This window comes from Sphingobium jiangsuense (genome assembly GCF_014196495.1).
GTDB lineage: Bacteria > Pseudomonadota > Alphaproteobacteria > Sphingomonadales > Sphingomonadaceae > Sphingobium > Sphingobium jiangsuense.
The window spans coordinates 57672-113751 of record NZ_JACIDT010000003.1 but is presented as its reverse complement, the minus strand read 5'-3'; the positions used below and the strand labels follow the sequence as shown (position 1 = coordinate 113751).

At 66.6% G+C, this 56080-nt stretch carries 56 protein-coding genes and 1 tRNA gene (2 of these 57 only partly in view); 34 read left to right on the top strand and 23 right to left on the bottom strand.

Translation table 11 applies throughout. The annotated features are described in order from the left end of the window. The 3 genes from GGR43_RS05415 to GGR43_RS05405 all read right to left on the bottom strand — a co-directional run. Positions 1 to 689, bottom strand: partial view of a glycosyltransferase family 2 protein gene (locus tag GGR43_RS05415; RefSeq protein ID WP_284278342.1) — the 5' portion only. 271 nt of this gene lie to the left of the window's left edge; 689 of the gene's 960 nt are visible here — the first part of the coding sequence; its start codon is at positions 687 to 689; the stop codon falls past the left edge of the window. A gap of 362 nt (positions 690 to 1051) precedes the next feature. Then, positions 1052 to 2677: a trigger factor gene (tig, locus tag GGR43_RS05410; RefSeq protein ID WP_188070942.1), complete on the bottom strand. Its 1626-nt coding sequence runs from the start codon at positions 2675 to 2677 to the stop codon at positions 1052 to 1054. Between the two features lie 87 nt (positions 2678 to 2764). Then, positions 2765 to 2849: transfer RNA gene (locus GGR43_RS05405), tRNA-Leu, on the bottom strand. Between the two features lie 136 nt (positions 2850 to 2985). Here GGR43_RS05405 and GGR43_RS05400 point away from each other — a divergent pair. Beyond that, positions 2986 to 3381 carry a GFA family protein gene (locus tag GGR43_RS05400; protein WP_188070941.1) on the top strand — a complete coding sequence of 132 codons (396 nt, stop codon included), beginning with the start codon at positions 2986 to 2988 and terminating at the stop codon, positions 3379 to 3381. 81 nt (positions 3382 to 3462) lie between these two features. Here the strand turns inward: GGR43_RS05400 and gatB are convergent, their stop codons facing one another. From gatB to gatC, 4 genes are read right to left on the bottom strand one after another with little or no spacing between them, the layout of a single operon-like run. Beyond that, complete coding sequence (gene gatB / locus GGR43_RS05395; RefSeq protein WP_188070940.1) at positions 3463 to 4968, bottom strand: Asp-tRNA(Asn)/Glu-tRNA(Gln) amidotransferase subunit GatB; 1506 nt, start codon at positions 4966 to 4968, stop codon at positions 3463 to 3465. Then, on the bottom strand, positions 4965 to 5321 hold the full coding sequence (locus tag GGR43_RS05390) for a hypothetical protein (protein ID WP_188070939.1): 357 nt from the start codon (positions 5319 to 5321) through the stop codon (positions 4965 to 4967). The genes gatB and GGR43_RS05390 overlap by 4 nt, the downstream gene beginning before the upstream one ends. A gap of 3 nt (positions 5322 to 5324) precedes the next feature. Beyond that, complete coding sequence (gene gatA, locus GGR43_RS05385; protein ID WP_188070938.1) at positions 5325 to 6800, bottom strand: Asp-tRNA(Asn)/Glu-tRNA(Gln) amidotransferase subunit GatA; 1476 nt, start codon at positions 6798 to 6800, stop codon at positions 5325 to 5327. After that, positions 6800 to 7087 (bottom strand): Asp-tRNA(Asn)/Glu-tRNA(Gln) amidotransferase subunit GatC, encoded by a 288-nt coding sequence (gatC, locus tag GGR43_RS05380; protein WP_188070937.1) that lies wholly within the window; start codon positions 7085 to 7087, stop codon positions 6800 to 6802. Before gatC ends, gatA begins: the two co-directional genes overlap by 1 nt. Before the next feature lie 218 nt (positions 7088 to 7305). On the opposite strand from gatC, the gene GGR43_RS05375 reads away from it, so the two are divergent. The 4 genes from GGR43_RS05375 (at position 7306) to GGR43_RS05360 (ending at position 11440) form a co-directional block, all read left to right on the top strand. Beyond that, positions 7306 to 8445 (top strand): DUF3089 domain-containing protein, encoded by a 1140-nt coding sequence (locus tag GGR43_RS05375; RefSeq protein WP_188070936.1) that lies wholly within the window; start codon positions 7306 to 7308, stop codon positions 8443 to 8445. A gap of 38 nt (positions 8446 to 8483) precedes the next feature. Next, positions 8484 to 8903 (top strand): Holliday junction resolvase RuvX, encoded by a 420-nt coding sequence (ruvX, locus tag GGR43_RS05370; RefSeq protein WP_188071180.1) that lies wholly within the window; start codon positions 8484 to 8486, stop codon positions 8901 to 8903. A 76-nt stretch (positions 8904 to 8979) separates the two neighbouring features. Further along, the gene (locus tag GGR43_RS05365) at positions 8980 to 9975 is read left to right on the top strand and encodes an aspartate carbamoyltransferase catalytic subunit (protein WP_188070935.1); all 996 of its coding nucleotides are present in this window, start codon (positions 8980 to 8982) and stop codon (positions 9973 to 9975) included. 232 nt (positions 9976 to 10207) lie between these two features. After that, the gene (locus GGR43_RS05360; RefSeq protein WP_188071179.1) at positions 10208 to 11440 is read left to right on the top strand and encodes a dihydroorotase; all 1233 of its coding nucleotides are present in this window, start codon (positions 10208 to 10210) and stop codon (positions 11438 to 11440) included. A gap of 185 nt (positions 11441 to 11625) precedes the next feature. Here GGR43_RS05360 and GGR43_RS05355 read toward each other — a convergent pair whose 3' ends face one another. From GGR43_RS05355 to GGR43_RS05345, 3 genes are read right to left on the bottom strand one after another with little or no spacing between them, the layout of a single operon-like run. Continuing rightward, complete coding sequence (locus GGR43_RS05355; protein ID WP_246343356.1) at positions 11626 to 12990, bottom strand: SPOR domain-containing protein; 1365 nt, start codon at positions 12988 to 12990, stop codon at positions 11626 to 11628. A gap of 17 nt (positions 12991 to 13007) precedes the next feature. Next, positions 13008 to 13637 carry a hypothetical protein gene (locus tag GGR43_RS05350; protein ID WP_188070934.1) on the bottom strand — a complete coding sequence of 210 codons (630 nt, stop codon included), beginning with the start codon at positions 13635 to 13637 and terminating at the stop codon, positions 13008 to 13010. Positions 13638 to 13649: 12 nt separating this feature from the next. After that, positions 13650 to 14378, bottom strand: a complete 729-nt coding sequence (locus GGR43_RS05345; RefSeq protein ID WP_188070933.1) for a ParA family protein — start codon at positions 14376 to 14378, stop codon at positions 13650 to 13652. A 196-nt stretch (positions 14379 to 14574) separates the two neighbouring features. On the opposite strand from GGR43_RS05345, the gene GGR43_RS05340 reads away from it, so the two are divergent. Continuing rightward, entirely contained in the window at positions 14575 to 15723 is a 1149-nt protein-coding gene (locus GGR43_RS05340; protein WP_188070932.1) for an SPOR domain-containing protein, read from the top strand. 281 nt (positions 15724 to 16004) lie between these two features. Here GGR43_RS05340 and serB read toward each other — a convergent pair whose 3' ends face one another. Beyond that, a complete protein-coding gene (gene serB, locus GGR43_RS05335; protein ID WP_188070931.1) occupies positions 16005 to 16886 on the bottom strand; it encodes a phosphoserine phosphatase SerB in 882 nt (293 codons plus the stop codon). Between serB and miaA the strand changes: the two genes are divergently transcribed. The 9 genes from miaA to GGR43_RS05290 all read left to right on the top strand — a co-directional run bounded on the left by miaA (position 16885) and on the right by GGR43_RS05290 (position 26829). Further along, positions 16885 to 17850, top strand: coding sequence for a tRNA (adenosine(37)-N6)-dimethylallyltransferase MiaA (gene miaA, locus GGR43_RS05330; RefSeq protein WP_188070930.1), 966 nt, complete (start codon positions 16885 to 16887; stop codon positions 17848 to 17850). The two genes, serB and miaA, sit on opposite strands and share 2 nt — an antisense overlap. A 158-nt stretch (positions 17851 to 18008) precedes the next feature. Next, entirely contained in the window at positions 18009 to 19754 is a 1746-nt protein-coding gene (locus GGR43_RS05325) for an acetolactate synthase 3 large subunit (RefSeq protein WP_188070929.1), read from the top strand. A gap of 21 nt (positions 19755 to 19775) precedes the next feature. Beyond that, positions 19776 to 20114 carry a hypothetical protein gene (locus tag GGR43_RS05320; protein WP_188070928.1) on the top strand — a complete coding sequence of 113 codons (339 nt, stop codon included), beginning with the start codon at positions 19776 to 19778 and terminating at the stop codon, positions 20112 to 20114. After that, positions 20114 to 20623 carry an acetolactate synthase small subunit gene (ilvN, locus tag GGR43_RS05315; protein ID WP_188070927.1) on the top strand — a complete coding sequence of 170 codons (510 nt, stop codon included), beginning with the start codon at positions 20114 to 20116 and terminating at the stop codon, positions 20621 to 20623. Before GGR43_RS05320 ends, ilvN begins: the two co-directional genes overlap by 1 nt. 84 nt (positions 20624 to 20707) lie before the next feature. Next, the gene (gene ilvC, locus GGR43_RS05310; RefSeq protein ID WP_188070926.1) at positions 20708 to 21727 is read left to right on the top strand and encodes a ketol-acid reductoisomerase; all 1020 of its coding nucleotides are present in this window, start codon (positions 20708 to 20710) and stop codon (positions 21725 to 21727) included. A gap of 467 nt (positions 21728 to 22194) precedes the next feature. Next, on the top strand, positions 22195 to 22821 hold the full coding sequence (locus GGR43_RS05305) for a YceI family protein (protein ID WP_188070924.1): 627 nt from the start codon (positions 22195 to 22197) through the stop codon (positions 22819 to 22821). 306 nt (positions 22822 to 23127) lie between these two features. Beyond that, positions 23128 to 24807: a 2-isopropylmalate synthase gene (leuA, locus tag GGR43_RS05300; RefSeq protein ID WP_188071177.1), complete on the top strand. Its 1680-nt coding sequence runs from the start codon at positions 23128 to 23130 to the stop codon at positions 24805 to 24807. 203 nt (positions 24808 to 25010) lie between these two features. Then, the gene (locus tag GGR43_RS05295) at positions 25011 to 25973 is read left to right on the top strand and encodes an NAD(P)H-dependent flavin oxidoreductase (protein WP_188070923.1); all 963 of its coding nucleotides are present in this window, start codon (positions 25011 to 25013) and stop codon (positions 25971 to 25973) included. A 124-nt stretch (positions 25974 to 26097) separates the two neighbouring features. After that, the gene (locus GGR43_RS05290; protein ID WP_188070922.1) at positions 26098 to 26829 is read left to right on the top strand and encodes a CHAP domain-containing protein; all 732 of its coding nucleotides are present in this window, start codon (positions 26098 to 26100) and stop codon (positions 26827 to 26829) included. Positions 26830 to 26989: 160 nt separating this feature from the next. Here GGR43_RS05290 and GGR43_RS05285 read toward each other — a convergent pair whose 3' ends face one another. From GGR43_RS05285 to ccmC, 8 genes are all read right to left on the bottom strand, one after another. Continuing rightward, the gene (locus GGR43_RS05285; RefSeq protein WP_188070921.1) at positions 26990 to 28936 is read right to left on the bottom strand and encodes a potassium transporter Kup; all 1947 of its coding nucleotides are present in this window, start codon (positions 28934 to 28936) and stop codon (positions 26990 to 26992) included. Between the two features lie 84 nt (positions 28937 to 29020). Continuing rightward, positions 29021 to 29659, bottom strand: coding sequence for a tetratricopeptide repeat protein (locus GGR43_RS05280; RefSeq protein WP_188070920.1), 639 nt, complete (start codon positions 29657 to 29659; stop codon positions 29021 to 29023). Continuing rightward, positions 29656 to 30123 carry a cytochrome c-type biogenesis protein gene (locus GGR43_RS05275; RefSeq protein ID WP_188070919.1) on the bottom strand — a complete coding sequence of 156 codons (468 nt, stop codon included), beginning with the start codon at positions 30121 to 30123 and terminating at the stop codon, positions 29656 to 29658. Before GGR43_RS05275 ends, GGR43_RS05280 begins: the two co-directional genes overlap by 4 nt. Continuing rightward, positions 30120 to 30647: a DsbE family thiol:disulfide interchange protein gene (locus tag GGR43_RS05270; protein WP_188070918.1), complete on the bottom strand. Its 528-nt coding sequence runs from the start codon at positions 30645 to 30647 to the stop codon at positions 30120 to 30122. Before GGR43_RS05270 ends, GGR43_RS05275 begins: the two co-directional genes overlap by 4 nt. After that, positions 30644 to 32593 (bottom strand): heme lyase CcmF/NrfE family subunit, encoded by a 1950-nt coding sequence (locus GGR43_RS05265; protein ID WP_188070917.1) that lies wholly within the window; start codon positions 32591 to 32593, stop codon positions 30644 to 30646. Before GGR43_RS05265 ends, GGR43_RS05270 begins: the two co-directional genes overlap by 4 nt. Then, positions 32590 to 33033, bottom strand: a complete 444-nt coding sequence (gene ccmE, locus GGR43_RS05260) for a cytochrome c maturation protein CcmE (RefSeq protein WP_188071176.1) — start codon at positions 33031 to 33033, stop codon at positions 32590 to 32592. The genes GGR43_RS05265 and ccmE overlap by 4 nt, the downstream gene beginning before the upstream one ends. A 23-nt stretch (positions 33034 to 33056) precedes the next feature. Further along, the gene (locus GGR43_RS05255) at positions 33057 to 33188 is read right to left on the bottom strand and encodes a heme exporter protein CcmD (RefSeq protein WP_188070916.1); all 132 of its coding nucleotides are present in this window, start codon (positions 33186 to 33188) and stop codon (positions 33057 to 33059) included. Then, positions 33185 to 33982, bottom strand: coding sequence for a heme ABC transporter permease CcmC (ccmC, locus tag GGR43_RS05250; protein WP_188070915.1), 798 nt, complete (start codon positions 33980 to 33982; stop codon positions 33185 to 33187). The genes GGR43_RS05255 and ccmC overlap by 4 nt, the downstream gene beginning before the upstream one ends. A gap of 250 nt (positions 33983 to 34232) precedes the next feature. Between ccmC and purF the strand changes: the two genes are divergently transcribed. From purF to GGR43_RS05235, 3 genes are all read left to right on the top strand, one after another. Further along, on the top strand, positions 34233 to 35702 hold the full coding sequence (gene purF / locus GGR43_RS05245; protein ID WP_188071175.1) for an amidophosphoribosyltransferase: 1470 nt from the start codon (positions 34233 to 34235) through the stop codon (positions 35700 to 35702). Between the two features lie 5 nt (positions 35703 to 35707). Next, positions 35708 to 36433, top strand: coding sequence for an SDR family NAD(P)-dependent oxidoreductase (locus GGR43_RS05240; protein ID WP_188070914.1), 726 nt, complete (start codon positions 35708 to 35710; stop codon positions 36431 to 36433). An 82-nt stretch (positions 36434 to 36515) separates the two neighbouring features. Further along, on the top strand, positions 36516 to 37538 hold the full coding sequence (locus GGR43_RS05235) for a peptidoglycan DD-metalloendopeptidase family protein (protein WP_188070913.1): 1023 nt from the start codon (positions 36516 to 36518) through the stop codon (positions 37536 to 37538). 10 nt (positions 37539 to 37548) lie between these two features. Here the strand turns inward: GGR43_RS05235 and GGR43_RS05230 are convergent, their stop codons facing one another. Then, positions 37549 to 38817: a class I SAM-dependent methyltransferase gene (locus GGR43_RS05230; protein WP_188070912.1), complete on the bottom strand. Its 1269-nt coding sequence runs from the start codon at positions 38815 to 38817 to the stop codon at positions 37549 to 37551. An 86-nt stretch (positions 38818 to 38903) separates the two neighbouring features. Further along, positions 38904 to 39188, bottom strand: coding sequence for a BolA family protein (locus GGR43_RS05225; protein ID WP_188070911.1), 285 nt, complete (start codon positions 39186 to 39188; stop codon positions 38904 to 38906). A 43-nt stretch (positions 39189 to 39231) separates the two neighbouring features. Here GGR43_RS05225 and GGR43_RS05220 point away from each other — a divergent pair, with 43 nt between their 5' ends. The 9 genes from GGR43_RS05220 to GGR43_RS05180 all read left to right on the top strand — a co-directional run bounded on the left by GGR43_RS05220 (position 39232) and on the right by GGR43_RS05180 (position 49631). After that, positions 39232 to 39855: a J domain-containing protein gene (locus GGR43_RS05220; RefSeq protein WP_188070910.1), complete on the top strand. Its 624-nt coding sequence runs from the start codon at positions 39232 to 39234 to the stop codon at positions 39853 to 39855. 55 nt (positions 39856 to 39910) lie between these two features. Then, entirely contained in the window at positions 39911 to 40918 is a 1008-nt protein-coding gene (gene cobS / locus GGR43_RS05215) for a cobaltochelatase subunit CobS (protein WP_188070909.1), read from the top strand. A gap of 2 nt (positions 40919 to 40920) precedes the next feature. After that, positions 40921 to 41340, top strand: coding sequence for an OsmC family protein (locus GGR43_RS05210; protein WP_188070908.1), 420 nt, complete (start codon positions 40921 to 40923; stop codon positions 41338 to 41340). Continuing rightward, entirely contained in the window at positions 41341 to 43167 is a 1827-nt protein-coding gene (gene cobT / locus GGR43_RS05205; protein ID WP_188070907.1) for a cobaltochelatase subunit CobT, read from the top strand. Further along, positions 43167 to 43703 carry a hypothetical protein gene (locus GGR43_RS05200; protein WP_188070906.1) on the top strand — a complete coding sequence of 179 codons (537 nt, stop codon included), beginning with the start codon at positions 43167 to 43169 and terminating at the stop codon, positions 43701 to 43703. The genes cobT and GGR43_RS05200 overlap by 1 nt, the downstream gene beginning before the upstream one ends. Before the next feature lie 32 nt (positions 43704 to 43735). Further along, the gene (cysS, locus tag GGR43_RS05195; protein ID WP_188070905.1) at positions 43736 to 45196 is read left to right on the top strand and encodes a cysteine--tRNA ligase; all 1461 of its coding nucleotides are present in this window, start codon (positions 43736 to 43738) and stop codon (positions 45194 to 45196) included. Between the two features lie 291 nt (positions 45197 to 45487). Then, positions 45488 to 45874, top strand: a complete 387-nt coding sequence (locus GGR43_RS05190; RefSeq protein ID WP_188070904.1) for a hypothetical protein — start codon at positions 45488 to 45490, stop codon at positions 45872 to 45874. A 389-nt stretch (positions 45875 to 46263) separates the two neighbouring features. Continuing rightward, positions 46264 to 48123, top strand: coding sequence for a methyl-accepting chemotaxis protein (locus GGR43_RS05185; RefSeq protein WP_188070903.1), 1860 nt, complete (start codon positions 46264 to 46266; stop codon positions 48121 to 48123). A gap of 131 nt (positions 48124 to 48254) precedes the next feature. After that, complete coding sequence (locus GGR43_RS05180) at positions 48255 to 49631, top strand: alginate export family protein (RefSeq protein ID WP_188070902.1); 1377 nt, start codon at positions 48255 to 48257, stop codon at positions 49629 to 49631. Positions 49632 to 49653: 22 nt separating this feature from the next. Here GGR43_RS05180 and ispG read toward each other — a convergent pair whose 3' ends face one another. After that, complete coding sequence (ispG, locus tag GGR43_RS05175) at positions 49654 to 50796, bottom strand: flavodoxin-dependent (E)-4-hydroxy-3-methylbut-2-enyl-diphosphate synthase (RefSeq protein ID WP_188070901.1); 1143 nt, start codon at positions 50794 to 50796, stop codon at positions 49654 to 49656. 198 nt (positions 50797 to 50994) lie between these two features. Here ispG and GGR43_RS05170 point away from each other — a divergent pair, with 198 nt between their 5' ends. Then, positions 50995 to 51444, top strand: a complete 450-nt coding sequence (locus tag GGR43_RS05170) for an acyl-CoA thioesterase (RefSeq protein WP_188070900.1) — start codon at positions 50995 to 50997, stop codon at positions 51442 to 51444. Positions 51445 to 51570: 126 nt separating this feature from the next. Next, positions 51571 to 52203, top strand: a complete 633-nt coding sequence (locus tag GGR43_RS05165) for a response regulator transcription factor (protein WP_188070899.1) — start codon at positions 51571 to 51573, stop codon at positions 52201 to 52203. Between the two features lie 19 nt (positions 52204 to 52222). Here the strand turns inward: GGR43_RS05165 and GGR43_RS05160 are convergent, their stop codons facing one another. Then, on the bottom strand, positions 52223 to 52498 hold the full coding sequence (locus GGR43_RS05160) for a DUF2721 domain-containing protein (RefSeq protein WP_284276963.1): 276 nt from the start codon (positions 52496 to 52498) through the stop codon (positions 52223 to 52225). A gap of 155 nt (positions 52499 to 52653) precedes the next feature. Between GGR43_RS05160 and GGR43_RS05155 the strand changes: the two genes are divergently transcribed. The 5 genes from GGR43_RS05155 to GGR43_RS05135 all read left to right on the top strand — a co-directional run. Further along, the gene (locus tag GGR43_RS05155) at positions 52654 to 53949 is read left to right on the top strand and encodes a tyrosine-type recombinase/integrase (protein WP_188070898.1); all 1296 of its coding nucleotides are present in this window, start codon (positions 52654 to 52656) and stop codon (positions 53947 to 53949) included. A gap of 537 nt (positions 53950 to 54486) precedes the next feature. After that, positions 54487 to 54702, top strand: coding sequence for a hypothetical protein (locus GGR43_RS05150; protein ID WP_188070897.1), 216 nt, complete (start codon positions 54487 to 54489; stop codon positions 54700 to 54702). Then, on the top strand, positions 54699 to 54884 hold the full coding sequence (locus tag GGR43_RS05145; protein WP_188070896.1) for a hypothetical protein: 186 nt from the start codon (positions 54699 to 54701) through the stop codon (positions 54882 to 54884). The genes GGR43_RS05150 and GGR43_RS05145 overlap by 4 nt, the downstream gene beginning before the upstream one ends. Continuing rightward, positions 54881 to 55207 (top strand): hypothetical protein, encoded by a 327-nt coding sequence (locus GGR43_RS05140; RefSeq protein ID WP_188070895.1) that lies wholly within the window; start codon positions 54881 to 54883, stop codon positions 55205 to 55207. The genes GGR43_RS05145 and GGR43_RS05140 overlap by 4 nt, the downstream gene beginning before the upstream one ends. A gap of 125 nt (positions 55208 to 55332) precedes the next feature. Then, on the top strand, positions 55333 to 56080 hold the 5' portion of the coding sequence (locus tag GGR43_RS05135; protein ID WP_188070894.1) for a phospholipase D family protein. Its footprint extends 458 nt past the window's final position; the window shows 748 of its 1206 coding nt (coding positions 1–748); the start codon lies at positions 55333 to 55335; its stop codon lies off the right edge, out of view.

Here is a 56080-nt window from a genome sequence, read left to right as displayed (position 1 = left end):
AACCAGATCGGCCGTTCCATGCGATAGAGATTGAGGATCGTCCGCAGGATGCGCCAGCCGTCACGATAGGTGGAAAGCTTGCTGACCGACCCTTCGGGCCGCGCGGCATAGGCGGTTTCCTTCTCCGCCACCGGCATCGCCAGTTCGAGCGCATGGACGCTGATTTCCGTCTCGATCTCGAACCCGGCCGACAGCACCGGGAAGCTCTTCACGAAACGGCGGGAAAACAGGCGGTAGCCGGACAATATGTCGGTGAAGCTGCGGCCGAACAGGCTTTGCAGCAGGCCGGTCAGCAACCGGTTGCCGAGGCGGTGGCCGGTGCGATAGGCGGCCTGCTCCTCCGACCGGCGGCAGCCGACCACCATGTCGAAATTATGCTCCAGCATCATCGCGATCATGTCCGGCGCGGCGGCGGCCTCATAGGTCGCGTCGCCATCGGCCATGATGTAGAGGTCGGCGTCGATATCGGCGAACATGCGCCGCACCACATGCCCCTTGCCCTGCTGGCGCACCTGCCGCACCACGGCCCCTGCGGCGGCGGCAAGCTCGCGGCTGCCGTCGGTGCTGTTGTTGTCGTAGACGTAGATGACGGCCTCGGGCAGCGCCGCGCGAAACTCCTCGACGGTGCGGGCGATCGCGCCGGCCTCATTATAGCAGGGCAGCAGAACGGCTATGCGCGGTGCGGTCACGAAGGCGGGCCTTGTCAGGGATGAAGTGCGCCCCCTTTATCCCAAGTGCGGCGGGCAATGCAATTGGCGTTGGGGAGTGAGGTCGGGCGGTTGCGGCCGGGGCGCACCTCATCCTTCATCGTCACCCTGAACCTGGTTGGCTGCGCTGGCCTTCGGCTCAGGGTCCATTTCATCGGATTGAGGGGAGGAGTGTGGGGCTTGATGGATGCTGAAACAAGTTCAGCATGACGCTTAGGCTATGTCGTATAACCACCCAGACCAACTTCCCTCATGAATGCGCAAGAGGTCCTGTCGCCAAGAAAAAGGGCCGCGAACCATGATCCGCAGCCCTTTCTCATCTCTTCCGCGCCGCGAAGGAAAGATCAGTCTTCCTTTGCCGCCTTCTTGGCCGGGGCCTTCTTCGCGGCGGGCTTCTTCGCCGGAGCGGCTTCCGCCTCGGCCCCGTCATTCTCGGCAGCATCCGCCTTCTTGGCGGCGGCCTTCTTGGCCGGAGCCTTCTTCGCGGGCTTGGCTTCCTCGCACACCTCGGCGGCGGTTTCGCCTGCGTCGTCGGCCTTCTTGGCGGCGGCCTTTTTCGGCGCGGCCTTCTTGGCGGGCTTGTGATCATGGTCGTGATCATGGTTGCAGTCGGGGCCATGGACATGCGGCTTCACGTCGCCATCCTCGGCCTCGATCGCGGCTTCCAGCTCTTCCTTGCTGACGGCGCGGTCGGTGATCTCCGCCTTGCCGAACAGGAAGTCGACGACCTTGTCCTCATAGAGCGGCGCGCGCAGCTGGGCGGCGGCCATCGGCTCGTTCTGGATATACTGGACGAAGCGCTCGCGGTCCTGCGGGCGATATTGCTGCGCCGCCTGCATGACGAGGCGCTGCATTTCCTGCGCGCTCACCTCGACGCCGTTGGCCTGGCCGATTTCCGACAGCAGCAGGCCGAGGCGCACGCGGCGCACCGCGATGGCGCGATAGTCTTCCTTCTCGGCCTCCAGTTCCGCCTTGGCGGCTTCCGGATCTTCCTCATGGCTCGCTTCATGCTCGAGCTGCGCCCAGATCTGCTGGAACTCGGCCTCGACCATTGAGGGCGGCACGTCGAAATCATGCGCCTGCGCCAGCTGGTCGAGCAGCTTGCGCTTCATGTGCGTGCGGGTGAGGCCGTTATGCTCCTGCTCGATCTGGCCCTTCAGCAGCTCGCGCAGCTGCTCGATGCCTTCGAGGCCCAGCCCCTTGGCGAATTCGTCATCCGCCTTCGGCTTGGAGGAGTCGAGGATCGCGGTCACCTTGATGTCGAAGGTCGCGGCCTTGCCCTTCAGCGTGTCCACGCCATAATCCTCGGGAAAGGTCACGTTGACGACCTTTTCCTCGTCCTTCTTCACGCCGACGAGCTGGTCCTCGAAACCGGGGATCAGGTTGCCCGATCCGATCTCGACCTTCATGCCCTCGCCGGTGCCGCCGTCAAAGGCGACGCCGTCGACCTTGCCGACGAAATCGAGCACGACCACGTCGCCCTTCTTCGCCTTGTGGCTGGCGGGGAATTCCTCATAGGCGCTCTGCTGCGCGGCGATGCGGCCCGCGGCCTCGTCGATCGCGGCGTCCGTGACCTCGACGGTCAGACGCTCCAGCTTCAGCCCCTCGATCGACGGCGCGGCGATCTCCGGCAGCACCTCGAGCGCGACCTTCACCTCGGCATCCTTGCCGAATTCGAAGCCCTCGTTCAGCTCGACCGAAGGCTGCATCGCGGGGCGCAGCCTGTTGTCGGAAAGCAGCTTCTGCACGCCTTCCTGAATGCTGTTGTTGAGCGCATCGGCCTGCAGGCGCTCGCCGTGCATCTTGCGGATGAGGTTCGCCGGAACCTTGCCGGGGCGGAAGCCGGGCATGCGGATTTGCGGGGCGATGCTGGCCACTTCCTTGTCGACGCGAGCGTCGATGTCCTTGGCGGGGATCGTCAGGGTGTAGGCGCGCTTCAGGCCCTCGTTCAACGTCTCGACAGTCTGCATTTTTCTACTCAACGCTTTCTAGATCTCTGCGGAATCCGTTTGGCGCAGCGCCCGCAAGCGGGAACCTCTCCGACATTGGCGGCTCACTGGTGCGGGCGAAGGGACTCGAACCCCCACATCTTGCGATACCAGAACCTAAATCTGGCGCGTCTACCAGTTTCGCCACGCCCGCATCGGTCGCCGGTCGGCGGGGCATAGAACAAGGGGGACAAAAGGGCAAGAGGGCGGGAGATTTCCGTTGCCATGGCCCCGGCGGCGCGAATCATGGTAAAGGGAAAGCCCTGTCAGGAGCCGGAGGAGAACAGGCCATGGCCTATGAAGGAGGATGCCATTGCGGCGCGGTCCGCTATCGGCTGGAGGGCGAGCCGGCCTATGTCGCGCTGTGCCATTGCAGTGATTGCCGCAGGAGCGCGGGCGCGCCGGTGGTCGCCTGGGCGGCGTTCCGGGAAGAGGCGCTCCGCATGACGAAGGGCGAGCCGCGCACGCGCAACTCCTCCGGCACGGCGATGCGCGGCTTCTGCGCGGAGTGCGGCAGCGGCCTCTTCTATCGCAATGCGGAGATATTGCCGGGCCTTGTCGATGTGCAGTCCGCAACGCTGGACGAGCCGGACCGCCTGCCGCCCGGCATCCACGTCCAGACCGCCGAGCGCATCGCGTGGATGGAAAAGGCGCACGAATTGCCCGCGTTCGAGCGCTATCCCTAAGGCGCGTGGCTATTCAGCCCATGGCGGGCTGAATATCCACACGCCTTAACACAGCTCCACATCGGAAGCCCGTGCCGCCGATCAGTTGGCCAGCGCCTTCTTCAGCAGTTCGTTGACGATCTGCGGGTTGGCCTTGCCCTGCATCGCCTTCATCGTCTGGCCGACGAAGAAGCCGAACAGCGCTTCCTTGCCGCCCTTATACTGCTCCACCTTGTCGGCATTGTCGGCGAGGATCTTCGCCACCGCCGCCTCGATCGCGCCGGTGTCGCTTGTCTGCTTGAGGCCCTTTTCCTCGACGATCTTGCCCGCCGCGTCGCCGGTTTCGAGCATGATCTCGAACACCTGCTTGGCGATGGTGCCGGAAATCGTGCCGTCGGCGATCAGCGCGAGCAGTTCCGCGCCCTGCTCCGGGCTGACCGGCGAATCATCGAGGCCGCGGCCCAGGCGGTTGAGCGCGCCGTAAAGCTCCGACAGCAGCCAGTTGGCGGACGCCTTGGCGACGTCGGCCTCGCTCTTCTTCTGGATGCGCGCGCCCGCCGCCAGCAACTGCTCGAACCAGCGCGCCGTCTCCGCCTCGGCCGTCAGCACGGCGGCATTATAGGCGGACAGGCCCAGCTCGCTCTCATAGCGCTTCACCTTCGCGTCCGGCAGTTCGGGCAGGGAGGCGCGGCATTCCTCAAGGAACGCGTCGTCCAGTTCCAGCGGCAGCAGGTCCGGATCGGGGAAATAGCGATAGTCGTGCGCGTCCTCCTTCGACCGCATCGAGCGGGTTTCCATCTTGTCCGGGTCGAACAGGCGGGTTTCCTGCACGATGGTGCCACCCGATTCGAGCACGTCGACCTGACGGCTCGCTTCCATCTCGATCGCGGCCATCACGAAGCGGACGGAATTGACGTTCTTCGTTTCGGTGCGGGTGCCGAACGGCTCGCCCGGCTTGCGCACGGAGACGTTGACGTCCGCGCGCATCGAGCCTTCCTCCATATTGCCGTCGCACGAGCCGACATAACGCAGGATCGTCCGCAGCTTGCGCAGATAGGCGCCCGCCTCCGCCGGGGAGCGCATGTCCGGGCGGCTGACGATCTCCATCAGCGCGACGCCGGAGCGGTTGAGGTCGACATAGGAGCGGGTCGGATGCTGGTCGTGCATCAGCTTGCCCGCATCCTGCTCGACATGGATGCGTTCTATGCCGATGGTCTTGACCGGGCTGTCCGGGTCCTTCTCGTCGAGCGTGATCTCGATCTGCCCCTCGCCCACCAGCGGGTGGTAGAGCTGGCTGATCTGGTATCCCTGCGGCAGGTCGGCGTAGAAATAATTCTTGCGGTCGAAGCGCGACCATGTGTTGATCTGCGCATTGATCGCCATGCCGGTGCGCACCGCCTGACGGATGCATTCACGGTTCGGCACCGGCAGCATGCCCGGCATCGCCGCATCGACGAGGGAAACCTGGCTGTTCGGTTCCGCCCCGAAAGCGGTGGCCGCGCCGGAAAACAGCTTGGCCTGCGACACGACCTGCGCATGGACCTCAAGGCCGATCACGACCTCCCATTCCCCGGTTGCGCCCTGAATGCGATAGGTGGAGTTGCTCATCGATTAAACCTTGGTCCGCTGAAAAGGATGGACGCCATAAATATAAGAATGAAGATGCCGCCTATCACGGCCTGCCACGGAGCCTGGGCGGTCAGATCGCCGATCAGCGCTATCGCCCCGCCCCCGCTGGCCAGAACGAACAGATCGCCAAGGCTGAACCGCCGCCGGTACAATATGGGCAGGCACATCAGGCCGATATAGGTGGCGAGCCCCAGCGCCGTCGCCGTGGTCAGAAAGGCATCGTCCGCGCCCCCCGCCCTATGCGTCGGCAAGGTCATGAGCGCGACGAAGAGGCCGATCGTGAACATCAGCCAGCCGGATCTGATCTGCGCGATCTGCTGCCCCAGCCACATGGCCTACCACCATTTCTCCGGCCGCGCCGCAAAGCCCGCCCGTTCCTCCAGCGCCAGCGCGGCGTTGAGCACGCCCTGCTCGTCGAGCGGGCGGCCGATGATCTGGAGGCCGAGCGGCAGCCCTTCGGACGACAGCCCGCCCGGCACCGACATGGCCGGAAGGCCCGCGAGGCTCGCGGGCACGGTGAACACGTCGTTCAGATACATTTCCAGCGGATCGGCCTTCTTCTCGCCCAGCGCGAACGCCGCCGAGGGCGCGGTCGGCGTCAGCAGCACGTCGCACTGCTCGAACGCCTGCGCGAAATCCCGCGCGATCAGCGTCCGCACCTTGCACGCCTGCGTATAATAGGCGTCGTAGAAACCCGCCGACAGCACATAGGTGCCGATCAGGATGCGGCGCTTCACCTCGTCGCCGAAGCCGGCGGCGCGGGTGGCGGCGTACATGTCCTGCAAGCCCGCCCCATCGGGCAGGTCGCGCAGGCCGTAACGCACGCCGTCATAGCGGGCGAGGTTGGACGATGCCTCGGCCGGCGCGATGATATAATAGGTCGCCAGCGCATATCTGGTATGCGGCAGCGACACCTCGACCACATCGGCGCCCGCGTCCTTCAGCCATTCAACACCGCGATCCCACAGCGCGGCGATCTCCGCGTTGAGGCCGTCCGGGCGATATTCCTTCGGAATGCCGACCTTCTTGCCCTTGAGGCTGGACGACAGCCCCGCCTCCAACTGCGGAACGGCCAGGTCGAGGCTGGTCGCGTCCTTCGGATCGAACCCGGCCATCGCTTCGAGCAGGATCGCATTGTCCCTGACCGTGCGCGCCATCGCGCCCGGCTGGTCGAGCGAGGAGGCGAACGCCACCACGCCCCAGCGCGAGCAGCGGCCATAGGTCGGCTTGATCCCCGCTATGCCGGTGAAGGCGGCGGGCTGGCGGATCGAACCGCCGGTGTCGGTGCCGGTCGCCGCCGGGCAGAGCCGCGCCGCGATCGCCGCCGAGGACCCGCCGGAGGAGCCGCCCGGCGTCAGCTCCTTGCCGTCCTTGCCCTTCCAAGGGGAAACGACATTGCCGAAATGGCTCGTCTCGTTGGAGGAGCCCATGGCAAACTGGTCGAGGTTGAGCTTGCCCAGCATGCCCGCGCCCGCCTGCCACAATTTCGCGGAAACGGTGGATTCATAGGTCGGCGTGAAGCCTTCCAGCATGCGGCTCGCCGCGCTGGTCTGCACGCCTTCGGTGCAGAACAGGTCCTTCATGCCCAGCGGCACGCCCGACAGCGGCTTCAGATCGCCCGCCGCGCGCGCCTTGTCGGCCGCGTCGGCGGCCTCCAGCGCCTTTTCCGGCGTTTCGACGATATAGGCGTTGAGCGGGCGCCCGGCCTCCACCGCGGCGTTGAACGCCTGCGCCACCTCGCGCGCGGAAAAGCCGCCCCGCGCCACGCCGTCGCGGATCTCCGCGAGCGTCAGATCGGTAAGTTCGGTCATTATTCGATCACCTTCGGCACGGCGAAAAAGCCATGTTCGGCCTGCGGCGCATTGGCCAGCACCTTGTCGCGGATCGCGCCGTCCGTCACCACATCCTCGCGCAGGCGCAGATGATTGGGGATCACGGCGGTCATCGGCTCCACCCCGGCCACGTCGACCTCGCCCAGCTGCTCGACCCAGCCGATGATGGAGTTGAGTTCCGGCACCAGCGCATCGGCCTGCGCATCGGTAAGGGCGATGCGGGCGAGGCTGGCGACCTTTTTGACGGTGCTGCTATCTACGGACATGATATTTCGTTGCTCTACCCTGTTGCGGCCCCGCGCGCGACAGAAAGCGCCGGACCATGTGCACGCCAGCCGCGCTAGCATCCGGCCCACGATCCATCAACCCCAACCATCGCCCTCTTGCCAATGCCGCCGATGATGCACAAAACGCAGGGGCGGAAGCCGGGACCGCACTTGCCCCGGCGTGATTTTTATGTTGCGATGCACAATATGGAGCAGCGATGGCAGCGCGGAAATTCCTATACGTCGTGGCGGCGCTCATCGTGCTGACGCTGGGGTCCGCGCTCGCCTATCGCTTCTGGGGCCAGCAGATGCTGGGCGCGGTGATGGTGCCGAGCGCCCGCTTTGCCGCGCCGAAGCCGCTCACCGCCGCCGATTATGCCGACCGCGCGCTCTGGCTCGCCCGGCCGGATATCGCCGCCGGCAACGAGGCGCTGTGGCTGCCCGCGGGCGCGAAGCGCACGCCGCCCGGCCCGGCGGCGATATTCTACGTGCATCCGACCAGCTATATGGCCCCGTTCAACCGCGCCCGCTGGAACGCGCCGCTGGAGGACCAGGAAAGCCTCGACACCGCGCGCCGCTTCATGATGGTGCAGGCCAGCGCCTTCACCGAGGCGGGGCAGGTGTGGGCGCCGCGCTATCATCAGGCGCATTTCGGCGCTTTCCTCGAACCCAAGGACGCCGCACGCAAGGCGATCGAAGCTGCTTATCGCGATGTCGCCGCCGCCTTCCGCGCCTTTCTCGCCGCCAATCCGGCAGGCCCCGTGATCCTTGCCGGGCACAGCCAGGGGTCGCTGCACCTGCTCCGCCTGCTGAAGGAAGAGGTCGCGGGCAAGGAGGTCGCGGGCCGGATCGTCGCCGCCTATCTCATCGGCTGGCCGGTATCGCTGACCGCCGACATTCCCGCGCTCGGCCTTCCGGCGTGCGCGCGGCCCGATCAGGCGGGCTGCATCCTCAGCTGGCAGAGCTTCGCCGAGCCCGCCGACCCGGCCGCCGTGCAAAAGGCCTATGGCTGGTATCCGGGCATGACCGGGCGGCCGCGCGAGGGCACGCCGATGCTGTGCGTCAATCCGCTGACCGGCACGCAGGATGCCGCCGCGCCGCCGCAGGCCAATCTCGGCACGCTCGGCCCGTCGGTCCAGCTCGACGGCAAGGATGCGCGCCTCCTGCCCGGCGCGGTCGGCGCACGCTGCGGTTCCGGCAAGGAAGCCGGCTTCCTGCTGGTCGGCACGCCGCCGCAGCTCGGCCCCTATGTGCTGCCGGGCAATAATTATCATGTCTATGATTACGCGCTGTTCTGGGCCAATATCCGCGCCGACGCGACGAAGAGGCTGACGGCATTTCTGGCACGACCGCATTGATCACCACCGACCGCGCCGCCTTCCGCGAGGCATTGCCCATGGGCGGGCGCCTGATCGGCATGGACGTGGGCAGCAGGACCATCGGCCTGGCGCTGTGCGACGCGGGCTGGACCATCGCCAGCGCCGCCCACACGGTGACGCGCGGCAAGTTCACCAAGGACAAGGCGAAGCTGGCCGAGTTCATCGCGCAGCAGCAGGTGAAGGGCATCGTCATCGGCCTGCCGCTGAACCTCGACGGATCGAACAGCCCGCGCAGCCAGGCCAGCACCGCCTTTGCGAAGAACATGGCCGACCTCGGCCTGCCGATATTGCTGTGGGACGAGCGCTGGTCGACGCAGGCCGTCACCCGCATGATGATCGACGCCGACACCAGCCGAGCCCGCCGCGACGAGCTGGTCGACAAGCTGGCCGCCAGCTATATTTTGCAGGGCGCGATCGACGCGCTGACCATGGGGTGAAGAAATGGGGCCTGAAAGAAACCGCGCCGCCCGCCCCCCTCTTGCGCCGGTTCGACGGCTCGCCTAGAGCCTCCCCATGCCCAGTGGAACCGTAGAGTCACCGCCCTCGACCCTTGTCGGCCGCAACCTGTTCCCGCACAGGCATTTGCTCGGCATCGCGCCATTGAAGCCTTGGGAAATCCGCTTCCTGCTCGATCAGGCCGAACATTGGGTCGGCATCAACCGCTCCGGCACGCGCAAGCATGACGACCGGCTGAAGGGCCTGACGCAGATCAACGCCTTTTTCGAGAACAGCACGCGCACGCTGCTCTCGTTCGAGATCGCGGGGAAAAGGCTGGGCGCCGACGTCGTCAACATGCACGCCGCCCAGTCGAGCGTGAAGAAGGGCGAAACGCTGATCGACACGGCGGTGACGCTCAACGCGATGCGCGCGGACGTGATCGTCATCCGCCACGGCAGCTCCGGCGCGGTGCAGCTGATCGCGGACAAGGTGGACTGCCCGGTGCTGAATGCGGGCGACGGCTGGCACGAGCATCCGACGCAGGCGCTGCTCGACGCGCTGACGATAAGGCGGCGGCGCGGCTATATCGAGGGGCAGATCGTCACCATCTGCGGCGACGTGCTGCACAGCCGGGTCGCGCGGTCGAACATGCTCAGCCTCGCCGCGCTGGGTGCGCAGGTGCGCGTGGTCGCGCCGCCGACGCTGATGCCCGCCGAGGTCGAGTGCATGGGCGCGACGCCCTATACCAGCTTCGACGCCGCGCTCGACGGCGCGGACGTGGTGATGATGCTGCGCATCCAGAACGAGCGGATGGACGGCGGCTTCATCCCCTCGACGCGGGAATATCACCGCCTCTACGGCCTGACGCCGGAACGGCTGGCGCTGGCCAAGCCCGACGTGCTGGTGATGCACCCCGGCCCGATGAACCGGGGCGTGGAGATAGACAGCGCGGTGGCGGACCACCCGGATCATTCGGCGATCACCGAACAGGTGGAAATGGGCGTGGCGGTGCGCATGGCCTGCCTCGACGTGCTGACGCGCGGACGGCGGGGCGTGGAGGGATGGTCTTGACCATCCCGACCTGTGAAGACTCGGGGATGGTCTTGACCATCCCGACCGACGAGGACGCAGGGATGGGCTTGGCCACCCCGACCGGCCAACAACGCGGGATGGCCTTGCCCCCGATCCGTCACCCCAGCGCAGGCTGGGGTCTCATGCCTTGGCGCGCGCCGTCTCCTGCGATGCCAGCCTGCGCTGGCATGACGGAAGACAGGATGATCCGCACAGAAAAAGAAGGATGGTGATGGGCACGAACCGCAAGATCGCGATCACCGGCGGGCTGCTCGCCGATCCGGCGCGGGAAAGCGCCGCGCCCGGCACGCTGCTGATCGGGGGCGACCGCATCCTTGCCGCCGGTCAGGTGGACATACCCTCCGACGCGGAGCGGATCGATGCGGGCGGGCTGGTGATCGCGCCCGGCCTCGTCGATCTCGGCGTGTTCCGTACCGACAAGCCCGCCTTTCATTTCGGCGGCATCACCCGCGCCGCGCTGATGCCGGACCAGTCGATGCCGCTCGACGATGTCGGCCTGATCCGCGAGGCGACGCGCAAGGGAAAGCCCGATTTCTGGGTCCATCCGATCGCGGCGGCGACGCGCGGCCTCGCCGGCAAGGAAATGGCGGAAATCGGCCTGATGCAGCAGGCGGGCGCGAAGGCCGTCGCCACCGGGCGGCAGTGGATCGCCGATTCGGGCGTGATGTGGCGCATTCTCTCCTACGCCAGCGGCCTCGGGCTGACGGTGATTTCCCACGCCGAGGACGGCGGCCTTGCGGGCAAAGCGGTCGCGACCAGCGGCGAGACGGCGACGCGCCTAGGCCTCGCCTCCGCCCCCGCCTGCGCCGAGGCGATGGCGATCGCCCGCGACCTGGCGCTGCTGCGCAATACCGGCGGGGCGCTGCATTTCCGGCTGGTGACGACCGGCGCGGGCTTCGACCTCATCCGCGCCGCCAAGGCCGAGGGGCTGAAGGTGAGTTGCGGCGTGTCGCCTTCCTATTTCATGCTGTCCGACAATGCGGTGACCGATTACCGCACCTTCGCCCGCATGTCCCCGCCGCTGCGCTCGGAGGACGACCGCAAGGCAGTGATCGCGGCGGTCGCCGACGGCACCGTCGACGTCATCACGTCGAGCCACGACCCGTGCGGGCCGGAGGACAAGCGCCTGCCCTTCGCCGATGCCGAGCCGGGCGTCGCGGGGGCGGAGACGCTGCTGGCGCTGTCGCTCAACCTGGTGCGCGACGGGCATCTGGGCATCACCGCGCTGATGCGCCTGCTCGCCGCCAATCCGGCGCGGATATTGGGCGTGGACGCGGGCGATTTCACGCCGGGCAGCGCGGCCGACATCATCTTCATCGATCCCGACGCGCCGTGGATCGTCGACAGCGCCCGCATGGCGGCGGCGGCGGGCAACACGCCCTTCGACCGCATGCCGGTACAGGGCCGCGTCCGCCGCCTGATGAAGGGCGGGATTTTTTACTGAGATTTTTCCGTCACCCCGGCGCGGGCCGAGTCGGGGCCATGACGCGCGCCGCCGCCTCAGATGCCAGCCTGCGCTGGCATGCCGAGAAAAAGCGAAGTTGCGAGCGGCCCCCACCCGCTCACGACAGGTCACAAAAAAGGGGGCCATTGCAGCCCCCTTTTCTCCCCTTTTCCTTCGCGCGCCGTTCAGCGCATCGCCAGCTGCTGCGGCTTGATCTTCTGCAACGCCGCCGCCCAGCGGGCAGGGGCGGCTTCGGGGCCGCCGAGGCGGACGAAGCAGGCGCCGCCCTGCGCGCGGATGCTGGCGCACAGCCGGTCGGCTCCGGCGCGGTCGCCAAAGCCCGCCATCGCTATGCGGTAGAAGGGCCGGCCGTTGACCGACGCCGCGCTCTCGATGATCGGAAAGCCCTGAAGCGACGCATTGTTGCGGATGAAATGGGCCTGCCCCGCCTTTGCCGCCTGCGGCGAGGAGAAGGCGCCGATCTGCACGACCCAGGACGATCCCCGCTCCGGCTCGACCGGGTTCCAGCGGCTCGCGGGCCGCGCCGCCGGTATCGATGCGCGCAGCACCGGCACCGGCTTCGACCGCTGCATCGGCACCGGCACCGCCGCCGCGGACTGGCCGCCATCCAGCGTGGCGGCATTCGCCAGCTGCGGGGTTGCGAACGGCGCGGGCATCGGCGCCTGCGAGACATTATCCTCATTGGCCGCCGCGATCATCGACAGCGCGGCGGTGTCCGCGCTGGCCGCGGCGGTGGCTTGCGCCATCTGCACCGGCGCCTGCGGCTTCGCCCCCAGCGCGAGGCGGACCGGCAGCCCGGCATCGTCGCCGCGCGGCTGCACGCCGATCATCGCCACGACGCGCGCGCTTTCCGCGCCCGGCTGCGCCGTCTGCGCCCAGTTCATCACCCGCTTCGAGGCTTCCAGCGGCGGCAGGTCCAGCGTCGCCATCTGCCGCGCCTCGGTCCAGCGGCCGGACAGCGCATAGGCATAGGCCAGATTCTGCCGCTCCTTCGCGGTGGCGGCGGGATCGTGAATGGCCTGCGACAGGATGCGGATCGCCTCGTCGGGATCGCCCGCCATCGCCATCGCCAGCCCGTAATCGGCGGCGGAAAGATGCTCGATATGGCCGGACAGCAGGTCGCGGGCGCTGTCCGCCTGCCCCTGCGCTGTCCGCACCAGCGCCAGGTTTACGATGGTGCGCGGGTCCTCGCTGCCCAGCGTCAGCGCGTCCTGAAAGGCGGCCTGCGCCGAGTCATAGCGCCCGGCGAGCAGATAGGCCCGGCCCAGCAGGCTGCGCCATGCGGCATTGTCCGGCTCGGCGGCGACGGCGGCCTCGGCGATCTCGACCGCGCGGACCGCATCCTTCGCACGCAGCGCCTTTTCGGCATCCTGCGCCTGCGCGCCCGCCATGCGGGCGACCTTGTCGGCCTGATTTTCCATCCGCCCGATCAGCCCCGTGCCGCTGCACCCGGCCATCGTGCCCATGATCATCAGCGAGGAAGCGGCAAGGCGCAGAAAAGCCCTGTCTTTCAGCAGAGAATTTTCCATGAGGGAGTCCATTTCCATCATCGGGATTTACGGTTTCCGGCGCGCGCGCCGCCCTCGGCCCGAAGGGCGGGCAGCTGGTCGGCCAGCGCGTCGATCTGGGGTTGGTCGGCGAGGCAGGCGTCGAGCGCCTCGGTCACGATCTGCTGCGCGCTGCGCCCGGAAAGGATGCAGGCGAGGCGAAGGCGCAGGTGCCGCTGCGGGTCGAGCCGCAGCGTGAACGCCGCCTTCTTGCGGCGCGGCTGAAGCGCCTTGAGCGCCGCGGCCTGCGCCGGGACGGTAACGGTCCCGGCGGCGCGGCGCTTCGGCAGCGGGGCCAGGGCCGGGGCTTTTGCTTCCGCGCTTTCCTCCGGGGAAGAGGCGGAAAGCGCCACTTCCAGCCTTTCCCGCTGCTCGACCGGCGCGGGGCGCGCGGCCTGTTCGCGGGGGGCGGCCTCACGGTCGCGACCGGCGATCACCAGCGGCGGCGGAACCGGATGGCCTTGGTCGAGATCCTCGCCCATGTCGTTCCATCCCAGATCGTCCTGCACCGACAGCGGCAGGGTGGGCACCGGCATGGAGCCGGCATGGGGCCGCCGCATCGCGGGACGGGCGGCGCCCTTGCGGGCGAGAAGGCTGGCGGTCAGCGAGGCGAGAGGCCGGGTTTCCATCGCGTCCTCCTCTTACTGTCCGGCGACCCGGCGGCCGAAGCCCGCCGTCGGACGCTTGATGCCGCCCGCCGCCGCCGTCGGGGCGATGCCGCCGGGAACGGTGAAGACGGTGCGGCGGAAATTGCGTTCCAGCCGGTCGGAAATATAGGCCCAGAGCTGTTCCACCTCCTGCGAGGAGCGGCTGTCCGGGTTGATCTCCATCACCGTGCGCCCGTCGATCATGCTCGCGGCGAAATCGGTGCGCTGGTGGACGATCACCGGGGCGACCGTGCCGTGCTGGGAAAGGGCGATGGCGGCCTCGGAGGTGATCTTGGCCTTGGGCGTGCCCGCGTTGACGACGAAGATCAGCGGCTTGCCCGCGCGCTCGCACAGGTCGACGGTCGCGCCCACCGCGCGCAGGTCGTGCGGCGAGGGGCGGGTCGGCACGACGACCAGCTCGGCGACGGAAATGACGCTCTGGATCGCCATGGTGATGGCGGGCGGCGTGTCGATCACCGCCAGCTTGAACCCCTGCTGGCGCAGCAGTTCCAGATCATGGGCGAGCCGCGCGACGGTGGTTTCGGCGAAGGCGGGCGCGTCGGCCTCGCGCTCGTTCCACCAGTCGGCCAGCGACCCCTGCGGATCGATGTCGATCAGGACGACCGGCCCTGCCCCGGCCCGCTCCGCCTGAACGGCCAGATGCCCCGACAGGGTGGTCTTGCCCGACCCTCCCTTCTGCGATGCCAGTGCCAGTACGCGCACACGAATCCCCTGTTCCATACGGATATGGGGAAAAGGGTTGCCATGGCCGTCCTAACATAATGTTAATCCGACTCCGGTCCCGCAGAGGGACTGGCCTTGTATAATTAACATCATGTCCATCTTTTCCGGCCATGCTACAGAAAGAGGGTCAGCGCCCGACACGCAAGAGAGAGATATCTGGACGGATTGGAGAGCCATGACACATCATTTCCCTAAGTCCGATTTCCGCAGGCCCGCCCTGGCCTCCGCCCTTTCGCCCTTCCTCGTCCTCGCGGCCCTCGTGGCCGGGGCGTCCTGCGCGTTCGCCGATGTGAAGGCGGGCGTCGATGCCTGGGGACAGGGCGATTACGCCAAGGCGATACAGGAATGGACGCCGCTCGCGCAGGCGGGGGACGCCGACGCCCAGTTCAACCTGGGGCAGGCGTACAAGCTGGGTCGGGGCGTTCCGGCTAGCCTCGACACGGCGCTCGACTATTACCGCAAGGCCGCGCTTCAGGGACATGCGCGCGCGGAGGACAATTACGGGCTGCTGCTGTTCCAGAAGAACCGGCGGGTGGAGGCGATGCCCTATATCCAGCGCTCGGCCGAGCGCGGGGAGGCGCGCGCGCAATATATCTACGGCGTCGCGCTGTTCAACGGCGACCTGACCGCGAAGGACTGGCCGCGCGCCTATGCGATGATGACGCGGGCGGCGAAGGCCGACCTGCCGCAGGCGACCGCCAGCCTCGCGCAGATGAACCAATATATACCGGAGGAGCAGCGGCTGAAGGGCCTCGCCCTTGCCGAGGAGATGGACAAGCAGGAGCAGGCCGCGAAATTCGCCGCGCTGGGCGCGCCCCTCTCCGCCGCGCCCGCCGCCCCGCTGCGCGAGCCGCCCAGGCCGCTGAAGCAGACGGCGCTGCCCCCGGCCGAGACGGGCACGGCAGTACCGGCACCGACGCCCGCGCCGTCGCCGCCGCCGGTCAAGGCCGCCCCGGCAAAAATCGCCGAGGCCAAGCCCGCTCCCGCAAAACCCGCTTCCGCCCCCGTGGCGGCTCAGCCCAAGGCCGCCGAAGCGCCCAAGGCGCCCGCCAAGGCCACGCCCAAACCCGCCGCCCCGGTCGCCGCGCCGAAAGGCAAATGGCGCATCCAGCTCGGCGCGTTCAGCGCGAAGGCGCGCGCGGAAAGCCAGTGGAAGCTGCTGACCGGCAAGGTCGGCGGCCTGTCCGCCCATAGCCATTATGTCGAGCAGAGCGGCGCGGTCAGCCGGCTTCAGGCCGGGCCGTTCGCCACCCAGGAAGAAGCCGCCCGCCTCTGCGCCAAGGTCAAGGCCGCCGGTTCGGATTGTCTCGTCAAGACGATGTAAGGCGCGATGCGGGGGCTAAACACTTAATCCTCCTCTCCCGCACAGGGGAGGGGACCAAGGGGTGGGGTGTAGCCGCTGGGCGCAAATGCCGGATTCCAAGGAAAGCCCCCGGCCCAACCCTCCCCTGAAGGGGAGGGGTTGGAGCATGATCCACTTCAACTGAAGCAGATCATGCTCTGATTATCTTTTGTTTTCCGCATTTTCCAAACCGTCAGGTGAGTCCACCTGACTTGAAAATGCTTTACGGCGGGGGCTAGCGCTCCCGCCGGGCTTGCCTCCTCTTATTCCTCCACCCAGTCCCTGCGCGCGATGCCCTGCGCGTAGAGCAGCACCGACAGGTCGCCGTGACGGATCTCGGCGTCCGCCGCCGCGCGCGCCTTTTCCTTCGCATGATAGGCGACGCCGAGGCCCGCCGCCTCGATCATCGGAATGTCATTGGCGCCGTCGCCGATCGCCATGGTGCGCTCGACCGCGATGCCGTGCGCGGCCATCGCGCTTTCCAGCTCATGCCGCTTGCGCGCCGAATCGACGATGGGATCGCCCACTCCGCCCGTCAGACGGCCGCCCTCTATCCCCAGCACATTGGCGACGACCTTGTGGAAGCCGATTTCCGCGCCCACCGGTTCGGCGAAGCGGGTGAAGCCGCCCGACACCAGCACCGTGCGCGCGCCCCGCGCGCCCATGGTGCGCACCAGCGCCTTGGCGCCGCCCATGATCACCACCCGCTCCCGCCGGCACAGGTCGATCTTCGCCTCGTCGAGATCGGCGAGCAGCGCGACCCGCGCGCGCAGCGCCTCGGCAAAGTCCAGCTCGCCGCGCATCGCCCGCTCGGTCACCTCGGCGATCTGCGCCTTGATGCCCGCATAATCGGCCAGTTCGTCGATGCATTCGATGGTGATCATCGTCGAATCCATGTCGGCGACCAGCAGCGCCTTTTCCCGGTCCGCTTCGGGCTGCACCACCACGTCGATGGCGCCCGGCATCGCCTGAAGCGCCGCCCGCACCGCCGCCGCGTCGCCCTCGAACCGGATGTCCGCCGCCTTGCCCGGCTCCAGCTCCGCCGTGCCGAGTACGATCGCGCCGCTCGCCGCGATACGGTCGGCGGCCTCGCCAATATCCCCCTGCCCCAGCGATCCGCTTGCGACTATGGTGGCAACGAACATGAACACTCCTTACGCCAAGAAATCGGAGGCCGACTCCGGCCGCCCGCCGCTGGCGCTTATTGCCGGGCCGACGGCCAGCGGCAAGAGCGCGCTTGCCATCGCGCTCGCGCAACGCACCGGCGGCATCGTCATCAATTGCGACGCGAGCCAGGTCTATGCCGACCTGCGCATCCTCTCCGCCCGCCCCTCGGCGGAGGAGGAGGCGCGCGCGCCGCACCGGCTGTTCGGCACTCTCGACGGGGCGGAGGCATGCTCCGCCGCGTACTGGGCGCAGGATGCGGAGCGCGAGATCGCGGCGGCGCATGCGGCGGGCCGCCTGCCGATCCTCGTCGGCGGCACCGGCCTTTATATCCGCACGCTGCTCGACGGCATCGCCCCGGTGCCGGAGATCGATCCCGATATCCGGCAAGCGGTGCGCGCGCTGCCGGTGGCGCAGGCCCATGCCGCGCTCGCCCGCGAGGACCCGGCCTCGGCCCGCGCGCTCGCCCCCGCCGACACCGCCCGCATCGCCCGCGCGCTGGAGGTCGTGCGCTCGACCGGCCGGTCGATCCGCGACTGGCGCGCCCGTAAGGAAGGCGGCATCGGCGGACGGGTCGCGCTCGCCCCGTTCCTCCTGCTGCCGCCGCGCGACTGGCTCGCCACGCGCTGCGACGCCCGGTTCGAGCAGATGCTGGACGAGGGCGCGGTGGAGGAGGTGCAGGCGCTGCTCGCACGCGGCCTGCCGCCCGCGCTGCCGGTGATGCGGGCGATCGGCGTGCCGGAAATCCGCGACTGGCTTGCAGGCGACTCCACGCGAGCGGAGATGGTCCTGCGCGCCCAGACGGCCACCCGCCGCTATGCGAAACGGCAATATACCTGGTTCGCCAACCAGCCTCCGGCGGACTGGCCGCGCCACCGGGATCAGATCGATAACAAAATCATCGATGAAATAGCAATAAAATTACAAGAGTTGATGTTGACATAATATTTTATGTCTCATAGACGGCCTTCTATCCCATGGGGTTGCGATTCTCGCCGCTATCGCGCATGCGCTGGCACCGGCGTGATCGCGTTGCCCGGTGGCGCGCCCGGACGGCCTGTCGGCCCGAAGGGGTCCAGCGACTATTGCCAAGGAGATTGAGTGTGGCCGAAATGAGCGGCGCGGACATATTGGTGCAATGCCTGGTCGATCTGGGGGTCGAGGTCGTGTTCGGCTATCCCGGCGGCGCGGTGCTGCCCATTTACGACGTCCTCTACAACCACCCGAAGATCAAGCATGTGCTGGTCCGCCACGAACAGGGCGCGACCCACATGGCGGAAGGCTATGCCCGCTCCACCGGCAAGCCCGGCGTGGTGCTCGTCACCTCCGGCCCCGGCGCGACCAACGCGATCACCGGCATCACCGACGCGCTGATGGACTCGATCCCGATGGTCGTCATCACCGGTCAGGTCGCCACCCACCTCATCGGCTCCGACGCCTTTCAGGAGGCCGACACCGTCGGCCTGACGCGCCATTGCTCCAAGCACAATTATCTGGTGAAGTCGCCCGCGCGGCTCGCCCATGTCGTGCATGAGGCGTTCCACATCGCCACCACCGGCCGCCCCGGCCCGGTCGTCATCGACATTCCGAAGAACGTCCAGGTCGCCACCGCGCCGTTCGAAACGCCCGACGTGACGAACCATGCGAGCTATCGCCCGCAGGTAAAGGCCCCGGCCGCGGACATCGCCGCCGCGATCGAGATGATCGCGAAGGCGGAGCGCCCGATCTTCTACACCGGCGGCGGCGTCATCAACGCCGGCCCAGAGGCCTCGGCCTCGCTGCGCGAACTGGTCGAACTGACCGGCGCGCCCGTCACCTCGACGCTGATGGGCCTGGGCGCCTTCCCGGCCTCCTCGCTCCGGTGGCTGGGGATGCTGGGCATGCACGGCACCTATGAGGCCAATTGGGCGATGAACAAGGCGGACCTGATCGTCTGCGTCGGCGCGCGGTTCGACGACCGCGTGACCGGGCGGCTCGACGCCTTCTCGCCCGACAGCAAGAAGATCCACATCGATATCGACCGCAGCTCCGTCAACAAGACGGTGATGGTCGACCTGCCGGTCATCGCCGATGCGGGCAGCGCGCTCGCCGATCTCGTCGCCGCGTGGAAGGCGGCCGGGCACAAGGCCGCCGACCTTTCCGAATGGTGGGCGCGGATCGACGGCTGGCGCGCGGTCAACAGCCTCAAATATCCGCCCGACACGACCGAGATCATGCCGCAGCACGCGATCGCGGAGCTGTTCGCCGCGACGCGCGGCAAGGATGTGATCATCACCACCGAGGTCGGCCAGCACCAGATGTGGGCGGCGCAGCACTTCCACTTCGACGAGCCGAACAAATGGCTCACCTCCGGCGGCCTCGGCACCATGGGCTACGGCTTTCCGGCCGCCATCGGCGCGCAGATGGGCAACCCGGACAGCCTCGTCATCTGCGTGGCGGGCGACGCCTCGGTGCAGATGAACATCCAGGAACTGGGCACCGCGATCCAGTATCGCACGCCGGTGAAGCTCTTCATCCTCAACAACGAATATATGGGGATGGTGCGCCAGTGGCAGGAGCTGACCTATGAAAGCCGCTATTCCAACAGCTATTCGGACAGCCTGCCCGATTTCGTGAAGCTGGCGCAGGCCTATGGCTGGACCGGCATCCGCATCGAGGGCCCGCAGGAGCTGGAGGCGGGCATCCGCCAGATGATCGAGACGCCCGGCCCGGTGCTGGTCGATTGCCGCGTGGCGAAGCTTTCCAACTGTTTCCCGATGATACCGTCGGGCGCTGCGCACACGGAAATGCTGCTCGACCCCAGTCAGGTTTCCGGTACGATGGCCGATGAGGCAAAGGCCCTCGTATAGAGAAACGGCAGGGAGAGAGACATGACCGCGCATCTCAAGCTTCGCGTCCACATAACCGAGCCTTGGGATTTCGAGCGGCAGACCGGGATGGAGGATCTCACCGGCTGGACGGTGGATTATGTGATTGATGAGCTGGAGGAATGGGAAGTGATGCTCGACGCGAGCTACAGGCTGCATGATGTGGTGCATGGCCGCATCCTCGTCAGCCCGCGTTATGTCGGTGAACGGCTGGGCAAGATCTTCGACACCATCGTCGGCACGCCGGTGCGGATCGCGCACAGGCTTGACGGCGACTGGCATTATGCGATGGCGGGCACGCTGTCCCTCCGGCACGACGAAAAACCAAAGGAAAGCAATTGATGCACATCGACGAAGAACTGCGCGAGCGCCATGTCCTGTCGATCACCGTCACCAACGAGGCGGGCATATTGGCACGCATCGCGGGCATGTTCACCGCGCGCGGCTATAATATCGACAGCCTGACGGTGGCGGACATCACCGCCGATCACCAGATCAGCCGCATCACCATCGTCACCAGCGGCGCGCCGCGCACGATCGACCAGATCATGGCCCAGCTCGACCGGCTGGTGCCGGTGCACAAGGTGGTGGACCTCACCGAAAACGGCCCGTTCGTGGAGCGGGAGCTGGCGCTGGTCAAGGTCGCGGGCACGGGCGAGCACCGCATCGAGGCGATGCGCATCGCCGACATCTTCCGCGCCAAGGTGGTCGACACCACCACCGAAAGCTTCGTCTTCGAAATCACCGGCCCGACCGACAAGATCGACACCTTCATCAGCCTGATGCGCGAGCTGGGGCTGGTCGAGGTGGGCCGCACCGGCATCGTCGGCATGGTGCGCGGCAAGGCCTGACCGCGCGGCCATCCCTTTCCCGCGTCAACCGCTTTTCCCAAACCCTCTCCAATTTCTCATCAATCCGAAAGGAACAGGAATATCATGAAAGTCTATTACGATCATGACGCCGATATCGGCCTCATCAAGGGCAAGAAGGTCGCCATCATCGGCTATGGCAGCCAGGGCCACGCCCATGCGCAGAACCTGCGCGACAGCGGCGTCGCAGAGGTCGCCATCGCCCTGCGCGCCGGTTCGGCCAGCGCGAAGAAGGCGGAAGGCGCGGGCTTCAAGGTGATGTCGAACGCCGACGCCGCCGCCTGGGCCGACGTGCTGATGATCCTCGCCCCCGACGAATTCCAGGCGGACATCTACGCCGCCGACGTCCACGCCAATCTGCGCCCCGGCGCCGCGCTCGCCTTCGCGCACGGCCTCAACGTGCATTTCGGCCTGATCGAGCCGCGCGCCGATGTCGACGTCATCATGATCGCGCCCAAGGGCCCCGGCCACACCGTGCGCAGCGAATATCAGCGCGGCGGCGGCGTGCCCTGCCTGATCGCCGTCTATCAGGACGCGACCGGCAATGCGCACGACATCGCTCTTTCCTATGCCAGCGGCGTGGGCGGCGGCCGTTCGGGCATCATAGAGACCAATTTCAAGGAAGAGTGCGAAACCGACCTGTTCGGCGAGCAGGCGGTGCTGTGCGGCGGCCTGTCGCACCTGATCATGGCCGGGTTCGAAACGCTGGTCGAGGCGGGCTATGCGCCGGAAATGGCCTATTTCGAATGCCTGCATGAGGTGAAGCTGATCGTCGACCTGATGTATGAGGGCGGCATCGCCAACATGCGCTATTCGATCTCCAACACCGCCGAATATGGCGACTATCACACCGGCCCGCGCGTCATCACCGACGAGACGAAGGCGGAAATGAAGCGCGTCCTCAAGGACATTCAGGAAGGCAAGTTCGTCCAGCGCTTCATGACCGACATCAAGATGGGCTATCCGGAGATGAAGGCGAAGCGCAAGCTGCAGGCCGAGCATCCGATCGAAAAGACCGGCGCCCAGCTGCGCGCGATGATGCCTTGGATCGGCGCCAACAAACTGGTCGACAAGGAAAAGAACTGATCGAACGGGGGCGCGACGGGCCCGGCCCGCCGCCCCCTTTTTCCTGATCCAACTGCCCGGTACCCGGCATATAGCTGGCGAACCTGCCGGCAGAATAGCGGCTTTAGGTGGCGAGCGGACCTTCGCCTATACCGTCACCCCAGCGACCCGGAGGGCGACCGAAGGTCAACGCTGGGATCGCAGGCCATGCCGCGCGCCACCTCGTGAGATGCCAGCCTTCGCTGGCATGACGGGATAGAATGGCAAGGATTGGCCGCAACCCGTCATTCGGCGGGCAGCGGGTTCACGAGCGACATAACCGCCACCCTCCAATGGCGGCGCCCCCTTGGGCGCCGCCATTTTCCTGTCGCGGCGAAATCGGGGGGACAGGCCATGCAAAATTCTATACCTTCCACCCATATTTGGGCGCTCGACATTGCCGATGCCCCTTTTATGTTCCGGCAACCCGTACCTGATGGAGAATGACGATGCGTGCTTCCCTGCTTGCCCTTGCCGTCGCCGCCACGCTCACCACCGGCGCTGCCATCCACGCCCAGAACGCGCCCGGCCTGCCCGGCCGTCAGGACACCAGACTGGTGACGGGCGGCAGCTATGCGGTCGATCCCAACCACACGCAGGTGCTGTTCGCTTTCAATCATATGGGCTTCACCCGGAATATCGGCATCATCGCCGCGCCGTCCTCCGGCACGCTGACGCTCGACCCGAAGGCGCCGGAAAAGGCGAAGGTGGACATCACCTTCCCCGTCGCCAATATCCGCAGCGGCGTCAGCGCCTTCGATCAGCATCTGATGACGCCGGAATTCTTCGATGCGGCCAAATTCCCGACCGCCACCTTCACCTCCACCTCGGTGAAGGTCGATGCGGACGATCCCGAGGCGGAGATCACCGGCAATCTCACCATCCGGGGGGTGACGAAGGAAGTGACGCTGGACGCCGACTTCACCGGCGCGGGCGTCAACCCGATGAGCAAGAAGGAAACCGTCGGCTTCAGCGCCGAGGCGGTCATCAAGCGCAGCGATTTCGGCCTGGGCGCCTATGCGCCGACGATCGGCGACACCATCGAGTTGAAGATCGTCGCCGCCTTCGAGAAATAACCCGACCAACGCCGGGGCGCAGCCACGCGCCCCGGCCCTTTTCCTCCATGCCCGGCGCGCCCTGCCGCCCGATCTGGACCGGCGGTGCAAAAAAAGCTGGACGAAACGCCCCCTGAAACGGTAAAGGCGGCACATGGCATCCATCCTGCCCTTGCTGCTTCTACGACTTACACGCCCTTAGGCGTGTCATTTCGCGCTGCCCGCGTGCCGGGCGCGCGCATCGCCTAAGGGCCGATCCATCACCAAGTCGTCATTCGCGGGCCGCGCAAGCAGGCACCGCCAGCAGTTTCAGGACCCACCATGACCATGATCGCCGACCCGTCCGTCAAATACCGCCCCTTCCCGCAGGTCGATCTGCCCGATCGCCAGTGGCCGGGCCAGACCATCACCAGGGCGCCGCGCTGGCTCTCCACCGACATGCGCGACGGCAACCAGGCGCTGATCGACCCGATGAACGCGGAGAAGAAGCAGCGCTTCTTCGATCTGCTGGTGAAGGTCGGCCTCAAGGAAATCGAGGTCGGCTTCCCCTCGGCGGGCGCGACCGAGTTCGATTTCATCTCCGGCCTCGTCCGCAACGACAAGATCCCCGACGATGTGTTCGTGCAGGTGCTGACGCAGGCGCGGCAGGACCTGATCGAAAAGACGTTCGAGAGCCTGCGCGGCGCGAAGCAGGCGATCGTCCATGTCTATAATGCGGTATCGCCAGCCTGGCGGCGCATCGTGTTCGGCATGGACCGCCCGGAAATCAAGCAGATCGCCGTCACCGCCGCCAAGCTGCTGCGCGACGAGGCGGCCAAGCAGCCCAACACCGACTGGCATTTCGAATATTCGCCGGAAACCTTCTCCACCGCCGAGCTGGATTTCAGCCTGGAATGCTGCGAAGCGGTGATGGACATCCTCCAGCCCACGCCGGAAAAGCCGCTAATCCTGAACCTGCCCGCTACAGTCGAGGCGGCGACGCCCAATATCTATGCGGACCAGATCGAATGGATGTGCCGCAACATCTCGCGCCGCGACAGCGTCGTCATCTCGCTGCACCCGCATAACGACCGGGGCACCGGCGTCGCGGCGGCAGAGCTGGGCGTGATGGCGGGCGCGGACCGGGTCGAGGGCTGCCTGTTCGGCAATGGCGAGCGCACCGGCAATTGCGATCTGGTGACGGTGGCGCTGAACCTCTATACCCAGGGCGTCCATCCGGGGCTGGATTTCTCGGATATCGACGAGGTCGTGCAGACAGTCGAATATTGCAACCAGCTGCCCGTCCACCCGCGCCATCCCTATGCGGGCGAGCTGGTGTTCACGGCTTTCTCCGGCAGCCATCAGGACGCGATCAAGAAGGGCTTCGCCGCGCAGGAAGCGCGCAACGATCAGATCTGGGACGTGCCCTATCTGCCGATCGATCCCAAGGATCTGGGCCGCGATTATGAGGCGGTGATCCGCGTCAACTCGCAGTCCGGCAAGGGCGGCGTCGCCTGGGTGCTGCAACAGGACAAGGGGCTGAAGCTGCCCAAGCGCATGCAGGCCGATTTCAGCCGCGTCGTGCAGGAGGTCGCCGACAGCACCAGCCGCGAGCTCAACGCCGCCGACATATGGGACGCGTTCGAGGAGCATTATCGCCTGAAGCCGGGCCAGCCGATCCGCCTCATCACCTATGAGCGCAGCGGCTCCATCGGCGGCGCGGATCGCAGCTTCATCGGGCGGCTGGAGATCGAAGGCGAGGAACATGCAGTGTCCGGCCGCGGCAAGGGGCTGATTTCCGGCATCCTCTCCGCGCTGCGCGAGGAAAGCGGGATCGAGCTGGAAGTGGTCGATTATAACGAGCATGCGATCGGCTCCGGCACCGATGTGCAGGCGGCCGCCTATGTCGAGTGCAAGACGCCCGACGGCCGCATCTTCTTCGGCGTCGGCGTGGACGAGGATGTGGCGACCGCATCGGTGCAGGCGGTGATCTCCGCCGCCAACGGGCTGAAGGCGCGCGCGGCCTGATCGGGCGGGATCGACCGAAACGGCAGGGGCCGGAGCTGACCGGAAGAGGTTGGCTCCGGCCTTCGCGATTCCGGACATGGCATGCACCATATATATGATGCCCACCGCGCGCTGACGTGGCGATGGCCCATTCGGAGCTTGAACCGTCGCACCGGACATGCTTTCCCTATAGGTAAGCCCTCTACCTATAAGGAAAGAACCCCATGGCCGATCCGCTGACCCGCCTGAAACAGCTGCGCCTGCCCGCGATCGGCTCGCCGATGTTCCTCGTGTCCGGGCCGGAGCTGGTGATCGCCCAGTGCAAGGCGGGGATCGTCGGCAGCTTTCCCGCGCTCAACGCCCGCCCGCAGAGCCAGCTCGACGAATGGCTGCACCAGATCGACGAGGAACTGGCCGCGTGGGATCGCGCCAACCCGGACAGCCCGGCCGCGCCCTTCGCCGTCAACCAGATCGTCCACCGGTCCAACGCCCGGCTGGAAGAGGACATGGCGACCTGCGCCAAATGGAAGGTGCCGATCGTCATCACCTCGCTGGGCGCGCGGGAGGATGTGAACGCCGCCGTCGCCGGCTGGGGCGGCATCACGCTGCATGACGTGATCCACGACCGCTTCGCGCGCAAGGCGGTGGAGAAAGGCGCGACCGGCCTCATCGCCGTGGCGGCGGGCGCGGGCGGTCATGCGGGCACGCTCTCCCCCTTCGCGCTGGTGCAGGAAATCCGCCGCTGGTTCGACGGGCCGCTGGCGCTGTCGGGCGCCATCGCCCATGGCCGCTCGATCCTCGCGGCGCGGGCGATGGGCGCCGACTTCGCCTATATCGGCAGCGCCTTCATCGCGACCGCGGAAAGCCGCGCCGCGCCCGCCTACAAGCAGGGCATAGCCGAGGGACGGGCGGACGATATCGTCTACACCAATTTGTTCACCGGCGTGCACGGCAATTATCTGCGCGCCTCGATCGCGGCGGCGGGCCTCGACCCCGACAATTTGCCCGAGAGCGACCCGTCGAAGATGAATTTCCAGTCCGGCGGCAATCAGGCGGCCAAGGCGTGGCGGGATATCTGGGGATCGGGCCAGGGCATCGGCGCGATCGACGCGGTGTTGCCCGCCGCCGATCTGATCGCGCGCCTCATGCGGGAATATGGGGAGGCGAAGGCGGCGATCTGCGGTTGACGGTGGATCATATGCTCCGACTGTCTCCATAAGGGACAGGTGCGCGCCGCGCGCTTAACCGCTTTCTAAAGGTCCGGCCCTAGGGTCGTCGGCGGGGGGCGATTCTTGTTTGCGGGATCGCACGATGTTCCGAATGACCCGCTGGGCGGCGGCAGCGCTGCTCGGCCTACTCTCCGCGCCCGGCTGGAGCGCGACGACTTTGCAGTGCGTGCCCTATGCCCGCATCGTTTCCGGCGTGGAAATCTATGGCGACGCCTGGACCTGGTGGGATCAGGCGGAAAACCGCTATCGCCGGGGCCATGCGCCGAAAAAGGGCGCGGTGCTGGCCTTCCGCCCCAACGGTCCGATGCAGTTGGGCCATGTCGCCGTGGTGAGCCGGGTGCTGGACAAGCGCCGCATCCTGATCCGCCATGCCAACTGGTCGACGCCCGGCGCGATCGAGGAGGATGTGCTGGCCATCGACCTGTCCGACGCGGGCGACTGGAGCGAGGTGCGCGTCTGGCACAGCCTGTCGGATCGCATGGGCGCGCGGGGCAACCCGACCTTCGGCTTCATCTATCCCGACAAGCCGAAGCTGCATCCCTTCACGCCGTCGCCGGAACTGGGCAGCAGCACGCTGCTCGCCCGCGTGGACCCCGCTCGCTGGGATGCGGTGAAGGTTCCCGCGCCGGTGGAAAAGGCGACGCCGCCCGCCGCCGCATCGCCGCGGCTGGTGCTGGCTCTGGCGGACATCGACAGCCCGCCGCCGGTGAAGAAGAAGGCGCGGCTGACCCTCGATCTGGCAAATGCCGCCGGGTCGGAACGCTCGCTGGCGGATATCATCGCCGACGTGAAGCGATCGGCGCGGCTGCGCTAGCCACCATTCGCAATGCCTGGGATCGGTCGATATTCAGTTCAGGTGGAGTCGAAAATCGTGATTTTCGAGCATCGGAGCGCAGCGGACTTGAAGGTCCGTGAGCACCGAAGCACAGAAAAGCGCGATTTGTAGGCCCGCATGGGCTGAATATCGACCGATCCTATATCTCGACCTGACTGCCCAACTCCACCACGCGGTTCGTCGGCAGGCGGAAGAATTCCATCGCGCTTTCCGCGTTGCGCAGCATCCACGCGAATATCTTCTCGCGCCACACCGCCATGCCGGGGTGGGACGAGGGCAGCAACGTCTGGCGCGCGAGGAAGAAGCTGGTGTCCATCATCTTGAAGCTCTGCCCGCAATCGTGGACACGCTTGAGCGCGGCGGGCACGTCCGGCTCCTGCATGAAGCCATAGTCAAGCCGCAGGCGGAAGAAGCCGCGCCCCAGATCCTCCAGCTTGTAGCGCTCCTCGTCGGGCACCACCGGCACGTCGGAAATCTTCACGGTCAGCAGCACCACCCGCTCATGCAGCACCTTGTTGTGCTTCAAATTGTGGAGCAGCGCATGCGGCACGCCGTCGGCGGTGGAGGTCATGAACACCGCCGTCCCCGGCACGCGCACCGCGCTGTTGGCGGCGCTGGCGACGAAGATCGGGATCGGCATCGCCGATTCGCGCAGTCGCTCGACCATCAGCTTGCGCCCGCGCGACCAGGTGGTCAGCAGCGTGAAGATGACGAAGCCGATGAACAGCGGCACCCAGCCGCCATCGGGCACCTTGGTCAGGTTGGCCGCGAAATAGGCGCCGTCGATGATGTAGAAGACGCTGAGGAACGCCACCGCGCCCGCCCAATGCCATTTCCACAGGCGCAGCAGCACGACCGTCAACAGCACATTGTCGATGAACATCGCGCCGGTCACCGCGATGCCGTAGGCCGCCGTCAGGTTGGACGAGGTGCGGAAGCTCAGCACCAGCAGGATCACCGCGACCAGCAGGCCCCAGTTGACCAGCGGGATATAGATCTGCCCAACCGTCGACGCGCTGGTGTGCGCGATCCGCAGGCGCGGCATGAAGCCGAGCTGGATCGCCTGCTGCGTCACCGAGAAGGCGCCGGTGATCACCGCCTGGCTGGCGATGACCGCCGCCGCCGTCGCAAGGCCGATCAGCGGCAGCTGGAACCAGTTGGGCGCGAGGTTGTAGAACGGGCTTTCCAGCGCCGCATAGCCTTCCCGCTCCAGCAGCGCGCCCTGCCCCATATAGTTGAGCATCAGCGCGGGCAGCACGAAGCACAGCCACGACACGCGGATCGGGTTGCGGCCGAAATGCCCCATATCGGCATAGAGCGCCTCCGCCCCCGTCACCGCCAGCACGACGGAGCCCAGCGCCAGAAAGGCCGCCAGCGGCGTGTCGATGAAGAAGCGCACCGCCCAATAGGGATTGAGCGCGAACAATATGTCGGGCGTCTTGACGATGCTGAGCAGGCCCAGCGTCGCGATGGTGAAGAAATAGGTCAGCATGATCGGCCCGAACAGCGCGCCGACCTTGCTGGTGCCGCCGCGCTGGATGCTGAACAGCCCGACGAGCAGCGCCACCGCCGCGGGCAGGATGATCGGCTGGAACCCCGGATTGTAGACGGCGAGGCCCTCCACCGCCGACAGCACCGACACCGCCGGGGTGATCATCGAATCGCCGTAGAAGAGCGAGGTCGCGAACACGCCGAGCAGGACGATGCCGGAGGTCCATTTCTTGCCGTCGCTCTGGCTGTTGATCAGCGCGAGCAGCGCGAGGCTGCCGCCCTCTCCCTTGTTGTCGGCCCGCATGATGATGGCGACATATTTCAGCGTCACCACCAGCATCATCGACCAGAACATCAGGCTGATGACGCCCAATATGTGCAGCCGGTCCAGCGTCAGCGGATGATGGCCGGCGAAGGTTTCGCGAAAGGCGTAGAGCGGGCTGGTGCCGATATCGCCGAACACGATGCCGATGGCGCCCGCCACCAGCTTGAGAAGCTTGTCCTTCTGCCCGTGATGCGCGTGGCCGGCCGGGGCCTGCGCGGCCGAGGATGCGGATAAGTCGCCGTCCCCCGTTCTGCTTGTGTCATCAGCCATGGGCAAATGTCTTCGCTTCCTAACGGGCGACCAATCGACGCCGGTTAGCACAGCCCCTGATGCGGCGCAACACGGCCCAGGTCGTCATTGACCGAGCGTCGCCTGCCGTTCGATCAGCTGGTCGAGCCGGGCAATGTCCTGCCGCAGCTGGGCGTGGAGCGGCGCCTTTTCCGGCATGCGGGCGAGCAGGTCCGCCCAGACCTTGCGCGCCGCCGTGAACTGGCCGGAGGACGCCAGCGCCAGCCCGTAGAAGAACGGCCCGGTCGATGCCTGGGGCGCGACCCGCATCGCCTGCCTGTAGCTATAGTCGGCGGCGGGCGAGAGCAGGCCGTCGCCATGGGTCAGCAGCGCATTGCCCATGCCGACCCACAAGGTCGCGTCGTCCGGCGTGGATTTGAGGGCCGCGCCCAGCACATTGGCGGCTTCCTTCGTCTTGCCCTGCCGCGCAAGGCCGTCGGAAAGGGTCAGCCACTGGCCGGTCGGTCCATAGGCGCCGCCGAAGCTGTTGCGCAGCTTCGCCAGATCCTCGTCGAAGCGCGGGGCGGTGGAGGCGGCGTTGCGCGGCTCGCCCCTGAGGCCGGGGCGGCCCTGCCACGCATAGCCCGCCAGACCGAAGAGCAGCGCGGCGCCGACCAGCCCCCACAGGCCGCGCGGCAGGCGGGCCAGCAGCACCAGTCCGGCCACTACGAGGATCAGCAGCAGCGCGATGAACGCCCAGCTCATTGCCCGGCCCCCTCTTTTCCGTTCCGGCCCCTGCGCCCGTTCCGCCGCCCGCGCCGCCTTATGCGCGTCGCGGCCAGCGCCGCGCCGCCGATCAGCATCAGCAGCGGCACGCCCCAGAGCGGCCAGAGGATCGGGTCGGAGGTCGGCTCATAGCTGATCCAGTCGCCATAGCGCTCGATCAGCCAGCGGCGGATATGTTCCGGCTTTTCCCCGCGCGCGATGCGCTCGCGGATTTCGGAGCGCAGGTCGCCCGCCATGCTGGCGTCGCTGTCGGCGATCGACTGGCTCTGGCAGGTGAGGCAGCGGATCGTGACCATCAGGTCGTGCGCCTGCTTCTCCTGCGCCGGGTCGTCGAGCTGGCGATAGGCATAGGGCGCGGGCGGCAGCGCGCTCTGGGCCAACGCGCTCTGGGCCAGCGCGGGCTGGGCGAGCAAGGCGGCGAGCAGGAGCAGTAGCGCCCTCATTGCGCGGCCTTCCATTTCGCGATCAGGCCCGGCACGTCGTCGGCGCGGATATCGCCGATATGCTGGTGGAGGATGCGCCCCTGCCCGTCGATCAGGAAGGTTTCCGGCACGCCCGAAGAGCCGAGCGCGATCTGCACCTGCGACCGCGCGTCGAGGCCGATATGGCGATAGGGATTGCCCCAGCGCTTGAGGAACGCGTCGACATCCTCGCGCGCGTCGCGGATCGCGATACCGTCGATCGGCACACCCGCCGCGGCAAGCGCCTCCAGCTGCGGCGCCTCGGCGGCGCAGGGCACGCACCAGCTGGCGAAGATGTTGAGCAGGCGCGGCCTGCCCCTGGCGAATTCGCTGCTGGCGAGCGGCGGGCGGTCGCTCGCGGCCTGCGGCAGCGTGAATTCGGGCAGCGGCTTGCCGACCATCTTCGAGACGATCAAGCCGTCATCGGGCTGGCGCAGGCGGCCGATGAACATCAGCGCCAGCGCCGCGAACAGCACGAGAGGCAACCAGAGCAGCCAGCGTTTCATGCCCATTCCTCCCCGGTCCCCCGCGCGGCAGAGCCCTTGCGCAGCCGCAGCATCCAGCCGCGCCGTTCCCGCCCGATCAGCGTCAGCACGCCGCCCAGCGCGATCATCAGCCCGCCCAGCCAGATCAGTGTGACGAACGGCTTCCACCAGATGCGCATCTGCCAGCGGCCGTCCTCCAGCTGCTCACCCAGCACGACGTAAAGCTGCCCGTTCCAGCGCGTCAGGATCGCCGATTCGGTGGTCGTGGTCGGCGGGCTGGTGAAGAAGCGGCTTTGCGGATGCAGCACCGCCTTCGCCCCGCCCCGGCTGACGGAGACATCCGCCTGCATCGCGATCCAGTTATCCCCAGCGAGCGGCGCGACGCGGTCGAAATGCAGCGTCCATCCGGCGCTTTCCACCCGGTCGCCCGGCGCCATCGCGATCAGCTTCTCGGTGGTGAAGGCGCTGTCCGACGCCATGCCCGCGATCGAAACGGCGCAGCCCAGATGCGCGATCACCATGCCGTAGACGAACAGCGGCGTGCGGCGCAGGTTGCGCTTGAACAGGGGAATGACGCTGCCCAGTGCCACGCCGACGGCGATGACGAGGCCGAAGAAGGAGAGCAGGCTCAGCCGCCCGTGCGCCAGCACGCCCAGCACCGCGCCCGCGCCCAGCATCGCGAGCAGCGGCCAGATCAGCCGCCCGCCGACCACGCCGGCCCTGTCGCGCCGCCAGCGGGTGAGCGGCCCGGCCACCATCGCCAGCATCAGCGCCAGCGCCAGCGGCCCGGCGATGCGGTCGAAATAGGGCGGGCCGACCGACACCTTGTGCCCGAACGCCTCGGTCATCAGCGGATAGAGCGTGCCGATCAGCACCACGCCGAGGATGACGGTCAGCAGCAGGTTGTTGACGACGAGCAGCGCCTCGCGGCTCACCAGTTCGAACTGCGCGCCCTCGCGCACCGTGCCGACGCGCAGCGCGAACAGCGCCAGCGCGCCGCCGATATAGATCGCCAGCAGCGCGAGGATGAAGCTGCCCCGCTCCGGGTCGACGGCGAACGCATGGACGCTGGTGAGGATGCCGGAGCGCACGAGGAAGGTGCCGACCATCGACATGGAGAAGGCGACCACCGCCAGCATCACCGTCCATGCCCGCAGCGCGTCGCGCGTCGCCAGCACGGTGACGCTGTGCAGCAGCGCGGTGGCGGCGAGCCACGGCATCAGCGAGGCGTTCTCGACCGGATCCCAGAACCACCAGCCGCCCCAGCCCAGCTCATAATAAGCCCAATAGCTGCCCGCCGTGATGCCGATGGTCAGCAGCACCCATGCCGCCAGCACCCAGGGCCGCATCGCGCGGGCGAACAGCGCGTCGACCCGGCGCGTCACCAGCGCGCCGACCGCGAAGGAGAAGGCGACCGACAGGCCGACATAGCCGAAATAGAGCGTCGGCGGATGGAAGGCGAGGCCGGGATCCTGCAACAGCGGATTGAGGCCCTGCCCGTCGCGCGGCGCGGGGTCGAGCCGCGCGAACGGGTTGGAGGAGAAGAGCAGGAACGCATAGAAGCCGAGGCTGATCGCCGCCTGCGCGCCCAGCGTCGCCATATGGGTATCGCGCCGCAGCGCCCGCTCGAACAGCGCCACCGCCGCGCCCGCCGCGCCCATCACCGTCACCCAGAGCAGCATCGAGCCTTCATGATTGCCCCAGGCGCCCGCGAACTTGTAGAGCCACGGCTTGGCGCTGTGGCTGTTGAGCGCCACCAGCGCGACCGACATGTCGGAGCGCCAGAACAGCGCGACGAGGCAGAGGAAGGCGAGCAGCACCAGCACACCCTGCGCGATCGCGACCGGGCGCACGCCGGACAGCAGCTCCGCCTTGCCCTGCGCCAGACCCAGTACGGAGAACAGCAGTTGCAGCGCCGCAAGCGCCGCCGCCATCCACAGCGCGGCCAGACCCAGCTCCGCGATCATTGCGCCTTCATCTCGTGGCTGGTCGCGTTGTAGGTCATGCCCTCCAGCTCGCGCGGCATATAGCGTTCGTCATGCTTGGCGAGCAGGTTGGTGGCGATGAAGGTGCCGTTGCGGTCGAACGACCCTTCGGCGACCACGCCCGATCCTTCGCGGAACAGGTCCGGCGCGATGCCGGTGAAGCGGGCGGGGACGACCGCCTTGCCGTCGGTCACGTCGAAGGCGATGGTGACGCCATCGGCCTGCTTCTTCAGGCTGCCGCCGACGACCATGCCGCCCAGCCGGATCGCCTTGCCCGGCTCCACGCCCTTCACCTTCGCGTCTTCGGGCGTATAGAAATAGGCCGCCTCGTCCTTCAGCGCCGAGGCGGCGAGCAGCCCCGCACCGATCACCGCGACCAGCGCGATGAGGGCGAGGACCAGCCGCTGATGCTTCTTTTTCATGGCCATGGGGTGTCTCGCCTGCCTTACCGCTCGCGCCGCAGCGCGTCGGCGAGGGCTTCCGCCTTGCGCATCGCGCGCCAGCTCGCCACGCTCAGCCCAAGCGTGCCGAGCGCCGTCAGCCCATAGGCGGCGATGATATATGGCCAGTGATTCACGCAACCCGTCCTTCGCGCGCGCCTTCGCCCCCGCTTTCACCCATGCCTTCGCTCAGCCCTTCACGGGCCATGCGGGCAAGGCGCGCCTCTATCTTGTTCTCCGCCAGTATGGCACGCATCCGCATAAGTACAATAGCGCCGAACCACAGCGAGAAGCCCAGCACCGTCAGCCCCAGCGGCCAGAGGATCGCCATGTCGATGGTCGATCCGCGCACGGTGATGCTCGGCCCCTGATGCAGGCTGTTCCACCACACGACCGAGCGGTTGATGATCGGCAGGTTGATCGCGCCGACCAGCGCGAAGATGGCGGTGACGCGGCTCACCCCGCCATTGTCGCCGATGCCGCGCCCGTCGGCGGCGCTGGCGCGGGCGAGCGCGATATAGCCGAAATAAAGGAACAGCAGCACCAGCATCGACGTCATCCGCCCGTCCCATTCCCACCAGGTGCCCCATGTCGGGCGGCCCCAGATGGAGCCGGTGACGAGGCAGATCGCGGTGAAGAGCGCGCCCGGCACCGCGATCGCGCGGCCCGCGACACCGGCGAGCGGATGGCGCCACACCATCTGCACCAGCGCGGCGACCGCGATGCCCGTCCACCCGCCCATGCCCAGCCAGGCGGCGGGCACATGGATATAGAGGATGCGCACCGATTCGCCCTGGAGATAGTCGGCGGGGGTCAGCAGCAACCCGCACAGCGCGCCCGCCACCAGCAGCGCCAGGCCGCCCCAGAACAGCCAGGGCGTCAGCGGGCGCGCAATGCGCAGGAAACGGGCCGGATTGGCGAAAGCGTGCATGGGCGCCCTCATAGCCGGGTTGCGGAACGCTGACTAGCTTCCCCGTGCGGGACTTATTGTCCGAACCGTGATATAATTGCACCAGCGCGATCGCCGGCTTTTTCCGGTTTTTCCGCCTTATTCCGGAGCGGCGGGCCTATCTGCCTGACTTAAAACGCTCTGGGGGGCGACAAACGGGAACAATGCCCCTATATGCGCTCCATCAAGCCGCCTCGAACGGCATTACAGAGTCGCAGTGGACCGACAGGACATGCTCACCACCCATCCTTTTGATGACGACAAGCTGCGCGAGGAGTGCGGCATTTTCGGCGTTTCCGGCGCCTCCACCGCCTCGGCGATGGCAGCGCTCGGCCTGCACGCCCTCCAGCATCGCGGGCAGGAGGCCGCCGGCATCACCAGCTGGGACGGCCGCGCCTTCCACACCCATCGCGCGATGGGCCATGTCGCGGGCAATTTCGACAATGACGAGGTGATCCGCGCGCTGCCCGGCGAAGTCGCCTGCGGCCATGTCCGCTATTCGACCACCGGCGAAACCTCGCTGCGCAACGTCCAGCCGCTCTACGCCGATCTGGCGTCGGGCGGCTTTGCCGTCGCGCACAACGGCAACATCTCCAACGCGATGAAGCTGCGCCGCGAACTGGTGCGCCGCGGGTCGATCTTCCAGTCGACCAGCGACACCGAGGTCATCATCCATCTGGTCGCGACCTCCAACTACCGCACGCTGCTCGACCGCTTCATCGACGCGCTGAAGCAGGTGGAGGGCGCCTATTCCCTCATCTGCATGACGCCCGAAGGCATGATCGCCTGCCGCGATCCGCTCGGCATCCGACCGCTGGTGATGGGGCGGCTGGGCGACGCGGTGCTGTTCGCCTCCGAAACCGTCGCGTTCGACGTGGTCGGCGCGGAGTTCGTCCGTTCGGTCGATCCGGGCGAACTGATCGTCGTGCCCCATGGCGCGGGCGCCGACGAGATCCGCACCCATCGCCCGTTCGGCGAGGTGTCGGCCCGCCCCTGCATCTTCGAGCATGTCTATTTCTCCCGCCCCGATTCGATCGTCGACGGCAGCAGCGTCTATTCGGTGCGCAAGGAAATCGGCGCGCAGCTGGCGCTCGAAAACCCGGTCGACGCCGATTATGTGATCCCGGTGCCGGATTCGGGCGTGCCCGCCGCGATCGGCTATGCGCAACAATCGGGCATCCCGTTCGAGCTGGGCATCATCCGCTCCCACTATATCGGCCGCACCTTCATCCAGCCGGGCGACAAGGTCCGCCATCTCGGCGTCAAGCTGAAGCACAACGCCAACCGCGCGCTGATAGACGGCAAGCGCATCGTCCTGATCGACGATTCCATTGTGCGCGGCACCACCAGCCTCAAGATCGTGCAGATGATGCGCGAGGCGGGCGCGAAGGAAGTGCATATGCGCATCGCCAGCCCGCCGACCCGGCACAGCTGCTTCTACGGCGTCGACACGCCCGAACGCGCCAAGCTGCTCGCGCACAAGCTCAACATTCCCGGCATGCGCGACTTCATCCAGGCCGACAGCCTCGCCTTCCTCTCGATCGACGGCCTGTACAAGGCGCTGGGCGAGGCGAAGCGCGCCGACATCCGCCCGCAATATTGCGATGCCTGCTTCACCGGCGACTATCCCACCTCGCTCACCGATCAGGATGAGGCCGAGGTGCGCGATCAGCTCGAACTGCTGTCCGAACGGGTCGTCTGAAGCAGATGGCGGGGGCAGACAGGGAAAAGCCGCTTGCGGGCAAGCTGGCGCTCGTCACCGGCGCGAGCCGGGGCATCGGCGCGGAAACCGCGGTCGCGCTGGGCGCGGCTGGCGCGCATGTGCTGGTGGTCGCGCGCACGGCGGGCGGGCTGGAGGCGGTCGAGGAACGCATCCATGAGGCAGGCGGCTCCGCCACCATCGCACCGCTCGACCTGATCGACGGGGAGAGCATCGGCCGGCTGGCGACGGCGGTGGCCGAACGCTGGGGCCGGCTCGACCTGCTCGTGCTGAACGCGGCGTCGCTGGGCAGCCTTGCCTCCGTTCCCGCGATCGACACCAAGGAATTCGCCCGCACGCTGACCCTCAACGTCAGCGCGCAACAGGCGCTGATCGCCGCCTTCGACCCGCTGTTGCGGGCGAGCGAGCGGGCCCGCGTCATCGCGCTGACCAGCAGCGTCGCCCGCCATCCGCGCCCCTATTGGGGCGGCTATGCGGCGACCAAGGCGGCGCTGGAGGCGCTGGTGCTGGCCTATGGCGAGGAGGTGAGGAACATCTCCGCGATCCGCACCCATATCGTCGACCCCGGCGCGACCCGCACCGCGATGCGCGCCAAGGCCTTCCCCGGCGAGGATCCGGCGAGCCTCAAGGGGCCGGAAGCGGTGGCGCAGGCGATCCTCAATCTGGTGCGGGGCGACGCGCCGGACGGCCATTTCCTGCGGGTCGAGGGGTAAGGGCGCAAGCCTGCCGCCGCATCGGACATAAAAGCGCGCGCCTGCCTTGAGGGCAGGCATCCGGCGGGATAAGGATGGCATCATGATCGTCCGTCGCACCGCCGCGCTGCTGCTCGCCTTCTGCCTCGCCCTGCCCGGCTCCATCCTGCCCGCCCATGCGCGGGCGGAGGGGGAGCTTGCCGCCGGCCGCGAGCTGACGGCCGATTTCCGGCAGGGCCGCTACGAACGGATCTGGGACCGGATGACCGAAGAGATGCACGCCGCGCTGGGCTCCGCCGCGATGCTCGGCGAGGTCGCCAAATATGTCGAAGCCCGGTTCGGCACGGAAAAGACGGTCGTCTCCGAAGAGGTGCGGGACTATCTCGGCTATCATTATTATTCGCGCGTGTCGGACTATGACAAGGCCCCGCGCCCGATCGTCACCCAATGGACGATCGACCGCGCCGGGAAGATAGCGGGCTTCTTCATCCGCCCGCGCCAGGAGGCCGCCGCGTCCGCCTTCCTCGATTATGAGAACAAGGCCGAACTGCGCCTGCCCTTCGACGGCGAATGGTACGTCACCTGGGGCGGCCGCACGCCGGAGGACAATTATCACGCCGTCGATAAGGGCCAGCGCTTCGCCTATGATTTCCTGATCGCCCACGACGATAGCAGTCATGGGGCCAGCCAGGGCGGCAAGGGCGCCGCGCCGGAGGATTATTATTGCTGGGACCGGCCGATCCTCGCCGCCGCGCCGGGCACCGTGGTCCGCGTGGTGGACGGCCTGCCGGACAATCCGATCGGCACGATGGATGCGAAAAACCCCGGCGGCAATCATGTGGTGGTCGACCTCGGCCATTCCGAATATGCGTTCTTCGCGCATCTCCGGCAGGGCAGCGTCGCGGTGCGGGAGGGCGAGAGCGTCGCCGCCGGGCAGGAGCTCGGCCGCTGCGGCAACAGCGGCAACAGCTCGGAGCCGCATCTGCACTTCCACCTGCAAACCACGCCGGACCTCGGCACCGGCGAGGGGCTGCCCGCCGCCTTCCGCCATTACACCGCCGACGGCAAGCCGGTGGCGAAGGGCGAGCCGCTGCGCGGGCAGATTGTCGCGCCGCAACGCGATTGAGCGCGCGGCGCTATCGCTCCTTCACCAGCGTCACCTGCGCGACATCGATGCCGCCCCCGGCAAAGCCGCCCTCGCAATACATCAGATAATAGCGCCACAGCCGCACGAAATGCGCGTCGAAGGCGGCGGGCAGGCGACCTTCCTCCACCGCCGCGTCGAAGCGCTCGCGCCACAGCCGCAGCGTCGTCGCATAATGCAGGCCGAAGCCGCGCCGGTCGCGCCAGCCGAGGCCCGCCTGCTCCGCCAGCGCGCGGAAGCGGCTTTCCGACAGCAGCATGCCGCCGGGGAAGATATAGGTCTGGATGAAATCGGCGTTCGCCGCATAGCTTTCGAACAGCGCGTCGTCGATACTGATATATTGCACCACCGCCCGGCCGCCGGGTTTCAGCAGCCGGTGGATCGCGGCGAGATAGGCGGGCCAATAGCCCTGCCCGACCGCCTCGACCATCTCTATGCTGGCGATCGCGTCATAGGCCCCCTGCGCATCGCGATAATCGGTGAGGTGGATCGCCGCGCGGTCGGCGGGCAGGCGGGCGCGCGCCCACTCCGCCTGCTCGCGCGAGAGGGTGAGGCCGTCATAGCGGATCGCCGCCCGCTCCAGCGCGCGCGCCGCGAGGCTGCCCCAGCCGCAGCCTATCTCCAGCAGCCGGTCGCCGTCCTTCAGGTCCAGCCGGTCGAGCGCGGCGTCGATCTTCGCGGTCTGGGCGGCGGCAAGGCCCTCGCGCGGGTTCGCCGGGTCGGCGAACAGCGCGCTCGAATAGGTCATCCCCTCGTCCAGCCAGAGCGCGTAGAAATCGTTGCCGAGGTCATAATGGAAGGCGATGTTGTCGCGCGCGCGATGGCGGCTGTTGGCGCGCAGCGCGTGCAGCACGCGGGCCAGCCAGCGCGCCGGGCCCCGCGCCCGCCCGACCGAGCCGAGCGCCCGCCCGTTGTGCATGAACAGCGCGAAGAGCGGCACCGGATCGGGGCTGTCCCACTCCCCGGCCTCCCACGCGCGATACCAGCCGACCGATCCGGCCGACGCCAGCCGCGCCAGCGCGTTCCAGCTCCGCAGCCGCACCTCGCAGGCCGGGCCGTCGGCGCGACCGCCCAATATGCGGAAGCTGCCGTCGGGCAGCCATGCCTCCAGCCGCCCCTCGTCCAGCCCCCGGTCGATGCGGTCGAGCAGCCGATGCCCCAGCGGCGCGAAGGCGCGCGTCCAGAGCGGCGACCCGCCGTCCGGCAGCATCCGGGCCGCCTTCACCATATGCCGGCCGCGCGGGGAATCGGAAACGTTCATGATCGCCGAGACTGCCCCAGCCGCCCTGCCCCGATCAAGCCTCGATCGATGCGGACACAGGGCCGGGGTGAATCAAAACCGGACTGTCACTCGCCCGGCGCGAGTGCGCGGATGCGCAGCGCATGGACGCGCTCGGCCAGCAATTCCTTCAGCGCCTCGTTGACCATGCGCTGCCGCTCGACGCGGCTGCGGTCGACGAAGGCGGTCGAAACCAGCTCCACCGTGAAATGGCTTTCGCCCGATCCGTCATGCCCGGCGTGGCCCGCATGCTGATCGCTGTCGTTGATGACGAGCAGATGCGACGGGTTGAGGGCCAGACGCAGCCGACTTTCGATTTCCGTTGCCACGGGGCCTTTTGCTTGCGTGTCCATAGCCCCTATATAAGCCTTTTCACGTCAAGAGGACATCCAATAATTGGCTTCCGGCCCGAACGACCAGCGCACACGCCAGACCCGTTTCCATGGACGGGTCGCCGGGGACGCGCGCGCCTGCGCCGCCCCCGGCTGCGACCAGCCGGGCGAGTTCCGCGCGCCGCCGCTCGACGGGTCCGCGCCTGCCGACCGGCCGCCGCAGTGGCGCTGGCTCTGCCTCGACCATGTGCGGGAATTCAACGCGGGCTATAATTTCTTCTCCGGCATGAGCGAGGAAGAGATTTTCGAGGCGCAGCGCCCCCATGCCGGGTGGGAGCGGGAAACCCGCGCCTTTTCCTCCAACGCCGCCGCGCCGGGGCCGCGCTGGGCCGATTTCGCCGACCCGCTCGACGCGATCGGCGCGGGCTTCCGCCAGAAGATGCGCGAGGCGCGCGAGGCGCGGGCGATGCGGCAGGATGGACGCCCGCTGTCCGACATGGACCGCAAGGCGCTGCGCACGCTCGACCTGCCCGTCGATGCCGACCGCAGGGCGCTGCGCAACGCCTATAGCGCGCTGGTCCGGCGCTATCATCCGGACCATAATGGCGGCGATCGCGCCCATGAAAAGGCGTTGCAGGAAGTGATCGCGGCCTATACGCACTTGCGAAAGGCTCCGGCATTTGCCTGAGTCCCTTTGGACAAGCCCCTTTTTCCACGCCCATAGTTTCAAGGCCAGAAAGATCATGACCGACATTCCGAACGCCAACCCCGACATGCGCAGCGAAACGCTGATGGACACGCCGGACCGGGAGGTGAGCGTGCGCGATGTGTTCGGCATCGATATCGATATGACCGTGCCCGGCTTTTCCGAAGCGGACGAGCGCGTGCCGGATCTCGATCCCGCCTATGTGTTCGACCCGGACACCACGCTCGCCATCCTCGCGGGCTTCGCCTTCAACCGCCGGGTGATGGTGCAGGGCTATCACGGCACCGGCAAGTCCAGCCATATCGAGCAGGTCGCCGCGCGGCTGAACTGGCCCTGCGTGCGCATCAACCTCGACGCGCATATCAGCCGCATCGATCTGGTCGGCCGCGACGCCATCGTGCTGAAGGACGGCGTGCAGGTGACGGAATTCCGCGAGGGTCTGCTGCCGTGGGCGATGCAGCATCCCGTCGCGCTGGTGTTCGACGAATATGACGCGGGCCGCCCGGACGTGATGTTCGTGATCCAGCGCGTGCTGGAATCGGACGGCAAGATGACCCTGCTCGACCAGAACCGGGTGATCCGCCCCAATCCGTGGTTCCGCCTGTTCGCCACCTCCAACACCGTGGGCCTGGGCGACACCACCGGGCTGTATCACGGCACGCAGCAGATCAACCAGGGCCAGATGGACCGCTGGAACCTCGTCGTCACCCTCAACTATCTGCCCGCCGAGACGGAGGCGCAGATCGTGCTCGCCAAGTCGGGCGAATACGACCATGAGGGCGGCCGCAAGGAAGTGCAGAACATGATCAAGGTCGCCGAACTGACCCGTCAGGGCTTCATCAACGGCGATATCTCCACCGTCATGTCGCCGCGCACCGTGATCAGCTGGGCGCAGAACGCGCTGATCTTCAAGGATGTCGGCTTCGCCTTCCGCCTCTCCTTCCTCAACAAGTGCGACGAGGCGGAGCGGCCGCTGGTCGCCGAATATTATCAGCGCGTGTTCGGCAAGGACCTGCCCGAAAGCGTCGTCGGCCGGGCCAACTGAGCATGATCGTCGTCGAACGCATCGCGCCCGATGGCACCACCCATCGCATCACCATCGGCCATCATGAACTGATCTCCGACATGGCCGCGCCCGACGGCGCGGATGAAGGGCCGGACCCGCACGACCTCTACGACGCGGCGCTCGGCGCGTGCAAGGCGATGACGATGCTGTGGTACGCGAAACGCAACGGCATCCCGCTCGAAGGCATCCGCGTCGGCGTCAGCCGCGACGCCAGCGGGGAGCGGCAGGGCGTCTATCGCCTGACCACCCGCGTCGCCATCGACGGCCCGCTGAGCGAGGAGCAGCGCGGGAAGCTGGAAACCGTCGCGGGCAAATGCCCGATCCACCGGCTGATGGCCGATGCCCGCACCGAAATCGAAACCATCCTCGTTCCCGAGGGGCGGTCCTGCGATCTGGCGTAGATGAGCGAACGGTCTCCCCTCGACAGCTTCAAGTCCGTCCTGTCCGGCGCCGCCCGCGCGATCTCGCGCGACATGGAGGTGGATGTCGCCTTCACGGCCGACACGCCGCACATGCTGGGCAAGACGATCAAGGTGCCGACGCCCGGCCGCGCGCTGCCCGCCGATCAGGTCGCGCTGGCGCGGGGCTTTGCCGACGCCAATGCGCTGAAGATGCGCCATCACAACGCCGCGCTGCACGGCCGCGCCGCACCCGCCGAGGCGATGGCGCGCTCCGTCTATGATGCGGTCGAGCAGGCCCGCGTCGAGGCGATCGGCGCCCGCGCGATGGAGGGCGTGCGCGCCAATCTCGGCGCGGCGCTCGACCTGCGGCTGAAATCCGACGCCATCACCCGCGCGCGCTCGATGGAGGAAGTGCCGATGGCCACCGCCGTCGCGCTGATGGTGCGCGAGCGGCTGACCGGGCAGACCCCGCCGGCCGTGGCGGAAAAGGGCATGGCGATGATCCGCGACTGGATCGAGGACAAGGCGGGCGGCGATCTCGACGCGCTCGCGCTCGCCATCGACGACCAGCGCGCCTATCAGCAGCTGACCACCAGCCTGCTGGAGCATTTGGCGCTGGTCGATGCGGACGAGCCTGCCGAACCGACCGACGAAAGCGGCGAGGACGAGGAGGATTCGGCCGAATCGCAGCAGGACGAAGGCGACAGCGGCGAGGAGCAGTCCGGCGACAGCGACGCCGAGGTCGAGACGCGCGGTCAGGAGATGGAAGGCCAGACCGACGAGAGCGAGGGCGAATATCGCGACGACACCGACTCGATGAGCGACGAGGGCGACGCGGACATGGGCGACGAGGGCATGATGCCCGTCCGCCCCAACCGCCCGATGGGCGACCTGCCGCCCGGCTTCGACTACAAGGCCTATACCACCGCCCATGACGAGATCATCGAGGCGACCGAGCTGTGCGACACCGACGAGTTGATCCGGCTGCGCGGCTTCCTCGACCAGCAGATGGCCAGCCTTCAGGGCGCGGTGACGAAGCTCGCCAACCGGCTGCAACGCCGGCTGATGGCGCAGCAGTCGCGCAGCTGGGATTTCGACCAGGAGGAAGGGCTGCTCGACGCCGCCCGCCTCGCCCGCATCGTCATCGACCCGACCCGCTCACTGTCCTACAAGATCGAGCGCGACACCGAATTCCGCGACACGGTGGTGACGCTGCTGATCGACAATTCGGGCTCGATGCGCGGGCGGCCGATCAGCATCGCGGCGATCAGCGCCGACATCATGGCGCGCACGCTGGAGCGCTGCGGCGTCAAGACGGAGATCCTCGGTTTCACCACCCGCGCGTGGAAGGGCGGGCAGAGCCGCGAGGACTGGCTCGCCGCCGGGCGTCCGCCGATGCCGGGGCGTTTGAACGACCTGCGCCACATCATCTACAAGAAGGCCGACGAGCCATGGCGCCGCGCGCGCAACTCGCTCGGCCTGATGATGCGCGAGGGGCTGCTCAAGGAGAATATCGACGGCGAGGCGCTGCTCTGGGCGCATAACCGCCTGATCGGGCGGGCCGAGGAACGGCGCATCCTGATGGTCATCTCCGACGGCGCGCCGGTCGACGATTCCACCCTGTCGGTGAACAGCGGCGTCTATCTGGAGCGGCATCTGCGGCAGGTGATCGAGTGGATCGAGACGCGCTCGCCGGTGCAACTGGTCGCGATCGGCATCGGCCATGACGTGACCCGCTATTATCGCCGCGCCGTCACCATCATGGACGCCGAGCAGCTGGGCGGCACGATGGTCGAGCAACTCGCCGGGCTGTTCGACGAGGATTGATGCCGGGGACGCCGATCCCCCTGTGGGCGGCGCTCGCCGCGGGGGCGATCCTCCTGCTGCTCGGCTGGCGCTGGGTGCGCAAACCGCGTGAGCGCGAGATTCGCCACCAGCGCCTGTGGATCATGCCGACGCTGCTGACCGCGATCATCCTGCCGCTGCTCTACCTGCAACCGCATCCGCCGTTCCGCCTGCGCGATTATGCGATCTTCGCGATCGCGCTGGCGCTGGGCGGCGCGACCGGCGCCATTCGCGCGCGGGCGACGACGCTGCGCTACGACCATGACACGCAGCGGCTGATGGGCGGCTTTTCCCTGTCCGCGCTGCTGCTGCTCCTGCCGGTGGGCATCGCCCGCTATGTCAGTCGCACCTGGCTCGGCATCGGGCCGGAGGCGGTGCATCATGGCGATGCGAAGGCGATCATCGGATCGCTGCTGTTCGTGGCCACCATGCTGATCGCGCATCGCGGGCTGCTCTATATCCGCGCCGTCCGGGCGCTCGACGCGGCGACAGGGGACGGCGCGCCACAGAAGGATTGACGCGCGCGCGCGCGCGACGCATGGGTCTGGCCATGAGTGATGCAACGCCCCTTCGCCTGTTCAACAGCCTGACCCGCGCCGTGGAGGAATTCCGCCCCGTCCATCCCGGCGAAGCGCGCGTCTATACCTGCGGGCCGACCGTCTACAACTATCCCCATATCGGCAATATGCGCGCCTATGTATTCGCCGACACGCTGGGCCGCGTGCTGTCGTTCAAGGGCTATGCGCTGCGCCATGTCATCAACATCACCGATGTCGGCCACCTGACCGACGACGCCGATGCGGGCGAGGACAAGATGGAGAAGATGGCGCGGCAGCAGGCCCAGTCGATCTGGGATGTCGCCCGCCATTATACGCAGGCCTATTGGGAGGATGTGAAGGCGCTCAACATCCGCCAGCCCTATCAATGGTCGATCGCCACCGATTATGTGCCGCAGATGATCGAATTCGCGAAAGGCATCGCGGACCGGCATTGCTATGAGCTGCCCTCCGGCCTCTATTTCGATACCTCGACCGTCGCCGATTATGGCCGCCTCGCCCGCGCCGCCACGGAGGAAGGCGAAGGCCGGATCGAGGCGGTCGAAGGCAAGCGGCATCAGGCCGATTTCGCGATCTGGCGCAAGACGCCGCCGGGCGAGACGCGGCAGATGGAATGGGACAGCCCCTGGGGCCGGGGCGCGCCGGGCTGGCATCTGGAATGCAGCGTGATGAGCCGCGAGCTGCTCGGCCTGCCCTTCGACATCCACACCGGCGGCATCGACCATCGCGAGATCCACCATCCCAATGAGATCGCGCAGAATCAGGCGATTACCGGCTGCGGCTCGCTCGACTGCGCGGAGCATTCGGGCGCGCGGCTGTGGATGCACAATAATTTTCTGATCGACCGGTCGGGCAAGATGTCGAAATCATCGGGCGAGTTCCTGCGCCTGCAACTGCTGATCGACAAGGGCTTCGCGCCGCTGTCCTACCGGCTGCTGTGCCTTCAGGCGCACTATCGCAGCGAACTGGAATTTTCGTGGGACAATCTCGCCGCCGCGCTGACGCGCCTCAAGCGCATGGTGATGGCGGTCGCGCCGCTTCGGGACGTGGCGTCGGCGGAGGAAGTGTCGCATCCCAAGCTGCTGCCGCTGCTGGAGAAATTCGACGCGGCGCTGAGCGACGATCTCAACACGCCTGTGGCGCTCACCCTGCTCGACGAGGCGATCGCGGCGAAGAAGGTTCCCGCCGAGCAGAAGCGCGCGCTGATCGAGCGGATGGACGCGGTGATCGGCCTCGGCCTGCTGGTGCTGACGCGCGAGGAACTGCGCATCCGCCCGAAGCGCGCCCTTGTCAGCGAGGAGGAAATCGACGCTGCCCTCGTCCGCCGTCAGGACGCCCGCGCCGCGAAGGACTTCGCCACATCGGACGCGATCCGCGACGAACTGGCGGGTAAGGGCGTGGAGGTGATGGACGGCGACCCGCTGCGCTGGGAATGGAAGCTGGATCTCGGTTGAGCGCTGTTGCTGCGGAATAACTGCTATGGGGTGGAGCGGCCATAGCTCCATAGTCATGCTGAACTTGTTTCAGCATCCATCAAGCCCCACACTCCTCCGCCCAATCCGGTGAAATGGACTCTGAAACGAGTTCAGGGTGACGATAAAGGCGAAGGTCAGCTTCGACCGCAACCGCCGTCGTTGCGCTTGGCCGATGGCCCCTTCCCCATGCCGGGGAAGAAACCACGCTGGACACCTCAAGGGGGCAATGACAGAATAAGACCGCCCGTTCCGCTCCCAGGGGAGTCCATCATGGTGCCGAAGCTTCTTCTTCTGTCCGTCGCCAGCCTCCCCGCCTTCGCCGCGACGGCGGCGGCCGCGCCCGATCTCATACCGATCCGGCAGGGCATCTATGTTCCGGCGGCTGCCGCCTGCAAGGGCGCTTCCCGCGCGACGATGGTCAATTATTGGGGCGGCGACAGCTCGATCGGCAACGGCATGGCGACCTGCACGATCAGGAAGATGATCGCGCGCAAGGGCAACAGCTACACCTTCACCGATATCTGCACCGACATCATCAGCGGCGACAAAATCGAAGGCGGGCCGATCACGCTGACGGTGCTGGGCCCGGCCGCGTTCCGGATGGAAACGGGCGGCGAGGCGACCGCCTATAAATATTGCGGGCCGACGCCCCAATAATCGATCCGCGCGAGTCGGCGCGGCCGCCGCCGCGTCGCCGCGCCACGGATTTTCCCCATCGTTACCGAATGATGCCGTTTTTTCCGCCCCACCCCAAACTCCTCCGGCTGCGGCAGGCGGGAGCCGGCAAGGCGGCGGCATCCCTCAAACCGCGCAAATCCGCCATTTCCGGGCATAGCCGCCAAAGGCCGCCATGCCCTCCCTCATGGCTCCACGGGCAGCCTCCTTCCGCGCCTTCTCGCCGGAACATATTCAATTCATTGCCGGATCTGGAAACCCCTTCTTAATCCGCGCAGGGCTAAGGCGGTTGCCGGGCAGTTAACCCTGAAGGGTCGAACGAGAACGCCGACAAGCGACAAGATCATGCAGAAGTCGAGGCAGATAATATCATGAGCAACCGTCAACGGGCCGGCCTTGCGGGCTGGCTCGAAAGCAAGTCCATCAACCAGCGGCTGACCATACAGGTCGTGGCCGCCATCGTGGCGAGCCTGTGCCTCGTGACCACCATCACGATCGGCTCCTTCGTCAGCCTTCAATACAGCAAGCGCAACGCCGCCCTTTCCGAACGGGCGTTGCAGGCGGCGCTGCTGGAAAAGGATTTCACCTCGCTCCAGCGCGACGTCTTCCGCCACGGGCTGCTGCGCACCGACGAAACGCGGCAGGGCTATGAAGGCAATATCGGCGACCTGAAGGAGTCGATCTCGCAAACCCGGAAGCTGCTCGATGCCGGCCATGCGGACCAGTTGGGACAGGTGGTGAACGGGTCGGACGCCTATATCGGCGTCGTCAACGGCGTGCTCGCCGGCGATGCGATGGACGCGGCGGGCGAGGCGAGGATCTCCGCCGCCGGGGATGAGGTCGACTCGGCGATCGAAAATCTGCGCAAGCCCGCGGTCGCGGAAGCCGCCGCAATGACCGAGCTGCAACAGCGCACGGTCCTCATCATCATGGCGCTGACCATCGCGATCGCGGCGGTCACCGGCATCGGCTCGCTGCTGCTCGCCAGCCGGGTGAAACGCGCGATCGGGCAGGAAATCGAATCGCTGTCCGATGCCATCGCCCGCATCGCGGACGGCGATCTGGGCGTGCACATCGATTATACCCATCGCGAGGATCAGCTCGGCGCGCTGGCGCGGGCGGCGGACAAACTGCGCGAAACCAGCCGCGCCAAGCAGCAGTCGGACCGCGAACTGGCCGACATGGCCGACAAGGTCAGCTCCAGCCTGCGCAGCATGGCGGAGGGCGACCTGACCGTGCGCCTGTCCGATCTCGGCGCCAACTATGTGCGCCTCCAGCAGGACTTCAACAGCGCCATCGCGCAGCTGCACGATACCATCGCCTCCGTTTCCGAAGCCGCGACCGACATCCGCAGCGGCGCGAAGGAAATCAGCCAGGCATCGGACGATCTCGCCTCCCGCACGGAACAGCATGCGGCCGAGCTGGCCCATGCCGCCGAGGCGGTGGACCAGATCACCGGCTCGCTGCACGAAACCGCCACCGTCGCGACGCAGGCGAACCAGGGCGTGCTCGAAGCCGTGGCCGAGGCCCGCAACGGCGGCGACGTCGTCGGCAAGGCGGTCCATGCGATGACCAACATCGAAAGAAGCTCCGCCGAAATCGGCCAGATCATCAACGTGATCGACGGCATCGCCTTCCAGACCAACCTGCTGGCGCTCAACGCCGGGGTCGAGGCCGCGCGCGCCGGGGACGCGGGCAAGGGCTTTGCGGTCGTCGCCAGCGAGGTGCGGGCGCTCGCCCAGCGCTCGGCGGAAGCGGCGAAGGACATCAAGGCACTCATCACCACCAGCTCGGCCGAGGTCGAGGAAGGCGCGCTGATGGTGCGTCAGGTGGGCGAGGCGCTGGAGCAGATCACCGATCGCATCCACGGCATCACCACCATGGTGACGCAGATCAGCAGCGCGGCCGCGGCGCAATCCGCCAAGCTCGCCGAGGTGAACGGCGCGATGGGCAAGATGGATCAGGTGACGCAGCAAAATGCCGCGATGGTCGAGGAAAGCACCGCCGCCGCCCGCAGCCTGTTGCAGGAAGCGGACGGGCTGACCGACCGGGTCGGCCGCTTCGTCTGTCAGAACGCGGCCCGGCCGCCCCGCGCCTCTGCCTCTGCCCCCACCTCCCTCGCCGCCCCGGCCAAGGCCCGACCGGCGCCGGGACCGATGCCGCTGACCAGCGGCAATCTCGCGCTGGCCGCCCCCGCCCCGCAGGACGAGGACGACTGGAGCGAATTCTGATCCGCATGGCATCCGCGCGGAAAGGCCTGTTTCGCCTTTCCGCGCGGTGAGGGTGAAGCCATCGGAAAAGAATATGCCCCGCGCCGGCAAATCGGCTAAGGGCCGCTTTCGACCAGACCAGAAAGACATAGATGACCAAGGTGCCGCTTTGGGCGGTGCTGGCCTGCATGGCCATGCCCGCCGCCGCGCGAGCCGATAACGGCAGCGCCCCCTATAGCCTCCAGACCCTGATCGGGTCGGACAGCTTCACGATCAAGGCGAGCGGGAAGATCCGCTACGAAAGCTTCGACAACAGTTTCCGCCCGACCGGCGCCCGATCCGCCGACCTGCTGACCCTGCGCACCACGGTGGAGGCCGAATATCGCGGCGACGGCTTCCGCATCGGCGGAGAGATTCGCGACACGCGCGGCTATTGGGCCGACCGCGACACGCCCGTCACCGCGAGCGAGATCAACGCGCTGGAGCCGATCCAGCTTTATGCGGGCCTCGACCTCGGCAGGCTGGCGGGCGGCGCCAAGGCGGAGCTGACCGTCGGGCGCTTCCTGATGAACCTCGGCTCGCGCCGCCTGATCGGCGCGACCCAGTTCCGCGCGACCGCCAACGGCTATACCGGCGCGCGGCTCGACTGGCAGGGGAAGGGCAAGCAGGCGCTGACCCTTTTCTACACCCTGCCGCAGCAGCGCGAGCCCGCCGACCTCGACTCCATTCTCGATAACCGGGTCGAATGGGATCATGAGGGTACCGATCTGCAATTCTGGGGCGGCATCCTCACCCTGCCCCGGCTGGTGGCCGGGCTGGACGCCGAAGCCTATGTCTATGGGCTGGACGAGGACGACCGGCCGGGCGTCGCCACGCGCAATCGCCATATCGTGACGACCGGCGGCCGCCTGTTCGCCAGGCCCGCCAGGGGGCGCACCGACGCGGAGCTGGAGGTCGCCTGGCAATCCGGCTCGATCCGCCGGTCGACGGCGGCCGACGCGGCGAAGCTGGATGTGTCCGCCTATCTGGTGCATGCCGAAATCGGTCACAGCTTCGCCGCCGACTGGCAGCCACGCCTCAGCCTTGCGGGCGATATCGCCAGCGGCGACCGGGCCGGGTCGAAAAGCTATAACCGCTTCGACGCGCTGTTCGGCACGCGGCGCTGGGAATATGGCCCGACCGGCATTTTCGGGCCGCTCCACCGCAACAACATCCGCTCGGTCGTCGCCCGTTTCGAGGCGCGGCCCGATGAGCGGCTGGATATGATGGCGGCGCTGCGCCATGTGTGGCTCGATTCCGCGACCGACAGCTTCGCCCGCACCGGCGTCGTCGATGCGACCGGCCGCAGTGGGCGCGACGCGGGCAATCAGGTCGAGGCGAGGCTGCGCGCCTGGCTACTGCCCAAGCAGGTGCAGCTGGACATCGGCGGCACGGTGCTGCTGAAGGGGCCGTTCCTGCGCCATGCCCCCAATGCGCCCGATACCGGCGATTCCCATTATGGCTATGCGGACCTGACTTTCTTCTTCTGATCCGTCCCGCGCGCCGTCGCCGCTATTCCGCCGCTTCGGCGGCGGTCGCGGCGGCATCGGCCTCCATCTCGGCGGCCTTGGCCTCGACCAGCCGGACGATATGGTCGATCATCTGCGCATCCTGCACATGATGGTCGGTGACGCCGGAGAGGTAGACCATATGCTTGCCGTTGCCGCCGCCGGTGATGCCGATATCGGTCTCGCGCGCCTCGCCCGGCCCGTTGACGACGCAGCCCAGCACCGAGAGCGAGAGCGGCGTGCGGATATGCTGGAGCCGTTCCTCCAATATCTGCACCGTCTTCACCACGTCGAAGCCCTGCCGCGCGCAACTGGGGCAGGAAACGACGCGCACCCCGCGCGTGCGCAGGCCGAGCGACTTCAATATCTCATAGCCGACGCGCACTTCCTCTTCCGGCTCGGCGGAAAGGGAGACGCGGATGGTGTCGCCGATCCCGGCCCAGAGCAGGTTGCCGATGCCGATCGCGCTCTTCACCGTGCCGCCGCGCAGGCCGCCCGCTTCGGTGATGCCGAGGTGCAGCGGGCAATCGACCGCTTCGGCCAGCCCCATATAGGCGGCGACGGCGAGGAACACGTCGCTGGCCTTCACCGCGACCTTATAGTCGTGGAAATCCTGATCCTGGAGCAGCTTGATATGGTCGAGCGCGCTTTCGATCAGCGCCTCCGGGCACGGCTCGCCATATTTTTCGAGCAGGTGCTTCTCCAGCGAACCGGCATTGACGCCGATGCGTATCGCGCAGCCATTGGCCTTGGCCGCGTCCACCACTTCCTTCACCCGCGCCGCGCTGCCGATATTGCCGGGGTTGATGCGCAGGCAGGCCGCGCCCGCATCGGCGGCTTCCAGCGCGCGCTTATAGTGGAAATGGATGTCGGCGATGATCGGCACCTGCGCCGCCCGCACGATCTCCCTGAGGGCGGCGGTCGATTCCTCGTCCGGGCAGGACACGCGGATGAGGTCCGCGCCCGCTTCCTCGCAGCGGCGGATCTGGTCGATCGTCGCCTTCGCGTCCGATGTCAGCGTGTTGGTCATCGTCTGCACGGTGATCGGCGCGTCGCCGCCCACCGGCACGGTCCCCACCATGATCTGGCGGCACCGGCGGCGGGCGATGTCGCGCCAGGGACGCAGGCCGGGATTATGATCGGACATGAACGGGGTGCTCCGGGTGACTCATGGGGCGCATATAGCGCTTTGCGCCGCCAGTTAGAAGGGCAAGGCGTCGGCATTACCTCTGGCGCCGGGAAGGAGTTTGTCATAGTTTCGTCCGCGCAGGCCCCTAAAAAGGGGGTAAAGAGGGAACGAGGCGGCCGCCGGTCGCGGACAAACATAAAGAACAAGGGATTTTTGATGGCGAGAGCAGAAGCGTGGCGTCTGGATGCAAGCAATTATCCGGTTTCGATGGTTATTCAGTCACGCTTCGGCGATCTGGATTCTCTGGGTCATATCAACAACGTCGCGATGGCCGGCATTTTCGAGACCGCGCGGGTGCATTTCCACCATCGTCTCGGCCGTCACCCCGCCGAGCTGGGCGTGCGCTGGCTGGTCGCCGCGGTCGACCTCAAATTCGTCGAGGAATCCCATTTTCCCTATGATGTCGTGGTCCACAGCGGCATCGGCCATATCGGCAACAGCAGCTGGAGCCTGCTTTCCGCCGCGTTCCAGCAGGGCGAATGCGTCGCGACCTGCGACACGGTGATGGTGATGAAGGGCCCCAAGGGCAACCGGGTGATCGACGATGCGATCCGCGCGGTGATGGAGGAAAACTCCGCCCGCCCCGGCCTCGCCCACGCCGACTGACGGGCGCCGGGACCCGATCCCGGAACGGGACGCCGGAACCGCCGGTTTTCGTTAACCATTTCGTGACTTCCTTTTCATAGCCTTACCCCGTCAAGGTGGCGATCGCCGCGATTCGGGGACAGCGCGATGCAGCGTTTCGATTTTCGTTCGGGACCGAACGTCGAGGATATGAACGGGGAAACGCCGGCCGCGCTGGATACGCGGGTGGAGCGGCTGCACCTGCTCGTCGTCGATGCGCAGGCCGCCGCGCGCGAAGCGATGGCGCGGCGCTTTTCCCATATGCGCTATGACGTGATCCTCGCGGAAAACGCCGCGACGGCGCTGGAGGCGCTGTCGGCCTGGCGCTTCGACGTGCTGCTGGTGGATATGGGGCTGACCGATCCCGACGGCGTGGAAACGCTCCGCCGCATGCGGGTGTCCGGCCTGTTGCGCGGCGCGCCGGTGCTCGCCATCGCCCCGCATGGCGAGGATGCGCTGGCGCTGCGCGCGCTGGAGGCGGGCGCCGACGACCATGTCGCCAAGCCGTTCGACTTCGACGTGGTGGACCTGCGCCTGCGCCACATGGTGCGCCGCGCCCGGCGGCTGGAGCAGATGGTCCGGCACAATGAGGCGCTGGACGCGCGCATCGCCCGGCGGGCGATGGAACTGGGCGAAACGCGCGCGGAGCTGGAGGAATTGCGGGCCGACCGGGGCCGGCTGATCTCCTCCATTCAGGCGCTGAACGAAGAGATTGCCCGGCTTTCCGGCCGGTTGAACTGACGGGCCGCCGAGACCGGTCTTAGCCTTCTTCCTCTTCCGCCTTATGGTGCAATATCTCGTTGCGCACGCGGATGACCGCCGAGCCGATCCGCGTCTCGACGATGAACAGCGCGAAGCCCGTGCCCATGCACAGCATCGAGCCGATGAACAGCAGCGCGATCACCGTGTCGAAGCGGTTGCCGAACAGCTGGTTGGCGAACAGCAGGATCACGACGAGGCAGATCATGCAGGCGCTCAGCACGCTCAGCAATATGCACAGGTTGACGTAACCGATGCGCCGGTCGAGCGTGCGGATTTCATGGACTGGAGCGGGTGAAGGGATTATAAAAAGCCACTACAAATAAACAACATTTTTTGCTACAATCACCCACACAGAACCTACACAGGTACGGCATATCAAGCACTTGCGCCGCCAATCTGCACAGTTTCTGCACAGTGGGAAGCGGAGAAATGAGTTTCATCCTCGATAAAGAGCAGATCAAGCCCGGCCTTATCATCTTCCGACGCGGTGACGTCGGGCACGACCAGTATTATTGCCGGATCAGAATCCAGAACGAAGACCGCTACAAGACAATCTCGCTGCGGACGGCAGACCGGCAGACGGCCCGCGACCGCGCGATGGACGAGTATGCCGACATCCGTTTTCGGGTGAAACACGATGTTCCCGTATTCAACCGCCCCTTCTCGCAGGTGGCGGAGGAATATGCCGACGCCCAACAGCGGCGCGCCAACGCGGGCGAGGTCAGCCAAGCCCGCTGCAAAAATATCAGAAGCAAGATCGACGGCCCTCTCAAGGCTTACGTCGGCAGCACACAGATTCATCTGGTTACGCAAGACCGCTGGTCGGAATATCCGCTGTGGCGACGCGAAAACGGCGAAGGCCGTCGCAAGAGCGTCATCAGCGATTCCACGATCCGCATCGAGATGACCATTTTCGCAGCCATCATGAACTTTGCGATCAGCAAGCGGTATGTTCCCGCGCATCATCGCTTTGAAGGCATGCCGAAGCTCAAATCGAACCGCCGCGACGAGTTCACGCTTGAGGAATATCGCAAGCTGCACACCAAAGGCCGAAAGTGGATGAAGGAGGCGACCACGCCGCAAGGCGTCTGGTATCGCCAAGTCTGCTACAATTTCATTCTTATTATGTGCAACACGGGGATGCGCCCGCCGGAAGCGAAGAACCTACGCTGGCGGGACATCACCACCGCAAAAGACAAAGACGGACAGGAAATCCTTGTCCTCTACGTTCAGGGCAAGGGCAAAACCCGCAAGCTTATTGCCCCTATCAGTGTCGCAAAATACCTCGACCGCATCCGCGAGCTTTCCAAGGCGACCAAGCCGGACGATCACGTCTTTACGATTATCAACGGCAAACCGGCAAAATGGCTCTACCGAGACACCGTCGAAGAGTTATTGAAATACACCGACCTTCGCGAGGGGCCGAGCGGCATTCCCCGCACCACCTATTGCTTCCGCCATACCTACGCCACGCTCCGGCTTTCCGCCGGGGTGGATGTCTATATCCTCGCCCAGCAGATGGGCACCTCCGTCAAGATGATCGAACAGCACTATGGGCATGTGAACACCATCAAACATGCCGACCGCGTGCTTATGGGCATCGGCGGATGGGATGCGATGCATGCCGAAATGAACGCCGAAATCGACGAGCTGGAAGCCAAGGCCAAAGAGGTGCAGTCCATCAAAGCCAAGCAGACGGAAAAGCCGAACCGCCCCAAACGCTAGCGCGCATCGCACCAGCCATCGAGTTCGATGGCCGATGCAACAGAGCTATGCGTTTCTGCCGGAGGTCACGACGCGCCGCTGGCGCTTCCCGGTCGTGGAGTCCGGCCAAGCGGGCACGGGAAAAAGGCGCGCCGAGCTTCAAGCGCCCCTGTGATCGCGTCTTTCCGCGAAGACTTTGCCTCAGCCGCTGGCGAACCAGAGGCAATGGATAGCGAAGCCTGCCTTCATGCAGGCCACCCTTACCCCAAAATCGCTATATCTCAGGATATGCTGCCGACCTTTTGAACTGCCACTTCACCCTTTGCAGGCGTTGGCTTTGTTCTCGGCTCCGTCCTGAATCCCCTTGTCTTGTTTGCATCCCCATCGGGCAGCGTCATGCCCCCTGCCATGCGCGGGCGCTCATGGCGTCAACAGGAAGCCTCGGCTCCCCCGTCCGCAGGCGTCCGGTCCCCCCAATTTTCCTGTGTGACGCCGCGCCATCGCGCCTGGCTCTCCGTGGGCACGCCCGAAAGGGAAATGCAAACCAAGGAGAAAGACATGACGAAAAAATCCGAAACCAAAGTGCCCGCGCTGATTGCGTGGCACGTCAGAGAAGCCAAAGGCGGCAAATCCTACTGGACGCGCATCGGGGCGGCTTGGCCGCACCAGAACGGCGACGGCCATACCCTGCAACTCGACCTCTATCCGTTGGACGGTCGCATTGTTCTGCTCTCGCCGAAAGCCGACGAAGCGGCGGAAGGCGGTGCAGCATGACCCGCAGCCAGCGCCTCTCCAGTGGGCTTAACAGCATCTTTGATCACGTCAGCTTTATGCTCGACAACTACGAGACCATCACCGGCGACGCCCGCCGCGACCTCCAAGAGGTGCTCTACATCGTCGGAGCGGCTCAGGACGAAGCCGCCCAGCTTCCCATCGCAGAGGGAGGTGCAGCATGAGCCGCCTCTGCAAACGCTATACGGAGCATCACGAAACCGTCTGGAACGGCGTGACCATTGCCATCAGCTACGAACCGCGCTGGCTCAGCCTTGCCGACGACTACGGCCTCGACACGGCCCACCTCGAAATCGAGGCCATCGCGCCAGAGCGCGCGCCGCTTCCCATCACGGAAACCGGCTATCGCTCGCACTTCACGACGGCAAATGCCGTCGCCGCCATGGGCGGGCCGGTGGCGCTTGTACGCACATGGCTGGACGAAGAAGCCGCGAATCCGGCGTGGCGTCGGCAAGCCGACGCCAAGCGCCAGCTCACCCTCTTTTGAGGGTGATGCTGGCGCGGTGCGCCTTGTCCCAAAGATTTTGGTGCTGTTATGAAAAAATGCGCTAGGGATAGCATATACTTGAGCAGAATCATCTTTCGACGGATGATAGGCATTGACGGGGGACAATGGCCGACAAAGAGTTCATCCTACAGGGCTTCACTACTCGCACACATGCAGATGCCGTGCGAGAGTTGTTCGATATTGATTCAATCGAGCGGGTAATTCTGAGTGTTGCCTTTGTCAGCGAAAGCGGCGTTCAGCAGCTTGAAGCGAAGATCGCTCCGCATATTGCCAACACCACGGTCTTTGCAGGCATCCGAAACGACATTACGTCGCACCAGGGATTAGCCGCCCTGCTAGCCCTAGCGAACGACCTTTTCGTGGTAGACACCGGCTCCCGCCAAGTTCTTTTTCATCCGAAGCTGTATTTTGTTCGAGGTTCTGAGCGCGCGCGATTGGTGATTGGCAGTGCTAATCTCACTCTGGGGGGCCTGAATAACAATATCGAGGCGGGAATGCTGCTCGACTTCGACCTTCTGGATGCGGCAGATCAAGCAACGGTTGCTGCGATAGAGGCGGAGTTGGACAAGCTTGCGGCGGATTATGCGGCAAACGTTCTAAAGGTTGGCGCGGTTTCCGATATCGACATCTTGCTGGCGACTGGGCGCATCGTTGATGAAATGGCCGTCCCCCCGCCTAGACCCGGCAGCTCGTCCAGTTCCACCGGCGGCAACGCAGACGCAATTCCGCGTATTAAACTGAAGGTCAATCCACTTCGCCGCGCGATAAAAAAGGCCGATGCCGCTAAGCCTAAGTCGGCCAAAGCACCGAAGCAGGACGCAACGGTTGTCGCCGCCGCCCCGGCACCAATGC

Coding starts and splice junctions, on each gene's coding strand:
- GGR43_RS05375 (WP_188070936.1), top strand. CDS start 7,306: ATGGCAGCGCGGAAATTCCTATACGTCGTGGCGGCGCTCATCGTGCTG.
- GGR43_RS05360 (WP_188071179.1), top strand. CDS start 10,208: ATGGGCACGAACCGCAAGATCGCGATCACCGGCGGGCTGCTCGCCGAT.
- GGR43_RS05290 (WP_188070922.1), top strand. CDS start 26,098: ATGTTCCGAATGACCCGCTGGGCGGCGGCAGCGCTGCTCGGCCTACTC.
- tig (WP_188070942.1), bottom strand. CDS start 2,677: ATGCAGACTGTCGAGACGTTGAACGAGGGCCTGAAGCGCGCCTACACC.
- GGR43_RS05210 (WP_188070908.1), top strand. CDS start 40,921: ATGATCGTCGTCGAACGCATCGCGCCCGATGGCACCACCCATCGCATC.
- gatA (WP_188070938.1), bottom strand. CDS start 6,800: ATGACCGAACTTACCGATCTGACGCTCGCGGAGATCCGCGACGGCGTG.
- GGR43_RS05280 (WP_188070920.1), bottom strand. CDS start 29,659: ATGAGCTGGGCGTTCATCGCGCTGCTGCTGATCCTCGTAGTGGCCGGA.
- ilvN (WP_188070927.1), top strand. CDS start 20,114: ATGCACATCGACGAAGAACTGCGCGAGCGCCATGTCCTGTCGATCACC.
- GGR43_RS05155 (WP_188070898.1), top strand. CDS start 52,654: ATGAGTTTCATCCTCGATAAAGAGCAGATCAAGCCCGGCCTTATCATC.
- GGR43_RS05230 (WP_188070912.1), bottom strand. CDS start 38,817: ATGAACGTTTCCGATTCCCCGCGCGGCCGGCATATGGTGAAGGCGGCC.
- GGR43_RS05305 (WP_188070924.1), top strand. CDS start 22,195: ATGCGTGCTTCCCTGCTTGCCCTTGCCGTCGCCGCCACGCTCACCACC.
- GGR43_RS05240 (WP_188070914.1), top strand. CDS start 35,708: ATGGCGGGGGCAGACAGGGAAAAGCCGCTTGCGGGCAAGCTGGCGCTC.
- GGR43_RS05270 (WP_188070918.1), bottom strand. CDS start 30,647: ATGAAACGCTGGCTGCTCTGGTTGCCTCTCGTGCTGTTCGCGGCGCTG.
- GGR43_RS05235 (WP_188070913.1), top strand. CDS start 36,516: ATGATCGTCCGTCGCACCGCCGCGCTGCTGCTCGCCTTCTGCCTCGCC.
- miaA (WP_188070930.1), top strand. CDS start 16,885: ATGAACACTCCTTACGCCAAGAAATCGGAGGCCGACTCCGGCCGCCCG.
- GGR43_RS05390 (WP_188070939.1), bottom strand. CDS start 5,321: ATGTGGCTGGGGCAGCAGATCGCGCAGATCAGATCCGGCTGGCTGATG.
- ilvC (WP_188070926.1), top strand. CDS start 20,708: ATGAAAGTCTATTACGATCATGACGCCGATATCGGCCTCATCAAGGGC.
- GGR43_RS05225 (WP_188070911.1), bottom strand. CDS start 39,188: ATGGACACGCAAGCAAAAGGCCCCGTGGCAACGGAAATCGAAAGTCGG.
- GGR43_RS05400 (WP_188070941.1), top strand. CDS start 2,986: ATGGCCTATGAAGGAGGATGCCATTGCGGCGCGGTCCGCTATCGGCTG.
- GGR43_RS05165 (WP_188070899.1), top strand. CDS start 51,571: ATGCAGCGTTTCGATTTTCGTTCGGGACCGAACGTCGAGGATATGAAC.
- GGR43_RS05295 (WP_188070923.1), top strand. CDS start 25,011: ATGGCCGATCCGCTGACCCGCCTGAAACAGCTGCGCCTGCCCGCGATC.
- GGR43_RS05355 (WP_246343356.1), bottom strand. CDS start 12,990: ATGGAAAATTCTCTGCTGAAAGACAGGGCTTTTCTGCGCCTTGCCGCT.
- gatB (WP_188070940.1), bottom strand. CDS start 4,968: ATGAGCAACTCCACCTATCGCATTCAGGGCGCAACCGGGGAATGGGAG.
- GGR43_RS05265 (WP_188070917.1), bottom strand. CDS start 32,593: ATGATCGCGGAGCTGGGTCTGGCCGCGCTGTGGATGGCGGCGGCGCTT.
- cysS (WP_188070905.1), top strand. CDS start 43,736: ATGAGTGATGCAACGCCCCTTCGCCTGTTCAACAGCCTGACCCGCGCC.
- GGR43_RS05365 (WP_188070935.1), top strand. CDS start 8,980: ATGCCCAGTGGAACCGTAGAGTCACCGCCCTCGACCCTTGTCGGCCGC.
- ispG (WP_188070901.1), bottom strand. CDS start 50,796: ATGTCCGATCATAATCCCGGCCTGCGTCCCTGGCGCGACATCGCCCGC.
- GGR43_RS05340 (WP_188070932.1), top strand. CDS start 14,575: ATGACACATCATTTCCCTAAGTCCGATTTCCGCAGGCCCGCCCTGGCC.
- ccmE (WP_188071176.1), bottom strand. CDS start 33,033: ATGAAAAAGAAGCATCAGCGGCTGGTCCTCGCCCTCATCGCGCTGGTC.
- GGR43_RS05190 (WP_188070904.1), top strand. CDS start 45,488: ATGGTGCCGAAGCTTCTTCTTCTGTCCGTCGCCAGCCTCCCCGCCTTC.
- GGR43_RS05350 (WP_188070934.1), bottom strand. CDS start 13,637: ATGGAAACCCGGCCTCTCGCCTCGCTGACCGCCAGCCTTCTCGCCCGC.
- GGR43_RS05170 (WP_188070900.1), top strand. CDS start 50,995: ATGGCGAGAGCAGAAGCGTGGCGTCTGGATGCAAGCAATTATCCGGTT.
- GGR43_RS05200 (WP_188070906.1), top strand. CDS start 43,167: ATGCCGGGGACGCCGATCCCCCTGTGGGCGGCGCTCGCCGCGGGGGCG.
- ruvX (WP_188071180.1), top strand. CDS start 8,484: ATGGGCGGGCGCCTGATCGGCATGGACGTGGGCAGCAGGACCATCGGC.
- GGR43_RS05180 (WP_188070902.1), top strand. CDS start 48,255: ATGACCAAGGTGCCGCTTTGGGCGGTGCTGGCCTGCATGGCCATGCCC.
- ccmC (WP_188070915.1), bottom strand. CDS start 33,982: ATGCACGCTTTCGCCAATCCGGCCCGTTTCCTGCGCATTGCGCGCCCG.
- cobS (WP_188070909.1), top strand. CDS start 39,911: ATGACCGACATTCCGAACGCCAACCCCGACATGCGCAGCGAAACGCTG.
- leuA (WP_188071177.1), top strand. CDS start 23,128: ATGATCGCCGACCCGTCCGTCAAATACCGCCCCTTCCCGCAGGTCGAT.
- purF (WP_188071175.1), top strand. CDS start 34,233: ATGCTCACCACCCATCCTTTTGATGACGACAAGCTGCGCGAGGAGTGC.
- GGR43_RS05140 (WP_188070895.1), top strand. CDS start 54,881: ATGAGCCGCCTCTGCAAACGCTATACGGAGCATCACGAAACCGTCTGG.
- GGR43_RS05320 (WP_188070928.1), top strand. CDS start 19,776: ATGACCGCGCATCTCAAGCTTCGCGTCCACATAACCGAGCCTTGGGAT.
- serB (WP_188070931.1), bottom strand. CDS start 16,886: ATGTTCGTTGCCACCATAGTCGCAAGCGGATCGCTGGGGCAGGGGGAT.
- gatC (WP_188070937.1), bottom strand. CDS start 7,087: ATGTCCGTAGATAGCAGCACCGTCAAAAAGGTCGCCAGCCTCGCCCGC.
- GGR43_RS05285 (WP_188070921.1), bottom strand. CDS start 28,936: ATGGCTGATGACACAAGCAGAACGGGGGACGGCGACTTATCCGCATCC.
- GGR43_RS05275 (WP_188070919.1), bottom strand. CDS start 30,123: ATGAGGGCGCTACTGCTCCTGCTCGCCGCCTTGCTCGCCCAGCCCGCG.
- cobT (WP_188070907.1), top strand. CDS start 41,341: ATGAGCGAACGGTCTCCCCTCGACAGCTTCAAGTCCGTCCTGTCCGGC.
- GGR43_RS05185 (WP_188070903.1), top strand. CDS start 46,264: ATGAGCAACCGTCAACGGGCCGGCCTTGCGGGCTGGCTCGAAAGCAAG.
- GGR43_RS05145 (WP_188070896.1), top strand. CDS start 54,699: ATGACCCGCAGCCAGCGCCTCTCCAGTGGGCTTAACAGCATCTTTGAT.
- GGR43_RS05150 (WP_188070897.1), top strand. CDS start 54,487: ATGACGAAAAAATCCGAAACCAAAGTGCCCGCGCTGATTGCGTGGCAC.